The organism is Butyrivibrio sp. VCB2001 (assembly GCF_000423965.1).
GTDB lineage: Bacteria > Bacillota > Clostridia > Lachnospirales > Lachnospiraceae > Butyrivibrio.
The window spans coordinates 57,672-115,342 of sequence record NZ_AUIZ01000008.1 but is presented as its reverse complement, the minus strand read 5'-3'; the positions used below and the strand labels follow the sequence as shown (position 1 = coordinate 115,342).

The 57,671-nt window shown below is 36.9% G+C and carries 49 protein-coding genes (2 of these 49 cut by a window edge); 4 read left to right on the top strand and 45 right to left on the bottom strand.

Annotation, left to right across the window (positions count from 1 at the left end):
• The 7 genes from G589_RS0110120 to G589_RS19545 form a co-directional block, all read right to left on the bottom strand.
• Positions 1 to 911, bottom strand: partial view of an ABC transporter ATP-binding protein gene (locus tag G589_RS0110120; RefSeq protein WP_026522062.1) — the 5' portion only. 814 nt of this gene lie to the left of the window's left edge; the window shows 911 of its 1,725 coding nt (coding positions 1-911); the start codon lies at positions 909 to 911; its stop codon lies off the left edge, out of view.
• Between the two features lies 1 nt (position 912).
• Positions 913 to 2,319, bottom strand: coding sequence for an RsmB/NOP family class I SAM-dependent RNA methyltransferase (locus G589_RS0110115; protein WP_026522061.1), 1,407 nt, complete (start codon positions 2,317 to 2,319; stop codon positions 913 to 915).
• Between the two features lie 66 nt (positions 2,320 to 2,385).
• A complete protein-coding gene (locus G589_RS0110110; RefSeq protein ID WP_026522060.1) occupies positions 2,386 to 2,760 on the bottom strand; it encodes a metal-dependent transcriptional regulator in 375 nt (124 codons plus the stop codon).
• A gap of 130 nt (positions 2,761 to 2,890) precedes the next feature.
• Entirely contained in the window at positions 2,891 to 4,435 is a 1,545-nt protein-coding gene (gene rny, locus G589_RS0110105) for a ribonuclease Y (RefSeq protein ID WP_026522059.1), read from the bottom strand.
• A gap of 144 nt (positions 4,436 to 4,579) precedes the next feature.
• Complete coding sequence (locus tag G589_RS19550) at positions 4,580 to 5,536, bottom strand: glycosyltransferase family 2 protein (protein ID WP_051192307.1); 957 nt, start codon at positions 5,534 to 5,536, stop codon at positions 4,580 to 4,582.
• A 15-nt stretch (positions 5,537 to 5,551) separates the two neighbouring features.
• Positions 5,552 to 6,331, bottom strand: coding sequence for a glycosyltransferase family 32 protein (locus G589_RS0110095; RefSeq protein WP_035775830.1), 780 nt, complete (start codon positions 6,329 to 6,331; stop codon positions 5,552 to 5,554).
• Positions 6,332 to 6,352: 21 nt separating this feature from the next.
• Entirely contained in the window at positions 6,353 to 8,098 is a 1,746-nt protein-coding gene (locus G589_RS19545; RefSeq protein ID WP_051192306.1) for an ABC transporter ATP-binding protein, read from the bottom strand.
• Between the two features lie 60 nt (positions 8,099 to 8,158).
• Here G589_RS19545 and G589_RS0110085 point away from each other — a divergent pair, with 60 nt between their 5' ends.
• Entirely contained in the window at positions 8,159 to 9,103 is a 945-nt protein-coding gene (locus G589_RS0110085) for a glycosyltransferase family 2 protein (protein ID WP_081668997.1), read from the top strand.
• On the opposite strand, the gene G589_RS0110080 is transcribed toward G589_RS0110085, so the two are convergent.
• Both G589_RS0110080 and G589_RS0110075 read right to left on the bottom strand, forming a co-directional pair.
• Positions 9,093 to 10,499 (bottom strand): class I adenylate-forming enzyme family protein, encoded by a 1,407-nt coding sequence (locus G589_RS0110080; RefSeq protein ID WP_026522056.1) that lies wholly within the window; start codon positions 10,497 to 10,499, stop codon positions 9,093 to 9,095. The genes G589_RS0110085 and G589_RS0110080 overlap by 11 nt on opposite strands.
• Before the next feature lie 30 nt (positions 10,500 to 10,529).
• The gene (locus tag G589_RS0110075) at positions 10,530 to 12,149 is read right to left on the bottom strand and encodes a glycosyltransferase family 39 protein (protein ID WP_026522055.1); all 1,620 of its coding nucleotides are present in this window, start codon (positions 12,147 to 12,149) and stop codon (positions 10,530 to 10,532) included.
• Between the two features lie 98 nt (positions 12,150 to 12,247).
• Here G589_RS0110075 and G589_RS0110070 point away from each other — a divergent pair, with 98 nt between their 5' ends.
• Together G589_RS0110070 and G589_RS0110065 are read left to right on the top strand one after the other, a co-directional pair.
• Complete coding sequence (locus G589_RS0110070; RefSeq protein ID WP_026522054.1) at positions 12,248 to 13,762, top strand: hypothetical protein; 1,515 nt, start codon at positions 12,248 to 12,250, stop codon at positions 13,760 to 13,762.
• Positions 13,763 to 13,792: 30 nt separating this feature from the next.
• A complete protein-coding gene (locus G589_RS0110065) occupies positions 13,793 to 14,914 on the top strand; it encodes an acyltransferase family protein (protein WP_026522053.1) in 1,122 nt (373 codons plus the stop codon).
• Here the strand turns inward: G589_RS0110065 and G589_RS0110060 are convergent.
• Genes G589_RS0110060 through G589_RS0109995 form a run of 14 tightly spaced genes read right to left on the bottom strand, consistent with a single transcriptional unit; the run spans position 14,909 to position 28,894 of the window.
• Entirely contained in the window at positions 14,909 to 15,502 is a 594-nt protein-coding gene (locus G589_RS0110060; RefSeq protein ID WP_026522052.1) for an acyltransferase, read from the bottom strand. The genes G589_RS0110065 and G589_RS0110060 overlap by 6 nt on opposite strands.
• Positions 15,503 to 15,513: 11 nt before the next feature.
• Positions 15,514 to 16,482: an NAD-dependent epimerase/dehydratase family protein gene (locus tag G589_RS0110055; RefSeq protein WP_026522051.1), complete on the bottom strand. Its 969-nt coding sequence runs from the start codon at positions 16,480 to 16,482 to the stop codon at positions 15,514 to 15,516.
• A gap of 2 nt (positions 16,483 to 16,484) precedes the next feature.
• On the bottom strand, positions 16,485 to 17,246 hold the full coding sequence (locus G589_RS19540) for a WbqC family protein (RefSeq protein ID WP_035775825.1): 762 nt from the start codon (positions 17,244 to 17,246) through the stop codon (positions 16,485 to 16,487).
• Entirely contained in the window at positions 17,243 to 17,479 is a 237-nt protein-coding gene (locus tag G589_RS0110045; protein WP_026522050.1) for an acyl carrier protein, read from the bottom strand. Before G589_RS0110045 ends, G589_RS19540 begins: the two co-directional genes overlap by 4 nt.
• Positions 17,476 to 18,474, bottom strand: coding sequence for a glycosyltransferase (locus G589_RS21150; protein ID WP_051192305.1), 999 nt, complete (start codon positions 18,472 to 18,474; stop codon positions 17,476 to 17,478). The genes G589_RS0110045 and G589_RS21150 overlap by 4 nt, the downstream gene beginning before the upstream one ends.
• Positions 18,475 to 18,476: 2 nt before the next feature.
• Complete coding sequence (locus G589_RS0110035) at positions 18,477 to 19,586, bottom strand: DegT/DnrJ/EryC1/StrS family aminotransferase (protein ID WP_026522049.1); 1,110 nt, start codon at positions 19,584 to 19,586, stop codon at positions 18,477 to 18,479.
• A 14-nt stretch (positions 19,587 to 19,600) separates the two neighbouring features.
• The gene (locus tag G589_RS19530) at positions 19,601 to 21,367 is read right to left on the bottom strand and encodes an ABC transporter ATP-binding protein (RefSeq protein ID WP_051192304.1); all 1,767 of its coding nucleotides are present in this window, start codon (positions 21,365 to 21,367) and stop codon (positions 19,601 to 19,603) included.
• On the bottom strand, positions 21,354 to 22,262 hold the full coding sequence (locus G589_RS0110025; RefSeq protein WP_035775824.1) for a beta-1,6-N-acetylglucosaminyltransferase: 909 nt from the start codon (positions 22,260 to 22,262) through the stop codon (positions 21,354 to 21,356). The genes G589_RS19530 and G589_RS0110025 overlap by 14 nt, the downstream gene beginning before the upstream one ends.
• Before the next feature lie 13 nt (positions 22,263 to 22,275).
• Positions 22,276 to 23,361, bottom strand: a complete 1,086-nt coding sequence (locus G589_RS0110020) for a glycosyltransferase family 2 protein (protein ID WP_026522047.1) — start codon at positions 23,359 to 23,361, stop codon at positions 22,276 to 22,278.
• A 12-nt stretch (positions 23,362 to 23,373) separates the two neighbouring features.
• Positions 23,374 to 24,426, bottom strand: coding sequence for a glycosyltransferase family 2 protein (locus G589_RS0110015; RefSeq protein ID WP_026522046.1), 1,053 nt, complete (start codon positions 24,424 to 24,426; stop codon positions 23,374 to 23,376).
• 4 nt (positions 24,427 to 24,430) lie between these two features.
• Positions 24,431 to 26,515 (bottom strand): glycosyltransferase, encoded by a 2,085-nt coding sequence (locus G589_RS21145; RefSeq protein WP_051192303.1) that lies wholly within the window; start codon positions 26,513 to 26,515, stop codon positions 24,431 to 24,433.
• 9 nt (positions 26,516 to 26,524) lie between these two features.
• A complete protein-coding gene (locus G589_RS0110005; RefSeq protein WP_026522045.1) occupies positions 26,525 to 27,442 on the bottom strand; it encodes a hypothetical protein in 918 nt (305 codons plus the stop codon).
• A gap of 4 nt (positions 27,443 to 27,446) precedes the next feature.
• On the bottom strand, positions 27,447 to 28,166 hold the full coding sequence (locus tag G589_RS0110000; protein WP_026522044.1) for a CpsD/CapB family tyrosine-protein kinase: 720 nt from the start codon (positions 28,164 to 28,166) through the stop codon (positions 27,447 to 27,449).
• A 17-nt stretch (positions 28,167 to 28,183) separates the two neighbouring features.
• On the bottom strand, positions 28,184 to 28,894 hold the full coding sequence (locus G589_RS0109995) for a Wzz/FepE/Etk N-terminal domain-containing protein (RefSeq protein ID WP_026522043.1): 711 nt from the start codon (positions 28,892 to 28,894) through the stop codon (positions 28,184 to 28,186).
• 212 nt (positions 28,895 to 29,106) lie between these two features.
• On the opposite strand from G589_RS0109995, the gene G589_RS0109990 reads away from it, so the two are divergent.
• Positions 29,107 to 30,474 (top strand): O-antigen ligase family protein, encoded by a 1,368-nt coding sequence (locus G589_RS0109990; protein WP_026522042.1) that lies wholly within the window; start codon positions 29,107 to 29,109, stop codon positions 30,472 to 30,474.
• Positions 30,475 to 30,496: 22 nt separating this feature from the next.
• Here G589_RS0109990 and G589_RS0109985 read toward each other — a convergent pair whose 3' ends face one another.
• The 22 genes from G589_RS0109985 to G589_RS0109880 form a co-directional block, all read right to left on the bottom strand.
• Complete coding sequence (locus G589_RS0109985) at positions 30,497 to 32,038, bottom strand: glucosyltransferase domain-containing protein (RefSeq protein ID WP_196811869.1); 1,542 nt, start codon at positions 32,036 to 32,038, stop codon at positions 30,497 to 30,499.
• A gap of 57 nt (positions 32,039 to 32,095) precedes the next feature.
• Entirely contained in the window at positions 32,096 to 33,109 is a 1,014-nt protein-coding gene (locus G589_RS0109980; RefSeq protein ID WP_026522040.1) for an acyltransferase family protein, read from the bottom strand.
• Between the two features lie 108 nt (positions 33,110 to 33,217).
• A complete protein-coding gene (locus G589_RS0109975; RefSeq protein WP_026522039.1) occupies positions 33,218 to 37,642 on the bottom strand; it encodes a cellulase family glycosylhydrolase in 4,425 nt (1,474 codons plus the stop codon).
• A gap of 104 nt (positions 37,643 to 37,746) precedes the next feature.
• Entirely contained in the window at positions 37,747 to 38,676 is a 930-nt protein-coding gene (locus tag G589_RS0109970; RefSeq protein ID WP_026522038.1) for an acyltransferase family protein, read from the bottom strand.
• A 9-nt stretch (positions 38,677 to 38,685) separates the two neighbouring features.
• Positions 38,686 to 40,416, bottom strand: coding sequence for a glycoside hydrolase family 5 protein (locus G589_RS0109965; protein ID WP_026522037.1), 1,731 nt, complete (start codon positions 40,414 to 40,416; stop codon positions 38,686 to 38,688).
• A gap of 16 nt (positions 40,417 to 40,432) precedes the next feature.
• Positions 40,433 to 41,878: a glycosyltransferase family 39 protein gene (locus tag G589_RS0109960; RefSeq protein ID WP_035775823.1), complete on the bottom strand. Its 1,446-nt coding sequence runs from the start codon at positions 41,876 to 41,878 to the stop codon at positions 40,433 to 40,435.
• Positions 41,879 to 41,898: 20 nt separating this feature from the next.
• Entirely contained in the window at positions 41,899 to 42,465 is a 567-nt protein-coding gene (locus tag G589_RS0109955) for a hypothetical protein (RefSeq protein WP_051192302.1), read from the bottom strand.
• 52 nt (positions 42,466 to 42,517) lie between these two features.
• Positions 42,518 to 43,657 (bottom strand): polysaccharide pyruvyl transferase family protein, encoded by a 1,140-nt coding sequence (locus G589_RS0109950; RefSeq protein ID WP_026522034.1) that lies wholly within the window; start codon positions 43,655 to 43,657, stop codon positions 42,518 to 42,520.
• A 13-nt stretch (positions 43,658 to 43,670) separates the two neighbouring features.
• Complete coding sequence (locus G589_RS0109945) at positions 43,671 to 44,564, bottom strand: beta-1,6-N-acetylglucosaminyltransferase (protein ID WP_035775822.1); 894 nt, start codon at positions 44,562 to 44,564, stop codon at positions 43,671 to 43,673.
• 15 nt (positions 44,565 to 44,579) lie between these two features.
• Complete coding sequence (gene murJ, locus G589_RS0109940; RefSeq protein ID WP_035775821.1) at positions 44,580 to 46,052, bottom strand: murein biosynthesis integral membrane protein MurJ; 1,473 nt, start codon at positions 46,050 to 46,052, stop codon at positions 44,580 to 44,582.
• Positions 46,049 to 47,272 carry an O-antigen ligase family protein gene (locus G589_RS0109935; protein ID WP_026522031.1) on the bottom strand — a complete coding sequence of 408 codons (1,224 nt, stop codon included), beginning with the start codon at positions 47,270 to 47,272 and terminating at the stop codon, positions 46,049 to 46,051. The genes murJ and G589_RS0109935 overlap by 4 nt, the downstream gene beginning before the upstream one ends.
• Positions 47,273 to 47,284: 12 nt before the next feature.
• Positions 47,285 to 48,253: a glycosyltransferase family 2 protein gene (locus tag G589_RS0109930; RefSeq protein ID WP_026522030.1), complete on the bottom strand. Its 969-nt coding sequence runs from the start codon at positions 48,251 to 48,253 to the stop codon at positions 47,285 to 47,287.
• Positions 48,254 to 48,276: 23 nt separating this feature from the next.
• On the bottom strand, positions 48,277 to 49,305 hold the full coding sequence (locus G589_RS19520; protein WP_051192301.1) for a glycosyltransferase: 1,029 nt from the start codon (positions 49,303 to 49,305) through the stop codon (positions 48,277 to 48,279).
• 13 nt (positions 49,306 to 49,318) lie between these two features.
• Positions 49,319 to 50,323 carry a glycosyltransferase family 4 protein gene (locus G589_RS0109920; protein ID WP_155832525.1) on the bottom strand — a complete coding sequence of 335 codons (1,005 nt, stop codon included), beginning with the start codon at positions 50,321 to 50,323 and terminating at the stop codon, positions 49,319 to 49,321.
• A gap of 32 nt (positions 50,324 to 50,355) precedes the next feature.
• Positions 50,356 to 51,777: an alkaline phosphatase family protein gene (locus G589_RS0109915; RefSeq protein ID WP_026522028.1), complete on the bottom strand. Its 1,422-nt coding sequence runs from the start codon at positions 51,775 to 51,777 to the stop codon at positions 50,356 to 50,358.
• A gap of 2 nt (positions 51,778 to 51,779) precedes the next feature.
• A complete protein-coding gene (locus tag G589_RS0109910; RefSeq protein WP_035775820.1) occupies positions 51,780 to 52,454 on the bottom strand; it encodes a hypothetical protein in 675 nt (224 codons plus the stop codon).
• 31 nt (positions 52,455 to 52,485) lie between these two features.
• Positions 52,486 to 53,658, bottom strand: a complete 1,173-nt coding sequence (locus tag G589_RS0109905) for a radical SAM protein (RefSeq protein ID WP_026522026.1) — start codon at positions 53,656 to 53,658, stop codon at positions 52,486 to 52,488.
• Positions 53,651 to 54,694 carry an acyltransferase family protein gene (locus G589_RS21140; protein WP_051192300.1) on the bottom strand — a complete coding sequence of 348 codons (1,044 nt, stop codon included), beginning with the start codon at positions 54,692 to 54,694 and terminating at the stop codon, positions 53,651 to 53,653. The genes G589_RS0109905 and G589_RS21140 overlap by 8 nt, the downstream gene beginning before the upstream one ends.
• 2 nt (positions 54,695 to 54,696) lie before the next feature.
• A complete protein-coding gene (locus G589_RS0109895) occupies positions 54,697 to 55,896 on the bottom strand; it encodes a glycosyltransferase (RefSeq protein ID WP_026522025.1) in 1,200 nt (399 codons plus the stop codon).
• A 1-nt stretch (position 55,897) separates the two neighbouring features.
• Positions 55,898 to 56,482 (bottom strand): VanZ family protein, encoded by a 585-nt coding sequence (locus G589_RS21135; RefSeq protein WP_026522024.1) that lies wholly within the window; start codon positions 56,480 to 56,482, stop codon positions 55,898 to 55,900.
• Positions 56,483 to 57,634: a glycosyltransferase family 4 protein gene (locus G589_RS0109885; protein WP_026522023.1), complete on the bottom strand. Its 1,152-nt coding sequence runs from the start codon at positions 57,632 to 57,634 to the stop codon at positions 56,483 to 56,485.
• A gap of 15 nt (positions 57,635 to 57,649) precedes the next feature.
• Positions 57,650 to 57,671, bottom strand: partial view of a sugar transferase gene (locus tag G589_RS0109880; RefSeq protein WP_026522022.1) — the end only. The gene runs 1,379 nt beyond the window's last position; only the last 22 of its 1,401 coding nucleotides appear in the window; its start codon lies beyond the right edge, outside the window; its stop codon occupies positions 57,650 to 57,652.

Below are 57,671 nucleotides of genomic sequence, written 5' to 3'. Positions count from 1 at the left end.
TTTCCGGATGCTATAGCCTTGGTTACGGTAAGGATCAGGTTTGCGAACTTAATAAGCTCAACAAGGATCTGAGCCATGTAGTTATAAAGAGCGACAACATCACCCTGTGAAAGCTCTCCTCTGTTTACAACAATTCCACCTCTGTAGATAAGAAACGCTACAGCAAGATTAAGGATTGCGTAAGTTACAGGATTCATAAGAGCCGATACACTTCCGACAAAGCTCTGAAGTTTCATCTGAAGGTCGTTGTGCTCGTTAAAATTTTCTTTTTCCTTTTCCTGCAGATTAAAGGCGCGGATCACCCTTACGCCCGTGTGGTTTTCTCTCGTAAGGCAAAGGAGCTTATCAAGCCCTTTTTGTATCAGGCCGTACTTTGGAATGCTCCATCTCACGATGACGCCGACAACGATAAACAGCAGGATTATGGTCACAAGGAAAATCAGTGACTGGCTCGGGCTGATGGTATAGACCATGACAAAGGCGCCAAACACAACAAAAGGCGACCTAAGAAGCAGCCTTATTGTAAGATTGACTCCCTGCTGAACCTGGTTTATATCACTGGTCATCCTGGTGATCATGGCAGATGTGCCAACTTTATCGATATCCGCGTAGGATAATTTCTGGATATTATCAAACAGCGCTCTCTTGACCTTGGCAGCAAATCCCGAAGCAGCTTTTGCAGCAAAAAACTGTGCTGTCACAGCGCAAGCAAAGCCGACAGCACAAAGCAGCAGCAAAATAAGGCACATCCTTATGATGTGTGATTTATCTCCGTTTGCGATGCCGACATCAATCATTGATGCGATGACAAGCGGAACCAGAAGCTCAAAAGAAGCTTCCAGGAGCTTAAAGAGAGGTCCAAGAATTGATTCAAGTCTATAATGTTTTAAGTATTTAAGTAGTTTCTTCATGTCAGTAATTAATTCTGAGTCCTTTTGGATAATGATTTTTCAGCATACCTGATGCAAGCTTGGCCCAGCCTATGCTGTAGCCGTCGGTGGTCACAAGGCACCACCCTTTTACTTTGTCTTTTCCGATAAACGAGCTCTCGGACAGCCTTAGAGTCTGGCCGTTTAGATACTGCTTGATATCAGCAGAATCTGATGGAAGGTCTACAGAAAGCTTTACATTTTCCGGCTTTATTGCAAGAGCCAGCGCATGGGATGGCTCGAAACGGTCTTTTTTCACAGTTCCAAGATGAAGTCCGGGTCTTATGACTTTCAGTCCTTTTATACCGGGCATGTCGTATGGCGCAAGGTAAAGCTGATCTCCGAAAGATATTATAATGCCTTCAGGAAGCTTAAAGTTCTTATCAAAGCATTCTTCTGCAAACGTGTTAAATGCCTTTATCATCTCGTTTTTTGCTTTTATGTTTCGGCCGCCGGGAATATATGAGGCAGTTCCTGATACCATTTCACCGTCTCTTCTAAATACACAGAGAAAATGTCCTTCGCCACGAACTCTGTGAGGCCACAGTCTTACTGAATCAGCGACTTCTGCATTGCAGTCAGGGCCGGCAAACTCAGTTCTGCCATTCTCCATTCCGCCGATAAGTTCAACATGCAATACATGGAAATCAGGGTTTCTCTCCAGAAATGATGAGACGTTCTTCTCGTTCTCTTCAGGTGAAAATGTGCATGTGGAATAGACAAGCCTTCCTCCGGGAACAAGCATTTTAGCAGCATTGTCCAGGATCTCTTTTTGCCTGCTTGCACACATCTCAACATTTTCAGGGCTCCATTCAGAAAAAGCCTCTTCGTTCTTTCTGAACATACCTTCTCCGGAACATGGAGCATCAACAAGGATCTTGTCAAAGTATCCTTCAAAGACCTGAGAAAGATGGCCTGAATCCTCGTTTAGAACAAGAGCGTTTTTTATGCCCATTCTCTCGATGTTAAGAGATAATATCTTAGCTCTGTCTCTGTTTATTTCATTTGTAACCAGAATGCCCTTGGAATCCATTCTGCAAGCTATCTGAGTTGATTTACCTCCTGGAGCTGCGCAGAGGTCCAGGATCTTTTCACCGGGCTTGGGATCAAGGAAATGGACCGGAGACATAGCTGAAGGTTCCTGGATATAGTAAATTCCTGCTTCATGGTATGGGTGCTTGCCTGGGGCTGAATCTGCATCATAATAAAAGCCATTTTCTTCCCAAGGAACAGGCTCTTTGCAGAAGTCCGGTTTCTCTTTTACCTTAAGAGGATTAAGTCTCAAGGCGTGATGTCTTTCCTCATCTTCTTCGAAAGATGAAATGAATTCATCATATTCTTTTTCCGAAAGGAGATTCTTCATCTTCTCCTTGAATAATTCCGGAAGCATATTGTACCTCATTTACTAACTAATAGGACCATAACCTTTAGTTATGATCCTATTAACAAATTCTTATTAAAGTTCTTCTTTGTGTTCTTTTACAAATTTCTTGATGCCTCTGAAAGTCTCAGGACTTATTATATGCTCAATTCTGCAGGCATCTGTCTCAGCGATTTCTTCGTTGACTCCTGCTGTGAGCATCAGGAATTTGGTGAGATTGGTGTGCTTCTCATATACCTTCTTGGCAGTCTTAAGACCTTCTTCGGTAAGCTTAAGCTCACCGTCATCTTCCATGATAACAAGGCCGTTTTCCTTCAATATGCTGACGCCTCTGGATACACTGGGCCTTGAGAAACCAAGCTCATTGGCAACATCAATAGAACGTACAACTCCCTTTTTCTTCTTGAGGAGATATATGGTCTCGATATAGTCTTCACCTGATTCGTGCATAGTTGTCCCCCTTTATTTAATAGCGCACAATCTTTTTAAATATATAATACTATAGATATGAAGAATAAAAAAGAGGTTATCCAAAAAGGATAACCTCTTTTATGCATTTTTCTAAGCATAATGGATATCATTACTTAGCAAAGTCAGTTGCTCTGCTCTCTCTGATGATATTGACCTTGATCTGTCCGGGATATTCCATCTCGTCCTCGATCTTCTTTGCAATCTCACGAGCCATGATAACCATGTCTTCGTCAGTAACCTGCTCAGGAACTACCATTACCCTGACTTCTCGACCAGCCTGAATAGCGAATGAGTGATCAACACCCTTAAAGCTATTTGTAATATCTTCGAGTTCTTTTAATCGTGATGTGTATGTTTCAAGTGTCTCTCTTCTAGCTCCAGGTCTTGCTGATGAAATTGTATCAGCTGCCTGAACAAGAACTGCTATAAGGGACTGTGGCTCTACGTCACCGTGATGAGCCTCTACCGCATTGATAACAACCTGTGATTCCTTATATTTCCTACAGATATCAACACCAAGCTGAATATGTGAGCCTTCAAGCTCATGGTCAACAGCCTTACCGATATCATGAAGGAGTCCGGCTCTCTTCGCTACACGGACATCAAGTCCAAGCTCAGATGCCATAAGTCCACAAAGCTGTGCTACCTCTACTGAATGCTTCAGACAATTCTGTCCATAGCTTGTTCTGAACATCATACGTCCGAGAATCTTGATCACTTCAGGATGAAGTCCGTGAACGCCTGCCTCGATAGCAGCATTTTCACCTTCTTCTTTGATCTTGGCAGCAACTTCTTTCTGTGCCTTCTCGACCATTTCTTCAATCCTTGCAGGATGGATACGTCCATCCACGATCAGCTTCTCAAGAGCGATACGTGCGACTTCTCTGCGGATCGGATCAAATCCGGAAATAACTACAGCCTCCGGTGTGTCATCAATAATAAGATCTACACCGGTCATAGTCTCGAGGGTCCTAATGTTACGTCCTTCTCTACCAATGATACGACCCTTCATCTCATCATTGGGGAGCTGTACTACAGATATGGTAGTCTCGGAAACGTGATCTGCTGCGCAGCGCTGAATAGCACCTACAACAATTTCCTTGGCTCTCTTATCTGCTTCTTCTTTTGCCTCAGCTTCCATGTTCTTGATCATGATAGCTGATTCGTGTTTCACATCATCTTCAACGATTTTTAAAAGATACTCTTTGGCCTGATCGGAGGTTAAGCCAGAGATTTTTTCCAGTTCCTGTAGCCTCTGTTCATTTAACTTAGCAACCTCTTCTGTCTTCTTGTTCAAGTTCTCCTCGCGGGCACTTAAACTCTGCTCTCTTCTCTCGATCGCCTCGGTTCTCTTCTCGACGTTCTCCTCTTTCTGCTGGATACGTCTCTCAGAACGCTGCAATTCATTACGTCTGTCCTTGACTTCCTTCTCAAGATCATTACGTGTCTTAAGGGCTTCTTCTTTTGCCTCAAGGAGCTTCTCACGCTTTGTATCCTCAGCATTCTTCAGGGCTTCATCGATGATTTTTCTTGCCCTCTCCTCAGCGCTACCGATTTTACCATCAGATACCTTCTTATGATGGGCTGATGCTATAACCCAGGTAACCAGAGCAGTGATGACAAGAGTTGCTACTACTGCAATTACAGTGGTCATTACAGGAGCACCTCCTTATTCAATTTTCATTGTACAATATTTTGTATAGCTTGCCATAAATGGGCGCACTAATATACAAGATTACAACAGATTAATTGTACCGATATTAGTGGACAGTGTCAACAGTAATGAGGGGTAAATCTGTCATGGATTATAAATCCGTATGAATATGCTCGGTATAGCAAGAAACAACCTATACTTGAGCCTCTGCTTAGTATCCAGCAAAGCTTTGTACTGTGAGAACAACTCCTCATATTTCGTAAAAGAAGCCTTCCTCATATCATTTACGCCAGTTCTTGAAGCGTCTCCATAGAATCTGGCACATTTATACAGAGCATTTTTCAGAGTTATGTGGGCAAAAGAGCTATCGCCATCCTCTACCGCCTGCGCAATCCTCTCATCTAAAGCATCTACTCCGTCGAGATGGCGTGTTTCAAGCCTTTTTGTTTCAGACGTTATGCCTGAGTCATTGTCTCTGTAGTTGTACAGCTTCTCTTTTACAAAAGATATCTTACTGCACTTCCTGAGGATTGGGCCTATCACAAATTCATCTTCATGAATCCTTCCGACAGGGTACCTGACATCATCGAAAAGAGCCTTTTTATAGAGCTTATTCCATGCCACAACCATCAGGACATATTCACGCATCCTGTTGTCATAGAGCCATATCTTTGCTTCATCAGAAGTCATGCTATCATTGCCCTGATATACAAGGTCAACCTTCGACAGTTTTGGGGCATCAATATCGCAAATAGCCATATCTGCCTGATTCTCTGTAATAGCTGTATAAAGTTTCATTAGATAATCAATACTTATTGTGTCATCTGAATCAATAAAGCAGAACAAATCGCCCTTTGCTTCATCAATCCCCTTGTTTCTGGCTGATGAAAGGCCTCCGTTTTCTTTGTGAAAGACCCTTATTCTGCCATCTTTGTCCTTGTATTCGTCGCAAATCTCTCCACTTTTATCTTTTGATCCATCATCTACAAGCAGAAGTTCAAAAGAACTATAGGTCTGAGCCAGAATCGATTCTATACATTCGACCAGATACTTTTCTACGTTATATACCGGTACAATTACCGATATCAAAGGTGCTCCCATATATTTCCCCTCAGCTTACCTTCCAATCAGGTGTTTAAATGCGTCCTTGGTACTCATAAAAGAACTGAAAGCTTTCTGTCCAAGCTTTTTACCTAGAGCCCTGTTAAGTGCCTGCATGAGTTTCTGATACTGCTTGGCATTCTTGCCATGCCAGCTGGCATCAAAGTGATGAATGCTGTAAGTATTATCTGTTATACGAAGTCGCCCTGTATAATAGTCCAGTGGACAAAGGTAGTCCATAGGGAAAACTTCCAATCCGTCTATTTTCTGCCGTAAGCCGTTTCGGATAAGTCCATGTTCAATCAAAGCCTTGGTAGATAGCCTGGGACTTTCAATGAATACCTCCTCATTTCCGATAAATTCAAAGGGGGTGTCCCCATCATAGCATTTCATCATTTCTCTGATTATAGGTAATCCCGGAACACAGCCAAAACCCTGACCACAGTTAACGCGTTCATCGCTCTCAAAGCCGATATAGCCATCAAGTTTACAAAGAGGTGAAAGGTCTTTTAACACCTCAACGTCAGTGTCCATATATATTCCGCCGTATTCATACAGCACATCAAGTCTGCCATAGTCCGGAACAAAAGCCCACTTCTTCTGAATATAAGCCTTATCCATGTAAGGATGCTTATGAACATCGTAATTTGATTCATTCCACTCTTTTATCTCAAAATCAGGACAAAACTTTCTCCAGCTATCAATGCACTTAATGACAGACTCCGGCTTAGGGTTCCCACCCAGCCAGAAATAATGGATAATCTTTGGAATTTTGTATTCAGTTGATGCCCCCATAATCAAGCCTTTCTGCCTTTATCAAAACTCATCTATAAGTCTTTGTATACTGTCGCTGTTTACTATATCAATCTTCCTGTCTGCTATCTTGTAGACCCTGTCACACATTGTAAGTACTGTCGGCCTGTGTGTTGTGAGGATTATTGTTTTATTTGGATATCTTTTCCTGATATTATCAAGTATCTTTCTCTCGGTAGCTACATCCAAAGCTGAAGTCGCTTCGTCCAGGAGAAGAACCGGCACATTCTTTAAAAGTGCCCTGGCGATGCACAGCCTCTGATTCTGTCCCTCTGATAAGCCGTGTCCTCCCTGGCCAAGTTCATACTCAGGTCCTCCGGGGAGTTTCTGGACAAAATCATAAATATGCGCATCTTTCAGTGCCTGAACAATTTCCTCATCTGTAGCATCTTTGTTAACCATTCTCATGTTTTCGGAAATTGTTCCTGCCATCATGGTATTTCCCTGTGGTACATAAGAAATGATGGACCTTGTCTTTAGTCCAAGATCAATCTCAGTTTTACTGTTTGAAGCATATGTCCTTCCTTTGTATGCAGTTACGATACCAAGGATTATCCTCAGCATTGTAGTCTTACCTTCTCCGGAAGCTCCAACCAGGGCTATCAGTTCTGCTGGTTTTGCTTCAAACGACGCTCCCTCAAATACACTGTAGCCGTTTCTGTATTTGAAATACATATCTTCTACATGGATATCTACACCATCGGAACCGTTTAAAAGAGGCTCTATTTCTACATTATCATCACCATTGGATTCATCTTCTATGTCAAGCAGCATCTTAACCCTTTTTGCCGATGCCATGTAAGCCATAATTGTAGGCAGCAGGTCAAAGAGATCTTCAATAGCTCTTCCCACCTGTAGTGCAAGAAACGCAATTACTGAAAGTGCGCCAAAAGAGATCACTCCTGTGTGAACTCTGTAGAACATCCAGCCTATGAGGATACATGCTCCAATAATACCGGCAAAGTTTGTAGTGGCAAAATAAGAAATAATGTACTTATTGGTTCTTAGGTCAACTTTCTTTCTAACAGTTTCGATGTTAAACATCTTTTCATAGAAATAGTCTCCAAGACTAAAAGCTTTCACCGCCTGAATATTATTGAATGTCTCTACATTATATGAGCCAATCTTGGACTCTATCTCTCGTATCTCAGCCTCAGATCTGTAGATCTTACCCATAAAAATCCTCGAGGCTATAAGCACAACCGGTGCAATTACCAGAGCCAGAAAAATCATCGAATAATCAACATAGATGATATATACGCTGGCAGACAGTATAAGCGTAAGCTCCGCAATCATTGTAGGTACAAGTCCGCTGGTATTGCCTGCTACTGTTTTCACATCAGAGGATAGCCTTGTTATCAGATCTCCGGAATGATACTCTGAAAGTTTCTCCCAGGATGCGTCCATTATCTTTCTGTAAATCTTAAGTTCCAGATCATTGTACATGCCGTTATAATTCCTGCATGCAAATCTGTTACCAATAATAGTGATCACAATATTGATCACATACAAAAGAGCAAAGAATGCCCCGGTGATAATGAGTCCATTTACATTATCACCAAGTGCAAGGTCTACTATATTCCCAACCCTGCTAGTCATATATATCCGATAAACTGACTGAAGAATCAAAAAGACAATATATAGATAAAGACGAACTCTGAATTCCTTAAGAATCGTAAGCGCCCAGCAAAGCGTCTTGAAAACTTCACTGAATACTTTGATTTTCTCCTTCTTATTTTCAAACCCCATTATGCAAAACTTCCTTTACTTTAGATTGATTACATTTTCCCCAATAGTTATAATAGTTTCATGAACACTTCGATCAGCACTATAATTCCATTTTACAATTGTATAAGCACATTGTCCAAAATGCTTGATAGCATTCTGGCAGGTGAGTTGTTGCCATCTGAAATAATACTTGTAGATGACGGATCCACCGATGGTTCTTTTGATCTCGCTAACAGCTATGCTGAACGTAATTCTATTATCAAAGTATATTCCCAGGATCATCAGGGAGCATCCGCTGCAAGAAGCCTTGGTCTTTCATATGCAAAGAGCTACTGGATCAGTTTTCTTGATGCTGATGACTATATTGAACCTGATATGTACTCCAGAATGATTGAAGCAATGGTTAAGGCTGATTCCAATGATACAATTGATGGATGTATCTGTGGTTATTATACACATAAAGAAGGCCTCTCCACACCATATTTCAGAAAAACATCTAGTATTTTGTCGTCAAAAGAGATTCTTTCAGCCATGTTTACTGATGATACTATCAGAGGTTTTCTTGTAACAAGGCTTTTTAGATATAACTTAATAAAAGACCTTTCATTTAATCAGAATATAAAACTAAGTGAAGACCTTTTGTATCAGTCTCAGCTTTTTTCATCCTATAATTTACATTATGTCTATGTCCCTTATCCTCTATACCATTATGTTTTGAACAGCGCATCCGTTACAGGTAATTGCTCATATTTTGATGATGCAACATTTGTCTACAAGCCATCATTCAAATTGATAGAACAATATGCCGATAAAAGCATTGTGCAAAAGAGCTATGATTCAATCCTTGATTACTGTATGTTTAATCTCTTATCTCACTATAAGCGTAGTAGAGACAGGGAACTTCTTGTTCAGATAAAACAACTAAAAGAAGAAATGCGTAAAACAAAAACGCCCCTTTCTCAAAAGAGTAAGAGGCGCATTGCTTATGAGATTATTCCTTCTAGAATTTTGACAGCTATCTTTTAATTTTTCCACTGCCGGTTTTTTCCAAAGGTTCATTTTGTATTGTTTTCTTGTAAATCCTTTTAAAGATAGGCAGCTTTGTATTTAAATCCGCAATATAATCTCCAACTGCATTTTCTTTTCCTTCTTCTGCATAGATTAAAGCGCATATTCTGTCGCTTTCTTCATATACCTTGCATTCAATAATGTCTGGACATTTATACAGATGGTTTTCCAGTTCTTCAGGACTGACATTCTCACCATTTGAAAGGATGATCAGATTCTTCTTTCTGCCAGTTATATACATGTATCCATCTTCATCAATGTATCCCAAGTCTCCGGTATGTAGTAAATCTCCATCAATTACTTTTTTAGTCTCTTCCTCATTCTTGTAGTATCCCAACATAAATCCAGGCCCTGAGAGACAGATCTCTCCATCGACAATTGTAGCCTTTACAGATGGGTTAGGACGTCCTACTGACTCTAAATGTGAAATACAGTCAAATCCACTGGAAATAATCCCGCTATACTCTGTCATCCCATAGAACTGTCCATATGGTATATGATGTTCAAGAAAAATTTTAACTGTATCCAGATCTGCCGCTGCTCCTCCGGTTATAACAAGTTTTACATTTCCAAGTCTGTCCATATGTCCGGATTTAATTGCCTTTTTCCAAAGTTTAAGAGTTGCTGGAATTACAACAGCAACATCAATAGTTTGATGTTCCAGATCAAACAGTACATTTCCGGGATAAATACTCAAATAAACTGTACACCCTTTTCTCATCTGAAGCAGCCATTCACTGATACCACCGATGTGATAATAAGGCAGGTTAGCAAAAGCCCTTAATCCCAGGTAGTTATCAACAGGAAAGGCATTGTCATATACTTCTCTGGTTTCTCCGAACAGATTTCCTGCGGAAAGCATCACGCCTTTTTGTATCCCTGTTGTTCCGGATGTATAAACGATTGCAACAAGATTGTCCCATTCGTCATCACTGAAATCTTTAAGATTCGCTAATGTACCGTCATCTTTAACGAGTTCTGTTATTCCTACAGTTCTTTTTCCAAGAATGTCAATATTCTGAATAAGATCTTCATCCACGACAATAGCCTCCATGTCGGAATTATCAATCTCATATCTAATGACATCAGGGCTTTCATGATTATTTAACGGTACAGCAACAGCTCTTTCAAATAATAGCGCTGCCAGTACCAGCACAAACTCGTACCCCGAATTAGCGTAGATACCAATATGTTTTCCCTTTAGGTCACCAAAGGCACATTCCAGGTTATAAGCACATCTGCATATTGCCTCATAAAACTGTTCATATGAAACAGTTTTCGACTCTTCTCCATCCATCACAATAAATGCAGGAACTTCCTTGTAATCTTTGATAATCTTCAGTAAATCAACCATACTCTCTCCTCTTCAAGCAAAACATCATTGTTAATCACTCAACAGGTAAATCTTATAAAACTCCGATTCATATTCTATTTTTCTCAGATCATATCCCATCTCTTCCAACTGAATAATCAGGTCATCAGTATTCTCAGTATTTCTGATATAAGCCACATACTTATTATCTTTTGAGAGAACTTCCCTCAATTGAGAAGCATTGTCATAATCAGTTTCATATATATTAGGATGACTAAAATTCAATTCAATCTCAGAATTAAGAATTTCATCAGGCTTATCTATTATAACGGCATCTAGTTCAGTGTAGTTTTCAACATAACTCTTTCTGTCAGAGTCATTAAACAAATAATGCGGAACAAGTCTTGCATGCCAGAATATGCATATGATCATGGCAAATAATATCAGAAAGCATCCACAAATTGTCTTATTCTTAATTATCAACAATAAAGTTTGATAGATAACATAGACTATAATGATACTGAATAATGGCATTACAGGCATAATATACCTATCAACAAACCACGGAACAGAATTTGAAGCTATTACAAAATAAGCAAATGCAGTAATAAAAACATAAAGCATACTGCGAACCATATCTGATTGAACTGAATCTGCAATATTACGATTGATTATCGCCTTTACTATTTTAATAAGTACTGTTGCACATAGAAGGATAAAAAAGCATTTTATATATAGATTAATATTGGCAAATAAGTCTTGTGATACTGTGTCCTTATATTCCATTATATTTTGAATTATTCTGAATTCCCGCAGATTTCCGGTAACATCATCGCCTCTGTCGGTAAATAATAAATGTCGTATTGCAAAGGGCCAGGTAAAGAGATACATAACCACGGTAACAATGTTAAATATCAGATATGACTTAATGCTCTTTTTGTCAATTACCATAAAGATAATGTTCATAACAAATAGCGGAACACATATGAAGAACGCAAAATACTGTGTCATCATAGCTGCGTACTCAACTAAACAGAGGCAAATAAGACTCTTTTTGTCACTATCATATCCATTTTTCATCCATCTAATGCATAAAAATAGTAAAAGTATTGTCAAGAATGTTAGTAATGCATACATTCTGAAAAATGTAGCATTATTAATAAAACTAAAGCTCAGACCATAATATAACATGGCTGCAATAGCACATATTTGATTATCAAATACATAAATGCCTATCCTGTATACTATGTAACATACGAGCAACAGGCATATAATATTTATTAAAAAGCCTATACTTATAAGATCAACATTCTGAAAGATAGAGCACAGAGTTTTTAACACAAAATAGTATAAGGGCGGATGATTGTCCATGGCTTGTAGAAAATATACATTGATATAGTTGAATTCCTCGCCATGTATAGTAGTATACTTAGCCAAAATCTCATCTTGATTCTGCCATTTATATATTTCTAATGTTCTATCCAGCAATTCATCAAGTAACTGTTCAATTGACTCATTTGAAACGAAATATGCCACATCATCAATAGTAACAACATTACTATTCGCTAATCTAAACGATAATGCCTCATCTAAAAAGAATCCTTTTTTCTGTTGATAGAAATACAAAGAATGCATTAAAATAATTGCAAAACTAATATAAAGAATGAGATTCTTTTTCAAACAATTACTCATTTTCGTTTTTCCTTTCGTGTGTTTCTCTTAACGAGTCAAAAACTGAATTATATTATACAGCTGTTTATCTGCTGTTTCTAGAAAGGTTAATTACTATAATGATTTTAAAAAGAAGCAATTCTAATATCACTTTTATTATATATGCATTCCTGTTGTTCGTAGGACTGTTTATTTTCCTTACATCAATCAACCCATTAGTCGTATATGACGCTGATGACTGGCTTTACATCGCTCAGTTTAGGCTTCCCATTCCCATGATTGGATATTGGAATCCAATAAAAGTTTTTCCTGAAACATTTATGCCCGCAGTATCATGCTTTGGCGCTCTTGTTATCAATCCTATAACACATAACTATTGCTTTTCATTAACACTAGCTCATGGACTTTTTTGCAGTTTTCTTTTAACTCTCTATTTTACAGAGTTTTCCCTCATGTTCTATAGAAAGAAAATAGCCTCACAATTTGGTAGTATTGGTTATGGATTATTATTCATACTTTTACATTTTATTACATATGTTCATTCCGGAAGCAATAATATTTATTCAATATGGGCTCCTAATCTTACCAGTTTTTATAACTATACCTTATCAGCAATTATAAACGCCACTTTAGTAATACATTGTATTTCATATGGCAGTATTCAGACTCTCTTTGACAAAAGTTCCCTCTTTAAAAAAATTGTTCTTTTGATATGGATATATTTCGCCATCTTTTCCAATCTTTTTTCATCAGTGATACTTGCTGCCTATATCGGAGCAGAACTGCTCTATCAGCTCATTTCAGATATTAGAGCCAAGAAATTCGATATTAAGAATTATTGCAAAAGAAATATCCTTAATCTGCTCATAATTATCTTTTGGTTCTTTTCTAATTATTTGGAGACCACTGGTGGGAATGCAGCTATGGTAGGTATTGGATCATTAACCGGTAATATCTCTCAGTCACTTGTTTACGGATTAGGTAATCTAATAATTATAAACGTATTCATTACAATTTTCGGCCTTATCGTGGGGATAGTATGGATAAAGAAATGCGGACGCAAATCACGTTCGTTAATTCTATTTGTACTATATCAGTTTCTTGCAATAACATATATGATCATGCTAAGCGCTGCAACAAGACCCTATTACATTGTCAGGGCCGAAATAACTATAGGCATTTTCTTTTATTTCTTTATTGGACTTATTTATTGCCTTAGTGATTTAGTAGCAAGAAACTCGAAAAATCTTCGACTGCTTTTTATTCTTTCCGGTACATTGATTCTCCTGTTTATAAACCCCGGTAAAGTTTTTTTTGCATATAATAACTCTAACATCTCATATTCTCAGTGCGAAGCTCTGATGAACGATATAATAGACCAAGTCCGGAGCGCCGAAAAAAATGGATCAGGCGAAGTGGTTCTCTATGTTCCTGCTTATGATACAGTACAAAATTGGCCAATTGCTGATTTCATGGGAGACTACATTTCAATAGCTTTATGTAGACATCACATCACTGATAAATATATCTTTGTAAAAGAATTAGTACCTACCACAGACAAAAACGTTCAATTTGGTATCAGTGACCACGATCTGGAAAAGAACCTGTATAAACCTTATCTGATACTGGATTAATAAAACAAACTAGACTCAAGGAAGAAGACCATGAAGAAAAATAATAACTTTATACTTAAAAACTCATTGGGCATGTTCGACCTGATAAAAGGCGTCATGATAATTATAGTTATAATAACTCATACCTATGGCCTTTTTGAATTTGATGTTGAGACCGAGTATTTAAGTGAACTTATTTCTCAGATAAACATATTTGTATTAGCCTTACTATTTATCTTTAAACTTATGGCCGAGGCTACAATGCCCGCGTTTTTCCTCATCAGTGGATACGGTTTCAGGAAGACCACCATGAAGAAATGTCTGAAAAAGCAGTTCAAGCTTCTGCTGCTTCCATATATCATTACAATGATCATTGCAACAATTCTCCACTTTTTCAGCTATTGGTTCCTATACAAAAGTATTGCCGGGTCTAAAGAACAAACAATTAAAGTATTACGCGGCGGTGTCTTAGGTATTCCACAGGACCACGACTTCCATGGATACTACTTTATCAACTGTGGCCCCATATGGTTTTTGCTGGGCCTTGCCATAGCATTCTTAGTTTTCAATTTCCTGATAAACCATTTTCAAGGCAAGATGCTTGCTGTTTCTGTACTTATCGTCTCATTCATAGGATGGGCTCTTTGTCTTTTAGGCCCATTGCCCTACAGCCTATCACAGGGACTGATATCTGTTTTCTACATATGGCTAGGATACTATGCTAAAAAACATAAGCTTTTCATTTCGCCAATAAAAAAGGGCCTCGGAACAATTATTGTATCCTTAGCCACTTTAGTATATATAGTTCTGGTCAGCACACAGTCTTTCTTTGATATGGCCAACGACAGCTATGCTTTGGGGCCAATATCCATAATCATACATGGGTTCATAGGTGTAGCCATGATAAAAATCTTCCTCTCTCTTAACAGGCTAAATGGTTTTATTTCCACATGCTTCAGAAGAATAGGAAGATTTACCCTAGAGATATTATGCATTCACTCCATTGAAGTAATTGCGCTTGGAGGATACGTCCAGTATTTATTCTACGAAAGCTGGACCGGATCTCCTGCCCTTAGAAGTGCCATCATCATCTTCACAAGAATAATTGTAGAAATTTCTATTGCTTACATATTTGTAAAGATTAAAAAAGCCATATTAAATAAAAAATCATAATTCGTGACGGCTCCAGTCCATGCCATCAACAATCTGTTTTCTCTCTTCTGTAGGTTTGACTCTCTGCCTTATTTCCTTGCAGGGAGTTCCTACATATACAGTCCAGGGCTTGAGTTCACCTTTTACAAGAGAATTTGCACCAACAAAAGCTCCTTCTCTTATTATTGTACCTGGAAGTATCGTGCAGTTTGCACCGATATATGCATCGTCCTCTATGATAACATCACCAAAGCTTATCTTACCAGCATCTCCAGGCAGATGCTCTATCGAATAATATCCATCAAACTCATAAGTGGATGTAAGAACTTTGGTTCCGGGTCCCAGGAAAACTCTGTGTCCAATATCGGTCTTGGCACCACCTTCAATAAGCACATTCCAGGTCAAAGTTGAGTATTTCCCCAATCTAAGCCCCTGTCCGGCATCAACAAAAACAAAATCAAACAGCTGACAGTGATCTTCCAACACAGCCTTATCCGGATGAATCATCTTACATAAAGGGTATAATCTTGTGTTAGGTCCACAGAAAGCCACTTTATTTCTAAGGTTTTCACCCATTATTTCTGTTCCGTCAATTCTAAATTCTTCCATGTCTTTTCCTCTCAGAACCTTCCAAGATCCCTTTCTTTCTTCATATCTTCCAGCATTTCTATATAGGAATACTCTGGCTTATATCCAAGATCCCTGACAGTCTCTTTAATGTCCATAATGTACTGTGGTGCATTGGGCTTGTCCGGACAGAATACAAGTTCAGACTTCTTCTCCCCGCCGAAAACATCTCTCATTCCTTCTATCTGCTCAAGAAGTGTTGTCCCAATTCCGGTTCCAACATTGTAAAAACCTGTTTCTCTGTCAACAAAGGTTGCCTTATAGAATATCTGGCACAGATCCTTGACATAGACCATATCCTTTTGCCTTGTAGGATCTCCCCAAACTTCTATAGTCTCCCCTGCTGTAGCCTTATCTATAAGGATCCTGTGCATCATCTTCTGTGGAACACCTTTAACACTATATGTTCCGTCACCATTCCACAAATAGATGTGTGGAAGCCTGAAGGTGAATGTCTTAATTCCGTAAAACTCATGAATACATCTAAGCAGGTCTTTAGCGGTATTCTGCGTAACAGCATACACCGAATGATAGTTGTCATAGTCAAACAAAGGCTCATCATCTACATGGAGATACAGCTGCTGTTCACCTCTTTTAACAATATCAATAAAGCTCTTTGCATAAAGAATTCTGTCAGCACCAACTCTGACTGCATATTCAAATATCTTGAATGAGCCCAGTACATTTGTGTTCACGTAAACTATAGGCTTATATCCTATCATCCTTGCCGGCATGGGGCCGATCATATCAATAACAGCATAGACATCCTCTGTGGGAAGCTTGGAGTAATCTTCATCATTGTTTATATCCATAGTGATGATGTTAACCATCTTTTTAACAGTAGGATGCTCAGTTATATCGACACCTATGATCTCATAATCATTTCCGCAATGCTGCAGAAAGTACTCAACAAGATAACCGCCCATGTTGCCTGAAGCACCAAAGATAAGAATTTTCTTCACGTTTATTTTGCCTCCTGCATAAGTTTTTCCTGCATATCCTCATAACCGTCGATAAGGGTAAACTGAGACAATAACTCTTTTATCTGATCCTCATCACAATACATCATTACATCTATGATTGAGAGATTTGGTATGAACTCATGATTTCCTCGAGCATAACTAAGTTCAGGATTGCTCTTAACAAATTTAAGGCCTAAGCCATTTTCTCTGAAGAAGCTCTGGAAATAAAGGCCTGTACCACCTATGGCATTGTAATATACGTCTGCGCCACGTTTCTTGCACAACGCCACTACATAATACTCTCTCTTATATTCACCATCCAAGGGTACATCAACAGAATTCCTGTATATCGGCGTAGCAATACCAAGTTTGACAGCTGTAGTGCGAATGGCATTTTCCAGAAAAGTTGCCAGATTTCTGCCTTCATCAGTAAGGCCAAACTCCAAAACAGACTTAACATGTTCGAAAGTATTCTCAAAATACGGAGCATTTGCATATGCTGACCTAAGAGTCTTAAGCAGATTATCTACACTATCCCTGTCAAGATTATGCTCATGATCACATATAAATCTATTCTGCGATGCCTTACGTACAGATACTCCAAAGTTAAAAGGCTCGCCGTTTAACTCAATCTTATTTCTGTTTATATATCCATTCTTAATATAGTTAACGTTATCTGCAATAAGATACTCGTCAACTGCATTCATAAGCTGCCAGTATCCAATATATGGAAAGAAATATGGCTGCATTATCCCGATTTTCATGATTTTTTTGACTCCACAAGCTTGACAATATCATCTACTGTAGCGATTGAAAGAAGTTCCTGCTCTGATAATTTTATTGAAAACTTTTTCTCAATCCTTGACACGATAGCTAGTATCTCCAGAGAATTAAGATTCAAAGTATCAATAAGTGAACTTTCTGTCTCTATCTCCTCTTTTGAAATATCAGCAATATCAATTATTATTTCAACAATCTCGTTATAAGTCTCGTTCATGGCTTATCTCCATTCCATCTAAGTATTCTTTTAGCAGTTCTTTTAATATTCTTTTTTAGGAAAACCTTCGTCAGGTAAAATCCCACGTCAAATCTGTTATTGCTGTCCTTTACCATAGCCCGTTTCAATTTGGTTTCTTCACTCTTGCTGAATTTTGAGAGACTTGATGCCAGCTTTCTGATCTCATACTTTCTTCGCTCATCAAAGTCCACTTTCATCTTAAGGTCTTTTCCCATAAGTTCCAGTTCCTTAAGACCCTCAAGATAATTCATGGTGTTCTGATAACTATAGTAATCATTCTTTGATGACCATGAGCCGGATTTCTTTTTAAGGACATATCTGTAAGCTGCTATCTCTTCCCCAGAATTATAGAGTTTTCCTTCTGACATCATCATGAGCACCAAATGCCTGTCTATGAAGCGGTTCATATCAAACTTTGAGTCTATAACATTTCGCAGTAGTCTTACAAAGGTTTCCTGTCTGTACATAGAGGTGGCTGTCTGTCCCGGAAGCATATATTCTTCGAAGTCCTGCATTGTGTAATCGCCGCTTCTTTTTATGAAGCCGCTATCCTGTTCCCTCTTAGGAAGACGATTGTCTTTTTCATCAACTATTATAGATTTGCCAAAACAGGCCACATATTCCCTGTGTGTATCAAGAAAATCAACCTGCTTCTGAAGCTTATTCTCATCTATCCAATAATCATCCCCTTCAATAAGGGCTACATATTCGCCTTGAGTCCTAAGAATCAAATCAAGAGAATTTCCGGACATTCCCATGTTCTTCTCTCGAATATACGGGATGATGACACCCGGATTCTTATCGGCAAACTCTTTTACTATCCTTGCAGTTTCATCACCGGAGCAGTCCTCCCCAACTAAAACCTCATAGTCAAAATCAACTTTTTGAGACAGGATGCTTTCGAGTGTATGGGCAATATAATCTTCATGTCTATAGGTTGCCACAACAACGCTTACTTTTAGATTCTTTTCCATATTTAACCAGCATTTTCCAGCAGATCACAGATAAGGTCTACTTTTTCAATTGGCAGATCAGCATAAATCGGCAATGTAAGAACCTGCTCTGCAATGCGATGTGCTACGGATGTATCTCCTTTAAAATCTGAATTCTCGTAACATCCAAATTCAGGAACAATTGGATAAAAATACTTTCTTGTATAAATGTGGTTCTTGGCAAGGTAATCGTAAAGTTTATTCCTGCTCATACCATATTTATCTTCTTCAACAAAAATTGGCATATAGCTGTAATTGTATGTCACGTGTTCCGTATCATACGCAAGTATCCGGATTCCCTTTATTTCTTTTATTCGCTGTATGTATCTGTTAAAGAGCACTTCACGTTTGTTTCTCTCTTCTTCATAATGACCAAGATTACATAGTCCCATTGCTGCCTGCAGCTCATTCATCTTGGCATTGGCCCCCACATACTCCACATTTTCTTTACCCAGAATACCAAAGTTATGAAGTTGATATACTCTGTACATTATCTCTTTCTGATTAGTGGCTATGCATCCGCCCTCGATACTGTTGAAACATTTAGTTGCGTGAAAACTAAACATGGATGCATCTCCAAACTCAGCAATGCTCTTCCCGTCTATCTTTTCTCCGAAAGCATGAGCTGAATCGTAGATAACTTTCAGGTTATTCTTCCTGGCAATCTCTTCTATTCGAGCCATATCACAAGGCATACCATATACATGTACAGGCAATATTGCCGTTGTCTTATCAGTGATCAACTCCTCTATCTTGTCAGGATCAATAGTGCAATCACACTCTCTGATGTCACAAAACACAGGTGTAAGGTTGTTTCTTACGATTGCATGAGTTGTAGATGCAAAGGTAAATGGCGTCGTTATTACTTCTCCTGAAAGCTCGAAAGCTTGTAGCGTAAGCTCCAATGCCATGTGCCCGTTACATAAGGGCATACAGTATTCAACGTCAAGAAATTCTGACAGTTTTCTGTTGAACTCCTGCCAGAATTTGCCCATATTTGTAAGGTTTTTGCTCTCCCATATCTCTTTTAAATATTCAACATATTCGTCAAGAGGCGGCAGACTTGGTTTTGTTACATATATATTATCATTCATAACGACACTTCCTGTTAAAACTCATTGATCAGCTTTTGGATGTCATCATTACCGATAACACTAACATTACCGTTACTGATCCTGTATACTCGATCACAGGTAGTAAGTACACTTGGACGATGTGTAGTCAAAATGCAGGTTCTATTAATGTCTTTCTTCATGATATTCTTGAGAACCTGTCTCTCAGTAGCAACATCAAGCGCAGATGTTGCCTCATCCATAAGAAGGATTGGCGTATGTCTCAGGATTGCTCTTGCAATGGCAAGTCTTTGATTTTGTCCCTCAGAAAATCCTGTTCCGCCTTCACCTATATTGTGATAGATTCCATCAGGAAGTTTCTTGACAAAGTCATATGCGCAGGCCTGTTTAAGAGCATCTATTATCTCTTCTTCAGTAGCCTCAGGAGCTATAAGCCTCATATTTTCTTCAATTGTTCCTGACAGCATGGTATTGCCCTGTGGAACATAAGCAATAAGAGGTCTTGTCTCTGTGGAGAGCCTTAAGTTCTTTTTATTATTCTCTCCTGCAAATGCATAGACATCACCTTTCTGCACATTCAGGATGCCCAAAAGGATTCTCAGCATTGTGGTTTTTCCTTCTCCGGAAGGTCCTACCAAAGCAATAATTTCACCGGGATGTGCTTCAAGAGAAACATTGTTGAAAATTGTCTTGCTGGTCTTGTAGGCAAAAGACATGTCGTTGATCTTTATTGAAACGCCATTCTTCCTTGCTTCCTTGTCAAAGCTCTCAAACTCTGGTGATATAACAAATTCTTCATCAGGGATTGAGAGGATCTCCCTGATTCGTTCAGCTGATACCGTAAGCTCAAGTGATGTTGGAATGAGACCAAGGATAATCTTTCCGGATGTAGCAATCCTGTAAGCCATCATAATGACTACAGTAAGAGCCCCCAGTGTCATAGCCCCTGAATCAACACGATAAAAAGCCCAGGATACGCAGGCAATGCCGGAAAGAATACCACCAAGATATGTAACTCCCCAGGACATCAGTGAGAAGAAATTAGATTTCATATCAGCCTTATAGCGCTGCTGCTCCAGGTCTTTGATTCTCTCGTAGAACTCCCTTGCCAGTCCAAAAGCTTTTACAGCCTGAATATTATGAAAAGATTCCTTGTGATATGCACTCTCTTTACTCTCAATTGTCCTAATTGCAGACTGACACTCATAAACCTTACTCATAAATATCCTGGATGAAAGCATTATTATGGGTGCAACTACAATTACAACAAGGATCATGCTGGCATCATTTAGTATGATAACTGTCAGTGATGCGATTATAACAAGTGTGTTAACTATAATCTTTGTGAGGATCAAATTTGCATTCTGAGCAATAACTCTTGCATCATTTGTTATTCTCTGTATAAGATCTCCGGTATGAAAACTAGTCAGTTCTTCCCAATCAGCCTTTACTATCTTATTGTATAGGGCCTTTACCATATCCATTCGCATGGAATTATAATTCCATGCTTCAAAACGATTTGCCACTATGCTCATAAGTGCATTAAGAATAATAAGGCCAACGTACAGGACTCCCATCATAAGGAGTTTTTCGGTATTCTTTTCTACAGCATAATCCACAACAGAACCAATACGATATGAAATATAGAACTCAACAGCCATCTGTATGAGTTCTACTACTACACAACCTACTATCCTGCCTATGAAATTCCTATAAAAACTGTATATCCACAAAAGATTGTGATACAGCCTTCCTATTATGCCGCCCTTGAAGGAAGCAACTTTATTCTTAATCCTGCCCAAAACCGGCTCCTTTTATATGTTTAATTAGCGTTTCCACAAGGAGTGGTTGCCTCTCATAGGAAATCTTTCTTGCAAAAAACGCATCTGATTCTAACAGTTCGCTAAGGTCTTCATAAGTAAATTCATAAGGTGTGCCTCTATTCCAGTCAATTTTACGGAGACAATTATTCTCAACCCTGTCTGAGAACTTCGATCTCATAGCCATGGTCTGCATGAAGATTTCATCAGAACCGTCTGTCAATCCAAACAGTTTCATGATCTCTTTTTCAAGAGAAAGAATGTATATAGCAAAGTCATGAGGAATACTAAACCAATTATCACCCTTATAGTAATCAATATCAGGATGCTTTTTTGTTCTGTCAATATTCTTCTTTTCCTGTATCTCAGTCAGCCTTAACTGCCAATAGCCAAGCTTTCTGCCCATCTTATCCCTTAGACTTGTACCCTTGAATACTCCCTTGCCAACAAATCTCAAAAGCGGATAATAATATTTTAATTTAAACATAAATTCATATCCGGGTTCTCCATCCCTATGACACGTCAGATATAAAGAATCTTTATCTTCAAGAAAATCATGGATATAATCCTGGGATTTTAAAGGAAAATCTGTTCCGGAAATCATGTGATAATAATGATAATTGCCCTTGGATGCTGCTCGAAGAAGCTTTAATTCACATTTTACCAGACTTATGTGTCCCCAATAGACATTCATCCTTGGCATCATGTACAACTTAGACTGTACAATTGAATTTCTGATTGCCTCCTCATCAAACTCCCCGGCTTTTTTATCTATATGCAGGTAAACATCATTTCTGGGATCATCAAGTTCTTTTAGAAGCTTGACCAATAAATCAAATTCATTATGAGCCATAATGAGATAAGCATGCTTTTTCATGTGTAAGCTCCAATTAATATGGCATAATCCAGGATTCTAGTTTCTCCTGCCCCCTAATACTTCGGTAGAGATCATATAAGGATAACGTGATTCTCTCACCTATAGTAAAGCTATTTAAAACTGACCTGATATACATGTGATAGCGATATCTTATCCTTGCAATCTCACAGTTATCCAACATAAAGTATTCTTCTCTTAACTTCGGGAGTTTCTCATACATTGCCTTAACAAATGTTATGTTATCCAGTGTTTTTAGTTGCTCTGAAACTTCATCAGCATTATGTCCAATGTAATTATTATTTATTATCATAACAAATATGACAGGAAATACATGTCTATAGATCTCGTTATCCATCTCGTTTACATGTTTCCATACATCCTCAAGCATAACAACCCGCTCTGTCAGCTCTACTCCAAATTCTCTGGGCGTATTCATGACGGAATTGCTCCTGTTGTTATAGCGATATAGCTTATCAGAAATGCTGACCAATTTATTAGAATGCAAAATGTATTTGAGAGTAAAGGCGAAATCCTCTCCTATTCGACAGTTCTCAGGAAAAGACAAATTATTCTCTTTTATTATTGCACTTTTAAAGAACTTTATACAAGCTTCGACACCAACCCTGTATTGAACAAGCTCTTTTGCAATAAATTCTACTCTATTCTGATTTGAAGAAAAGTCAAAATCGTCATTTACAAAATCAACATCTTCTAATCTGTTACCTTCTTTATCCCATCTAGAATACTGAAAGGACACAACATCAGCGTTAGTTTTTTCTATTCTTTCAACAAGTATATGAATTGCATTGTTTTCGAGTTCATCGTCTGCATCCAGAAATGTGACGTAATCACCTTCAACTTTCGATAGACCAAAGTTTCTTGCCGATGAAACGCCGCCATTTTCTTTATGAATAGCAAGAATTCTGTCATCTCTTTCGGAAAAAAGCTTTATCTTATCGAAGGTGCTGTCGGTAGAGCCATCATCAACGACAATAATCTGGAGGTTGTCGTATGATTGTGCACATGCAGATTCAAGGCAGTTCTCTATATATTCTTCCACATTATATGATGGAATTATTACGGAAACTTTTTTGCACATCAATAAGCACCCTTATCCCTTTGCATACTGATAAATCTTCCTAAAGAAACAGAAAACGCTAAAATTTCCGGTCCTTAATGAAACATATCTGATCCAACTGATTTTGGATGCTTTAAATACTTCTTTTAATAAAGTTTGGAACTCTCGACTTCCTACCTCAGAATTCATAACACTTCTAAATTCACGGTATTCTTTGGTATTCTCGTATTTATCATGCATAGAGGATAGCCTGCTGATCCAATCCGTAAGGAATATGGATTTAATAACCAGCAGATTATCATCAGATACATCTTCCTGCTTTTCTTCCCAGTCAAGAAAACTTCTGTATATTTCCTTGGTATCTTCTATATCGCCTTCATGGTAAGTGATTGACAGACTATCACCGCTTCTTCTTACATAGTGATACAACGGTCTGTTGACCATGCCAATGTATCCGGGAATTGCATTTAGATAATCAAGATTAAACTTAAGGTCTTCGCCTATGCTAACATCCTGATCAAATCTAATATTATTTGCACGAATCAGTATTGCATTATAGAGTTTATTTGTAACAAAGTTGAAAATTTTCAGCCATGCAAGAGTAGCTGCATAGTTTCGATTTAAAATGTAATTTTCTCCTTCAATAAACCCTCGATATGATTCCAAAAGATACGCCTTATCAACAACATTCTTATTGACTCTGTTGTCATAAAAAATGCCACAGGCAATAAAAGAAATATCCCTGTCATACCATTCTCCCGCAGCGATCAAATAACTCTCAATAATATCTTTCTCCGGAATATCATCAGCGTCAAAAAAAACAATAAGTTCTCCTTTAGAATTATCTATGCCACAATTTCTGGCAGATGATACACCTCTTTTATCAGCATGAAACAGATTTATACGCTTATCACGCTCAGCATATTCTTTACATATTTCTACTGTTTTATCCTCAGAACCATTATCTACAATAATTATCTCAATATTGGAATATGTTTGATTTATTGTAGCTTCAAGGCATTCTCTGATAAACTTTTCTGCATTTAGAGTCGGTATAACAACCGATACGAGTATATTACTGTCCATCAAATTAGTATCTTATGTACTTCCATGTTAGTAGCGCTAATTTCTTCTTAATACCCATAACGCCCGGTGCAGTCGAAATACATAAGCCCCCTCTGTATTTTTCTAGTAATTCCTTTTTTATCAGCTTATCATCAATATTTCTGTAGGAGTACTTAATCCACTCTAATAGTGAAATCCTACTATGTTCTTCAAGGTCTATCTCACCTTTTTCTCTAAAGAACTCGATTCTATCTGACAAAGCTTCGATAAGATAACAGTATCTTTTATCAAGGTCATTATGTATTATGCTGTCTTCTCTCTGATAATACATATATAGGCAATCCGGCATGTAAGAGACTATTCCGGATTTGTATAAAGGCTTGTATATTGTGGCCTCATCTTCATTTTGAATGCCCACTGGAAAACAGATTCCATCAAATAAAGATCTTTTGTATAGCTTATTCCATGCGACGCTGCAAATATTATTGTTTCGCATCATCTGTACTACACTCTCATGGCCGCTCCATCTTCCGCATTCTGCATTGGTCATAGTTTCTTCAGTTCCATTGCGAACCTTTTTGATTCCACAGCATACTATATCTGCATGATCAATCTTTAACCTGTCGATCATCTTCTCTAAGGTATCTTGCTGAAGATAATCATCACTGTCACAGAAAAAGATATATCGTCCGATTGCATTATCTATTCCTGTATTTCTGGCTCCTGAGAGTCCCATATTACTCTGATGAATGACTCTTATTCTCTTATCAGAAGCTGCATATTCATCACATATACGCCCTGAATTATCAGTTGATCCGTCGTCCACTAATATTATCTCTGTATTAGAATATGTCTGTTCTGTTATTGATTTTATGCATCTGATAAGATAATCTTCAACATTATAGACCGGGACAATAACTGAGATTTTATCTTCTGTAGTAATCTCCTGTGCTTTTATTATCTGGATAAAATTGTTGTAGTAATTCCTGATGTCAAATTCCTTTATACTATGTGCTCTATTATATCCCCTTTCAGATAACGAACGTCTAAGATTAATATCCGATGCAACGTTTATGATTGCACCTGATAAAATATTAACAAACTCGTTTACAAAATCAACCACAAATGCACCATCGCCTACCACTTCAGGTAGTGCACCGGAATTTGTAGTAATTAGCGGAATTCCCTTCGCCATAGTTTCAAGAGCTACTAAACCAAAAGGTTCTTCATCAATTGTAGGCATAACAACAATATCTACTTCGTCATATTTAGAAGACATTTCTTCTGCCGGCAGCTGGTTGATACAGGTTATATTGTCATATATGGATGCCATATTGCGGATTTCTCTTTCATAGTCCCTATCAAAACCAGAGAATCCAACAATATCAAGTTTAAGTTTATCTCTTAGTTCTTTATCAAGTTCTCCATATGCCAGAACCAGCTCTTTTACTCCCTTACCCGGAATAATCCTTCCTACATAGAGTAGTTTTACTGTATCATTATCCTGAATTTCTTTTCTGGTATATTGATCAAGGTCTACTCCGTTGTAAAGGAGCGAAACTATCGCATTTTTATCATATTTATGTATCTGATGCTCTATATATCTGCTGACAGCAATAAACTGTACTCCACTGCGTACCAGTTGTCTTATCTGTTCAGGACTTCGATAGATGTCCACATCGTTGTGCATGTGAAAAAATATCGGAAAATCATAATGCCCATTACAGAGTTCAATAATCCTGCATGCTGTAGACATCATGTTCTCTATAATTACAGCATCATATTCAACAGATTTAATTCTTTCAGTAAACGCATTTGCAATCACGTCGTCCAAAGTTCTGAACGATGCAGTCTTTGATACTGTCCTGTAATACTTATCCAGTACTTTATCTGCCAATCTATCACAGTTACCTGTTCTTATGGGGATAATCTTCGTGTGTAAATAAGCACAATCAGACCCACTATCACAGAAAAGAGTGTATAAATCTATTTCATATCTGTGGTAGCACTCATTATCTTCAATTATCCTGGTTATAAGGCCTTCCACTGCGCCAGCTTTAGTGGCAGGCACCGGAAGCAGACAAGGTGTAATGATTGCAATCCGTTCCATATCAGGTCATCATCTCTTTTTAATATATAAGAATGCTACAATCGCAGCCACAACAGCTGCCAAAAGCGCAATACCCTTTCCTATTGTATTGAGCATTTCATTATTTGTATTGCTGACTAATCCTGACTCGTTTTCTTCGCCAACATTAACGCTATATGTTCCTAGATTCGATTCAACAACTTCACCGTTTAAATCTGTATAGGTAAGTACAATTGAAATATTCTGCTTACCGGATTCAGTGAATATTACATTACAGTCTTTGGTATAAGACTTTCCTGCAGCAATTGCTCCAAGCTCAATATTCTTAGTTGATTCGCTTACATTTCCATTAACAGTTAATACAGCGTCATTAATATTTCCAAGACTGTTATTAACATACCCGATACTTAAAAGAGATTTACCATTAATTGTCGCATGTGCACTTACATCGACACTGCTGACAAAGATACTGGATATGTTCTGAGTAGGAAGTATCATTGTAGCTACATTGGTAATCTTCTTATCATAACTCTCGTACACTATAGTACAAGTCAGATCAATATAGTCTCCTGACAAAACAGAATTGGCAATCATCGGTACTGTTATCTCAGAAGATTTCCCAGCAGATAACTTGCCAATGTAGTACTGATTATCATTACCATAAGTCGGATAGATCATTTCTGAATTGCTGGTAAGTGTGATAATCACACTATTCGCATCCGTGTAGGTATTTGCATTATGAAGCTTTATGTTAATGTCATTGACTTTGCCAGCCTCAATATGCCCATTTTCAATTGAGTAGCTCTCAACTTCCACAACTGAGTTGAAATTTATAGCGCTTTCCTTATCTTCTGTGGCATAAGATACCAATCCGAAATTAGACAGAGCCAATAGCAATGCCATTGTGCAACCAAAACATATTTTAATAAAGCGGTTCAATGTTCTCATATTCTCACTTCCTCTTAGCCTTCTTGCTTTTTTTGATCTTCTTGGCATAACGTTCATTCTGGAAATAATCATAATCCTCATGACAGGCTACATACTGATCCATATCCGTCTTGTTTATGATAGTGCCTATCAGATTCGCATTGACCTCTGTAAGAGTATTAGCTGCTTCTATGAGTCCTTTCTTGGTAGTCTTACCAATTGATGAAACCAGGATGGTAGCATCAACGTTTACAGCAATCACCTTGGCATCAAGCGCAGCATTGATTGCCGGCATATCATAAATAATAAAATCAAATGACTTGGCAAGCTCATCCCTTGCTTCATCCATTTTAGCAGAACATAAGAATCTTACAGGATTATCAATCAGCTCACCACAGGGAATATAGGAAAGATTCTCCGTTGTTGTGTCATATATTACGCTTCCAAGAGCTGATCTGCCCATCAGGTAATCAGAGAGCCCCTCCTTGGCATTTTCATTTAATCTTTTATAATCATTTTTCTTTCTCATATCACCATCTATGAGAACTGTTTTCCATCCCGAATCTGCCAAAGCAGCTGCCAGACTGATTGCAATGGTTGTATTACCATCTCCTGCTTCACATCCACAGATGACAAAACTCTTGTAACCATGCTGTTTTTTGAGAATATGAAGGTTCATAACAGCCTGATCAAAGGCGTCTTTTAGAATAAAACTGTCATTTTTATATATATCTAACGTATTCAATGTTATACCTCCCCGGGTCAATCTTTATAATCAGGAATTATTCCAATAATCGGAATCTGATTTCTGATTGTTGCCTCTCTGATCGTTCTGATCCTCTTGTCCAGAATCTCACATGCAATTACAAACAGACAGGAAAGAACAAATCCCGCAATCATAATTATCAAGCTCTTTTTAATTGCATTATTGCGAGCGTTAAAGGATAAATTTCCCTTCTCAGCACTGTCCAGATTCTTAACCGCATCGGTCTTAAGAATATTTGCCATCTCAATCACATAGGATTCAGCAGCTGCGTCAGCTATCTGTCTTGAAAGCTCAGGATCTGTTGTTGTAACTCTGAAAGAAATGATTGTTGCTGAACTGTTCAGGAAATTTGTAGTAGCAGAACCGCTTGCCTTTGATGATGATCCTACCGACAACGCACTCTGAATATCAGCTGCGTCTATATCACTTCTACCAAGAATAAGTGCAGCTCTCTGGCTTACTTTATAAGATGTTGCAACATCAAGATATGCATTCATAGCAGTAACCGCAGCAGCAGCATCGTTGTAGGAAGTATCTGCAGCAGCATATACTGTAGCAACTGATGTATATCTATCCTCTCCAATATCAAGTGATAATCCTATTCCAACAATCAAAAACAAAACTGTCATGATTGCTATAAATACTTTCCTTCTAATCAGGATTTCCACGCATCTGGATACGTCCAATTCCATCTCGTTTTTATACATTTCTTCTACCTCTCAAAAATTTGCTATATATATAAATCACTTTATATCTATTTAATCAAATCCAATTGATTATAACATTTGCAAAGCCTCGTGTATATTGATAATTGTTTTAAAAATAAACACTATTTATCTTTAATTTAGTAAAAATTGCATATTATAGCAAGCACTCTTTAATTATGCTAATATTTAATTAAAAACTAAGGGGGCTTTCAATGATAGTACTATTATTCACAATAATACTATTATTTCTAAACATATATCTGTTTATCAAAAAGAAATACTTGTATCTTTTCGTGACTTGTATTCTATTCCTTCCGGAATATTACGGAATCGAATTTTCCTACTCACTTCCCATTTTAACAGTTTCACGAATGATGTATATCATTTTTTTCTTTTATGTGTACAAGAATCATAGAAGAAATATCACCTTAAAAGAAATATCGTTTTCAAACATTCCAAAAGAGTACTTTTTCCTGTTGGGATACTTCATACTGAGAATCATCTCAAATCTTTTTTATGTAACAGCCTATGCACAGCCCGTAAAAACGATTCTTGAACTAATCGTAGAACAGTTTTGTTTTCTTGTTTGTATCTATTTGTTGGCTCCAACTAAAAAGGAACTCAACTCACTAATTAAAGTCATCACATATACAGCAGCTGTTTTTTACCTGATTGGAATACTTGAAAGCATCACTTTTCTCAGGCCATTTGACCTGCTATATACAGTATCAAGATATATGCTGAATGATCATTACATCAGACTTGGCTTTCTTCGTTCCACAACGACCTTTGGCCTTGCAAACCTTTATGGAAATATGTGCATTCTTACACTTCCGCTTGTACTTTATATGTACCACAAGACCAGGAGTTTTCGATATACAGTATTTGCAGCCCTGAATTTTATGGCTATTATTCATTCCGGCTGCAGATCAGATATGTTCTTTTTCTTTGTTTTAATTATTGGATATTTAGTTGTTTTCTGCATAGACAAACAGCGTAAAAAAGCTTTCCTTAAAAATATCAGTCTTGCACTGAGTATTGCTTTACTATTTATTATTCTCTCATCGCTTTTTAGTGTTCACTTTAAATACTATTATTCAGGCACAGCCAAATCTCTTTTAAATGAAGTTGGATTTGACTTCGATCTGAATGAAGGAAAACCTGCAGATGTAGAGGGATATGGTTCAAATGCATCAGGTGGTGCTCACTCTCGATTTGTTCAATTCACCGGCGTATATCATGCATTAAAAACAAACCCTTTGTTTGGTCAGGGAGCAGGTGCTGCTGCACGAAAAGAAATCACTGTATTATTTAAAGGAAAATGGGAGCAGATTTCTTCTATCGATGTTGGATATGCTGAAATATTAATCTATGAAGGAATAATTGGTTTATGTGGCTTCATTTCATTATTTGTTTACTTAGTTTTACTTGCTCGCAAAAAAGACCTTTCCGCCATGAGCAGGAGGTTTTCTTTTGCTTTAATTGCAACCTACCTGTTATGCATGTTAAGTTCAGTAAATATGTATCCTTATTTACTTCTGTATGTTGTCATCATATCTAATCAAAAGGAGATCAGCTAACTATTAGCTAATCTCCTCTTTTTTACTGTTCTACTTTATAATCGTCTGACACCTTTACTATTACAACTCCATCTTCCAAAATAATGGAGCCTTCAGCAGGGTAAGCCGGCATATCTTCCAATACTCCGCTGTAGTATATCTTAAGGTATGGATCGTTTTCTACAACATCTAAATTAACTCCAATGTCATCAACCAGTCCTATATATGATTTATGAACTATATCCGGCTTTTTAAGCATTGTTCCAAACTGGGCGTACGTAGATGCCATATCATACAGTTCATTCTTCCTGAACATTACATTCTCAGAAATATTACCAAAGAAAGCGTATTGATAATCACTTGAAATAAGTCCTTTTTCATTCAATGACACCACAATATTATTCATGATGGTGTTTGAAGAATTGCTTCCCTGAGCCATTGCATCGATATCTGTTCCAACAGCATAAACATTGCCGTATAAGAGAAGAATTGCAAATAAGCTAAGTAGCCACTCTCTCTTTATATTTGCTTCTGATAAGAAACAAAGTATAAGTGGAATTACCATCATCATAGGAAAAGTCATCTGAGCCAGAACTCCCACAGAATCCGGTGCCATAACGATGAATATATCAGCTCCAATAGGTAACAGTACAATAAGCAGCAGGTAAAGTATAAGATTCTTTGGAGATTTACGTAGTTTCATGATCCCCACGAGAATCAAAAGGCCAAATACAAGCAATACTACAAATATTCTTATTGGAGAAAAAACATAATTGCCATCGCGAAATTTAAAGTAGGATATCCAATAGCCATATATACGTATCACTGATTTGGGAAGTGATAATATCATCTTAAGGATTGACAGTGAATTAGCCCCGTTATAGTCAGCTGCGCCTACTCCTCTGGCACGAAGGCATAGTTCCCAGGCAATCTTATAAAGGATACATCCCACTGTTCCGCATAATAAAGCCTTTAAAAAGACACTTAACGCTTTCTTGTTATCATCATGATATATATGGTTAATCATCCCCAAAATAATAACAACGCAAAAACATCCTATATTGGCCTGATATAACCCAAGCGCTACTATCAAACAAGCAGTTGCAATTGCAAGATTGAGATATGATTTCTTTTTAGTATCCTCTTCTGCTGTTATAAACCATGCTGCGACAACAGATAACAGAACTGACATTCCAAATGTCGGAGACATATATCTGTATGACAGATAACAGCATACTGTAGTGCTGCACATAACAAGCATGGCAAAAATATAAAACCTGTATCGAGGTTTTTCTCCATGTTTCATTAACATGTTTGTTGCAATATAAACGGCAATTGCAATAAGAAGTAATGTCAACAGCGAATTATAGGGCTCAGCGCCATATCCGTCTCTTGCCTTATCAAGAAACAACCATGCCCAGCGGCCAATAGACAGTTCCCAGTTTCCTGCCTGGTAATATGTTGATGCCCAAAGTCCGTCAATGGAATTAGTCAGTCCTCTGGCAATCAGCGGCAAATAGCATAATGACGATATGATCCATAGGACCAGTATTGGTTTTACTGATTTTTCTATCGTGTTTTCCATGTGCATTATCCCAAACTCCTCAAAATCTATTATGATAGTTTAAAAACATATTAATTATTAACACGCTTTCTTAGAAAATCTAATATATTTCATAGGGTAAACTACGAAATCAAGCGGTTTTAGCTTTTCCATAACAATCATAGCTACTATTGGTCCGGCAAAGCTTATAACTATGCCAGCAACTATATGAACCGCCAGGTTCGTGATCCCTGCTTTTATCAAGACACTTCTTAATGGTGCAGCAAAAATCGTATGCATCAGGAATACCGGCATAGTATATCGTGCAGCAAATCCAAATATTCGATTCTGTTTTCCATCTTTGTACAAATTAAATATAATGCAGAGAATGGAATAACATACGATAAGTCCAAGAACAAATTCCTCCCCCGCAAAGCATATATTCTTTGCAAACAGCAATACACTTCCTAAAATAAATATAATAAGCAGAATTATTCCTACGATGCTGTTCGCCAATTTTATCATTCCATATGCACAAGCCATTCCAAGAATAAACCAGATCCAATTGCTCATTGTATTATCAATGCAGTATATACCGGTTTGAAAGCCTGCTATCACTGCCAATTTACAAAATGCGCTTACAATAATAAAAATTATCATTGTTTTATGGTTTCTTGCAGTAATAGTAATGAGGAATATAAAAAACAAGATGTACAAATACCAGTACGGTGCTGTTGGCTGAACGAACAATGTACCAGGCAAGCTTCCAAGTTCTGTATTAACGGAAGATGAGAATACTTTTTTCAGAAGCCATGTAGCTGTAGAGAAGACAAAATATGGAACTCCCAATGCTATGAATTTTTTTAAGACATTATTGCCCCAGGCCTTGCCTGAATCAATTTGGGAATATTTTTGAAACAGATAACCACTACAAATAAAAAAGAGCGGTACATGAAATGTGTAAATAGTCGAATTAAACCAATTATACAAGCAGCTATTCTGCATCAATCCAGCTTTTACCATTGATTGAAAAAAATGCCCCAGCACCACTAATATACATGCTATTACCTTGACATTATCTACCCATATTTCTCGCTTCCCCAATGTGGACATGATGTTTCTCCCTTTGACTATTTTCACAAAATATAAAGACTTTATGATTATAATACAACATATTTACATGTTAAAGGGGATTAGCTTTAAAAGCTAATCCCCTCTAAATTATCTCCTATTTCGAATTGAACTAATAAGCTTTTTCAGATATTCAGGCTTATTTGCAAGTACCAGCGCTGCTATGAACAGCATTACAACAGCAATCGGTATTGCAGGATTCTCTTCATAAGGTTTCTCACTAAGAGGCGTATCATCTTCTTCGATATCAACAATATCCTCTTCACTCTCAGTCTCTTCGATAATTACTTCTGATTCAGTCTCTTCCTCTTCTTCAGTAATCTCAGATTCAACCTCTACCTCAGTCTCATTCTCTTCTTCAATAATCTCTTCTTCAGGAATCTCTTCCTCAAAACCGAGAATCTCATAGGAAGGATTAGGTGAAGTAGAATTATCTATCAGCGTTTTCACAAACTCGCAATTATCAGGACTTGGTTCAATCTCCCACGAACCTACATTTATAGCGCATTTGTAGAACACATCTGTCGAACTATTTATCGAATCCTCATCAAGGTAAGGCAACTTTAGATTCTCTAAATGATCGCACCAGCTGAACATCAGGTTGATATTACGTGTATTACTCATATCAATGCCTGATAGATCAAGATCTGTCAGACTCTTACATACCGCAAAGGCCTGTGACCAGTTCATTGAATTATCAAAGCTGTTTGATCCAAAATCAATCTCTTCTAATCTTTGGCAATTACTAAATATTTTAGATAGATTAGTTGTATCTGATGCAACAAGTCCCGAGAAATCAACAAATCGCAAAGCTTTAAATCCTTCAAAGAATCCGGCAAGTGATTCCGGAGCAATAATTTCTTCATCCTCTGAAGTAATATATAAAGTCATATCGCCATCTTCGTCGCACAAGAATGCCATTACTCTTTCTGAATCAACTTCTGCGGATACATCCCATTCCTCAACCGAATCATCCGGGAAAAATCCATCATTGCAGAAAACAGCTTTCGTGATAACATTTCTAAACTCATCCTGCCAGAATGCATTTCCATTTGATGCTTCAGTAATCATTGGAAGGCCCTCTGATTCGCTAAGTGGTTTATATCTCCCCTTATTATTTACAGAATAGTTAGAATTCGGATCTGTTGAATGCTCTATCAGCTCTTTTACAAATTTACGATTTTCCTTATATACGTCCAAATCTAATGAATTTGCATTTTTACCAGCTTTATAGAACACATCAGCTACGCTGCTCAATTCCTTTTGTTCTAAATACGGAAGATTTAGGTTCTCCAAATGATTACACCAGCAGAACATAAGATTAATGTTGTTGGCATTTTTCATATCAAGCTCAGACATGTCAAGTTCTGTTAAGCCTGTACAGCCTGAGAATAATTGAGACCAGTTTTTTACATTTTCAAATTTGTTCTTTCCAAAATCGACAGCCTCCAATGAGCTACACCCATTGAACAACTTGCTAATATTAGTGGTTTCAGATGCATCCAGACCTGCAAAATCAACATAATTAAGCTTTTTGAAACCATCGAAGAATCCTGACATTGAGTCAGGTGCAATTATTTCTCCGCCCTCAGAAGAGATGTACAGAGTCTTGTCAGAGCCTTCATTGCACAAATATGCCATTACACCGCCTGCATCTTCTTCAGCAGAAATATCCCACTCCAAGTCTGCCTCATTAGGAACAAAACCATTGTCAGAGAATACAACCTGAGTAATAGTACTCTTAACAGCGTTATCCCAGAAAGCATATCCATTAGATACTTTCATCATATCGGTCGAAACCTTAATAGGCTCAGCTACTTCCTCAGAAGTAGTTTCAACATCAGCAGAAGTTGTTGCCTCCTCTTCCAGTTCCTTAAGATCATCTACAGTAACATTAGCATCAACAACTGCCACGGAAGTATCCTTATCAACTGCCAATGTTTCTAGTGATACATCTTCAAGAGGCACAAGCATAGAGTTATCAACTACTGTATCATCAGTCTTGACAGCATTTTTAAGCGAAATTGACTGATTGACACCGGTTGAATTGTTCAGTAGCGCATAAATGAATTCGTTATTATGCTCAAGTCCCTGAATCATAAGCTCATCCACATTTATACCGCATTTATAAAAAACATCTGTGATAGCCCTTAAGTTTTCAGGCGTAAGGTGTGGCAAACCCAAATATTCCATATTTGCACACCAGGAGAACATAAGATTAATATTAGTTGTATTACCCATGTCGAAACTTGTAAGATCCAGCTCAGATAGATTCTTACATACTCCAAATGCCTGAGACCAGTTTTTTACATTTTCAAACTGATTATCACCCCAATCTACATATTCCAGTGAATTACAACCATAGAACAGCTTTGAGGCATCCACTGTCTCTGCTGTATCTAGACCAGACATGTCGACTGTTCTAAGTTGCTTAAAACCATCAAAATAGCTTGATAAAGATTCCGGCGCAATAACTCCATCAGTAGATGTTATATAAACAGTTTTATCCGGACCTTCATCACACAGATATGCCATTACATCCTTTGAATCAGAGTCTGAAGAACAATCCCATATCTTTTTATAACTATCAGGTGCTTCTCCGGAGTCTTCAAAAACCACACGTGTAACTGTGTCTTTGCATTCGTCAGTCCAAAATGCATATCCGGAAGACGCTTCCATTATTTCACCGGTACCATCACCGGTTGATTGGGTATCACTGATCAAAGCCTGCTTTTCTTCAGGCAGGTCAGATACCTTATATGCATTTTGCAGAGCATAGTCATCATTAACAGCCGTGGAATTCTCTAACAGATCGCTGACATACATTCCATTATCGTCATAAACCTTTACAAGCAGCGAATCACTATTGATACTGCATTTATAAAAAACATCTACATCCTCATTGATGTTATCTTCATATAAATATGGCAGGCTAAGTGTTTCAAGATGATCACACCAACTGAACATCAGATTTATATTGCTGGCGTTTTCAAGATCAAGTTCTGTGAGATCCAAATCGGTAAAACCTTGACAACACGCAAATGATTGTGACCAGTTAGCCACATTGTTAAATGGATCTTCTCCCCATTCGATATCTTCAAGCTTTTTACAATTAAAAAACATGCGTGAAACATTTGTTGTATTGGAAGTATCTATTCCAGAGAAATCAACTTCTTTTAACGAAGAAAATCCTTCAAAGAAACCTTTCATTGAAAGAGGCGCAGTTAACTCGCCATCATTATTAGCGGTTATATATACCACTACGTCGCTGCCTTCTTCACATAGATAAGCCATTACATCCTTGGTTCCGGTCACAACTGAACAGTCCCATTCGTTTTTTACATTTTGGGGTCTAAAACCGCTTTCAGCAAAAACAATTTTGGTTACTCTTGATTTTATGCTGTCGTCCCAAAACGCATAGCCTCTGCTGGCGCCCATTACTTCAGCAACTCCACCTGACCCAGCCTGAAGGCCCTCAAGGAAGTAATGTTTCATAAAATATCCGCTCTCGGATAGAATTTCATCATTCAGCGCAGGATTCCACTGTCCCATTTTTACTACACTACTGTTATAGTTAATATTATTCCAGTAAACATCTGACAAATTGAAGTTTACCCAGCTAATACCATGAGAATCCAGGAATGTCAGCCAGGACTTTGACCTTTCTTCATCAAAACCATCCTGACCGTTTGATTCAGTAGTTCCCCACTCCGATATAAAAACAGGTAACCCATTATTTAAAAATTCCTCTATCTCTCTTAACGCTGTACTGCTAAAGCTGGAAGCAACATACATATGGTGCGTGTATACAACGTTATCATATGGTAATGGTTTTGATATGACTGCCGTCATATTATCATCACCTGAAGTAATCTGGTAAGGAGCAGGTATTCCAATTATCGCGTCTGGACTATTTGCTTTTATTACCGGAATGACCTTCTCTCCATATGCATACAGGGTGTCCCAACTATTATGAAACGGCTCATTTGCTATTTCATACAAAACATTATTACATCCACTGTATCTTTTGCTTAAAGCATCAAAAAAATCTACAGCTGAATCTTCATAATTTGTGAAATCTTCATTTCCCATCCACGTAAACAGTACGTACATACCATTAGCTATAGCCATATCGGCATAGTTTGAAATCGTATTTACGTACTCATTGCGCCATTCATATTGTTCAGGCTTAAGTGTTATTCTGAACAGATTAGCGCCCCACGATGTAACAGTTTTAAAAGTCTGATCTGTATACCATGTAGGCCAATATCTATCAATTCTGGTGGAAGAACCACAACAGAATCCACGAAGCTGCACAGGATTACCGGATCCATCCACAATACTGCTTCCTTCAACATGTAATTTTGAAACTGTTGAAGCAGGTCCTCGTGAACTATTATTTCCTGATGCAGCCTGAACTTGCATAAAAGGGAATAAGCCTAGAGAAAATACAACTGAAATAAGAATAATTGATGGAATAACAACATTTTTAACGATACTTTTGAATTTTAACATACGTACCCTCCTTGGTATAAAATTTCAAGCGGCTACATTTCAAAAGTATCATAATTTCGATGTATGATGTTGTTAAATAATAATAATATTACTGTAAATTCATTCTAAATAAATCGTTTAAATATCTTATTGCTTATCATGTTCACAACAAATCCCAGTATGAAAATCGCACATACACACAATAAGCAATTAACGACAACATTTATGTCTATATTAAGTATTCGATAATATAAAAGGAATACAATTCCCTGGCATATATAACACTCATATGTGATACTACTTATTTTCGATAATGCATTATTGGCACCAACCGAAATATAGCTTAATGCATATGTAGTAAATAATGCAAAAGCCAGGCAGGCAAATATGCCAATGGGATACTTTATGTAATAGTTTTCAAGGCTAATATAAGGCACCATCAAGGCTATAAATCCTACTAATGACAACATAGTCTTTAAAATATTAACCTTCAAATGCTCCTTATTAGCCAAATATATTCCCAAATTGAAACAAAATGTCGACAGGTAATAGCATGCACTAAATTTTAGTAAAAACATCACTAAAACAACTGCAATATTAAAAATAAGCATTCTTAATTGATTATTTTTCTTTTTAACCTCAAAAAAGAATAGAATATACAAATATATCTGAATGTAAACATACCAACTATAGTTGATAATAAATCTGCTACCACGAATATCCTTTAAATAGTTTTTAAGGCCAAAACCAGATAAGTCTCCTAAGCCATACTTTATCAGAAGAAATACAGGAAATACTAATATCAACGGTATAATAAGTCTTAAAACTCTTTTTTTGAAATATCCCTGCAGGTATTCTGATCCTTTTTTATTGTAAGACAACATAAGTCCATATCCGGACAATAAAAAGAAAATTCCACAAGCAAGAAATCCCTGTTTTAAAAAGAATGGAATTGAACTCTCATAATCTCCCAAATGTCTAATACATATGTATACCATAAGAAAGATTCTTAAATATGAGCATTTGTTTTTTTCAAAAATATCAATAGTTTTCATAAGAGTCCTTTAATAACTTACTAATTTATATTTACTATTAGGTTCTGTTGAATTCTTTATCAGTGAATCAACAAACCCCTTATTTTTCGACGCAACACTAATTGTAAGGGATGCAGAATCAATGCCACATTTATAAAACACATCCACTCTTTCATTAAGTTTGCACTCCTCTAAATATGGCAACGTCAATTTCTCAAGACTGCTACACCAGGAAAACATCAGGTTAATATTAGTCGTATTACGCATGTTTATCCTTGTCAGATCTATCTGTTTAAGCGATCTACACATTTCAAATGCTTCTGACCAGTTAACCACATTCGCAAACATATTCTGCCCCCATTTAATGGTTTCCAACGATAGACAATTATAAAACATTTTTTTTGCGCTAACCGTACAGGATGTATCTAAACCAGTAAAATCTATAGTTTTGACATTTTCAAATCCCTCAAAAAAGCTTTCCATGGAAGTAGGGGCAATAAGTGTTCCGGAAGAAGGGATAATGTATAATGTGTTCCCATTCGCACCAGAACATATATAAGCGGTAACCATACCTGTTCCGCTAACCAGTGAACAGTCCCAGCTCTTTATAACTTTGGAAGAAGCAAAGCCATTCTTGTTAAAAACGACACTCGTTACGCTCTTCTTAATATCATCATTCCAAAAGGCATATCCACTCTTTACCTCCATCAATTCATGCGAGCCTGAACTGTTCTTGTAATCCCCCAACAAATAATGCTTAACTAAATAACCGCTCTCGGACAAAATCGAATCGTTCAAATCAGAATTCCACTGTCCCATCTTGGCAACACTGCTATTATAGGGCGTATTATTCCAATATACGTCTGAAAGATTAAAGTTAATCCATCCAATATTCCTTGAATCCAGGAAGCGTAGCCATGTAATTGACTTATCTTTAAAGAAGCCATCCTGGCCATTCGATAAAGTAGCTCCCCACTCAGTAATCAAAACAGGATAGTTATTATTAAGCAGAGTATCTATCGAGTCCAGTGTAGAACTATGTAAGCTGCTACCCACGTACATATGATACGAATAAACAATATTCTTATAATTTAGTGGATTATTTAATACCGATATCATAGAATCATCAGATTGAAGAATATGATAAGCCGTAGGAACAGCAATAACAGCATCAGGGCTATTTGCTCTGATCACTTTTATTATCGAATCTGCATAACTACGGATAGCCGTCCAGGGTGAATGAAACGGCTCATTACATACTTCATAGATAACATTATTACACCCTTTATATCTCTTACTCATGCTATCAAAAAAGGATTTGGCTTGTTCTGAGTAGTTCTGATAATCCTCATTTCCCATCCAGGTGATCAGCACATATAGATCGTTTGCTATACACATATCTATGTATCCGTACAGCAACTGAGCACACTTAGGATCTTCAACATACTGTTCAGGTTTTAATGTAACTCTGAATACATTTGCTCCCCAGGATTTTATAGTCTTAAAAGTTTTATCAGTATACCAATTAGGCCAATCTGATGATATTCGTGTAGATGTAGCACAACTAAAGCCTTTAAGAATGACTTGTTTATTGCTTTCATCAACTAATTTACTGCCACTGACTTTAAGTTTGGGCAAAGAAGACTGTTTACTCTGAGTAGTTGCAGCTTGCACACTAAATGAAGGCATTATTATCTGTAATAATAATGTCAGCGCCCAAAAACAGCCAATTAACGTATGTCTTAACCCTTTTCTGTCCATAGCACCTCTTTAAATCTTACTTCGCACGTACAGAATACATATCAAAGCTGTACCAGCTCACCTTACCTTCACCTACTTTTTCCAACTCAAACCCTTCCTGTTCAAAGGAAGCTTTTGTCTCTTCTTTATAATTTAATAATACTATATTCTTTGCACCATCAGTAATCTCATGAATGTCATCAGTTCTTCCAAGATTACAATCACTATATACCAATTGTGTTATTTCTGAAAGTGATTCACCATATACGATGCTGTAATTTTGTGGATAGAAATACGATACAATTCTCTGAACATGCATATTGTCACTGGCAATTACAGTTTCATCGTTAATTATATCGCCTACATCTGCAATGCTCTTCTCAAATACGTATTTGCTGTTCATCTCATCTTTTACATAATTGGCTGTGACAAGAAAACAGCTTACTAATACCAGTAAAACCATACCATTTTTCTTTAGTTTGTCTGTATTTATCAGAGAGAGTCCAAGCGATACACCAAGCCACATACATGCAGCTGATCCCATTACATATCTTGATACAAATATTGGTCGAAGTATTACTGAAAGAGCAACTCCAAATATTATCGTACCTATCCATACCACAATACCGCAAATGGCAACTTTCCTTATTTTCTCTTTGCTAAATGCAATGCCAACAAGGCTGATTGCAAATATCAAAAGGGTCAATACATCAATGACCTTATTTGCTGAAAACAGGAACATAAAGTTCTTGATAACACTGATAATTGTAGGAGGATCTATCCAATAGTCATCCACTACTACCGCTGTCTGCTGTAAGAAAATAAACAGCCAGGGGATATACATTACAAAACTGCCAATCCCGGATAGAATCAGATTGAGTATTTCTTTATACTTCTTTGATATAAGAAAAATGCAGAAAATTTCAATATATATGACTATAGCGGATGCACAGGCAAAATAATGAGTATATGCTGCCATAGTCGAAAAGATGGTCAACAACACATAATTTGTTTTTGATTTTTGGTCACTTATGATGCCTGGTAGTTGTAAAAATGCACATGTTACAAACAGCATTCCCCATGAGTACATTCGAATCTCAGTGGAATAAATAAGCATTTTGGGCATTCCGACAACGAAAAGATTGAAAAAGAAAGCAACACTTTCACCATAATGCTTGTTAATATATGTGTATCCTATTACAAGAAGGATAATATATGGAACGATTGAAACAAGCTTTCCGACATATATTAAATCCATGAAATTACCTAGCAATACAATCCCTAATCTAAGAGCTATGTAATAAAGCGGTGGATGAACATCAAGTGAAGCTATTGAAAGCATCTCAAAAAATGGATGTTTGCATAGCTCTATACTATATACTTCATCCCCCCATACATCATTACTAAAAGCTGAAAATATTGACGCTAAAACTAGTATTGGCGGAATTATATAGTATATCACTTTCCTTAATTTCTTTTCCATGACTATTTTCTCTTTATCTATCATTGTTTGAGTTCTGATGCCGGAGTTCCAAGCAAAACCAGATTATCGCCACTAAAACTTTTTGTTACCAATGAATTTGCTCCCACAATTACTCCGTTTCCTAAATTCACTCTGCCAATTACTGAAGCTCCAAACCCTAAGTCAAAATCATCACCTATAATTGGAAATTCGTCTACTCTTCCTGCACCTTTATTACCAATACAATTATTACCGTGCAATCTGCAATTCTTTCCTATTTTACAACAACCATTAATGGTGATGCTGCCATAATGATCTATAAGCAATCCTCTATCAAAAACGTATTCAGGAATATATATACCTAATCTTGCCCCTCTTACATTTTTAATTCTACCTACGACACAATACAACAAGAGGAACACTGGATTCTTTCTTTTACTATAAACATATTCTGTTATTCTTAACATTTTTTGATATCGCCAAATCTGTTGATATGACTCAGCAACTAAATGATCGATTAAAAACAAACCATTATATGGCTTAGATGGATAGTATCTCTTTTTTTCATATTTCAACCAATCAATTAGTTCTGATATACTACTTATCATTCTATTTATTGTTCCTTCCTACTTCGTATCATATCTCTCGTGCTCTTAAGATTTATGCCCTCTCACCTAAAACTTTATCAAGATAAGCAAAGGCATTTTCTTTCAATTCACTGATTGCTTTTCTGCTAACACCATTTTCATAATCTATTTTCTTAAGATAATCCATGTTAGGAAGTTCATCGATTACCTGGTATCTTTCAGACAGTCCTAATTGTTTAAGGATGGCTACTGCCCTGTCATCTTTATCTTCGTTTTCTACAGGTCGCTTGTATGACCAGAACTGTTTCTCAAACAATACAGAAAAAATAGTTCCATGGAAAGACTGCGTAAGAACAAGATCTGCATTTTTCATCAACGCTAAAAATGCTAGCGGTCCTGTCATAGGGAACTTCTTTATTCCATATTTGTCAAGCTTATAGTACGCCCAAGATTTTCCATCCAAAACATAGACAGGCATATTCATCTGTTCAGAAATCTTTTGGATTGCCAGATTAGTTTCTTCCCTGTTATGAAAGAATGCATAATTAAATATATAGTGTTCTTCTGTTTGGGGTAAATCAAAACCTGATACCCATTCTTCCTTTGTTAGCAGTAATGTTGGATCTGCTACTATTTCAACCTCACGTCCTGTGAGCTTTTCCAGCCATTTTTTACCATTTGGCTCTCTCACGGAGAGATAATCAAAATCTAATAAATAACGTTTATATTCTTCCGGATCTTTAGCGCTTTCAGAAATATCATTAGCGCCTAAGCTGGGAGAATATGCCACCTTTTTAATATCTTTAGCAAAGCCTAAAAAATAGGCTTTATCTGCATCAGGGCAGCGGACATTCCAGATCTGGTCTCCGCCGGCAATCAATAAATCATACTTTTTCTCAATTCCCTCTAACTGTTTTGCAGTTCTATAGTCCCCGGCAGATAAATGCAAATATTGTTTTTTGAATGTAAGATAATCTCTTCTATATGGAATTATCGTACCTAGATTTGTAACAGATTTAATATTGTTTCTTATAGCGCTCTTTTTGGGTCTCAAATCTATGACGTTGTACATATTACGAGAACCACTGTTGGCAAAATTGATGATTTCTACATCAGCTCCGTATTTCTTTTCCAGTACAGTCTGAAGTGCATATGCCTGAAGCATAGATCCACAGTTAAGTGACGCATGAAATGTTATTATTCCGATTTTCATAGTATATCCTTTCTTAATACTCGGTAGTATGCGATGTTTTACATAAAAACTCTTTGACCTCATCACAAATTATCCGTTCATCAAATTTCCTGGCAAACATATACTGACTTTTGGTCAATTCAAAGAAATCATCTTTATCAAAAACATATGGATTTCCTCTTTCCCAGTCAGTGTATCGCATATTCTGATACTTAATGTCTTTATCATAAAAGCCATACCAATTATCTTTAAATGGAGACTTTTTTAGCAATGTATGCAGAAAGACTTCATCGGCACAAATTGTGTTTTTAAAGTGTTTCTTTACAAAATCCAGATTATCTATAACATACTGCGCAAAACCTTCGGTTATGCTAAACCAGTTAGCTCCCTTGCCAAGATAATCATAAAATCCCGCAGATCTGTTTATTCCGATTCTCTTTTCTAGTCCAACGATTTTTTCACGAAATTTTCTTGTTCTGCAATCTCTGCTTTTTCCAACTTTATTCTGTAAAAAATAATGATATCTGGTCCTTCGGGATGCTTCTGATTTATCATCAAAATCCACATACTCAAGGAATTCATAACTTTCTTCGTCAAAAAATGCATGTATATCATCCTGGCTCTTTACCGGCATATCAATACCGGAAAGAAGGTGATAATATTTATATGGTCCATTCTTTGTCGCTGCCTCAAGCAGAACCAGCTCTGACCTTATTTGCGAATAATCTCCCCAAATAACATTAGTCCGCTCTACAAAGTACAATTTAGACAGTTTCGCAATCTTTTCAAATGCATTTCTGTCAAAATCTGTGGCCTTGATATCTATATGTAAATAAATATCATTGCGGACATCGTCTAAGACTGATATCAAAAACTTTAATTGTTCCCAGCTATTATGGGCAATGATCAAATATGCATGTCTATTCATAAAATACACCTGACATTATCGTTTAATAACACTCTTAATCACTACACTCTTTGTAACCAGTAAAACCAAAAGGAACACAATTACCGATATTGCTCCATATAGGAACAGTCCAATAATATATGAGTCAATACCAGTAGCTTTCTTAATTGCAAAGACAGCTATTGCTCCTAATATCAAAGCAACTTCATTCTTAAGCAATTCAGTGCATACAAACTTTTTGTTAAACTTAAACTCAAAGCTCTTTCTATACCTTAACAAAATACTGATAAGTGAAAATAATCCTGCTATCACAGTACCAAGAACAATTCCATATACTCCCATAGGGATAACCAATATGATACTTACTACAATGTTTACAACACTGGCCATAAAACTGTTCTTGAAGGTATTCTTTGTATCGCCATGTCCATAGAAGAATCTATAGATCAGATCACGTATGATGTTATTCTGCTGTCCAAAGATATATATGCACATACAGATAAATACAGCATCAGCTGCCTGCGGTGTAAATTTGCCATGCTCATACAAGAGGCCAATAAACTCTCTTCCTGCGGCAAAAAAGCCGACGATAAGAAGGCAGATTACCCCATGAAAATACACAATGTATTTCCATAGAATGTCCTGTTCCTCATTCTCAGGAGCTTTTACTATCTTGGGATAAGCATATACACATAGATTATTTATCAGCATATTATTTACCATCCCTACAATGGTATTCGAATATGTAAGGATAGTAAGCTGCCCAACGCCGATATTTGATGTCAGCAGTGAATCAATAAGAGATTGAACTTTGTATAGACCACTACTGAATACAGTAGGAATAAAAACTTTGAATAATTTCTGAAACTCCTGATTCTTTATTCCTAACTGAAGCCTAAATCTGAACCCACACTTAACAGCAATCAGAATATCAAATACAAACTGAATGACTGCTCCCAAAAGAAGTATCCATATATATGTTTTGAGGGTAAATGATTTAAGTGCAACGAGAATCGCTACAACAACTATATTAGAAATCAAAAGAATTATCTTAGGTACATTATACTTATTCTCGCACTGAAAATATGCGGTAGTTACTCCTAAAAATGCCGGTAGCATCTGTATAAATATCGTCAGTAAAAAGAACTCATTTACAAAGCCGTAAAACTGTTCTTCTCTGTGAGTCAGCAGATGTACCAGAGGCATTCTGAATATATACATTATCGTCATCAGCAGCATAACTGTCGAGAATATCGATGTTATAAATGTATCAACTGCTTTACTGTCGGTTTTTTTGATGTATGCGGGAATTACTACTGTGGTTATCCCCGTGGCAACAAACGTCAACAGAAAAGTTGCAAGATTATTAGAGAAATTGTACGCGTCAAGCTCAGTTCCTGCTCCAAAATTGGCAGCTGTTATCGTAGATTTATAAATAGCCAAGAACTGAGTGATGAATGTAATGATCATCATCAGACTTAGCTGTCTTTTTCCATTTAACTTTTTCATATATCCGATGTCCTAAACTTCTTTAAAGCATAGCTTAATCCTATAAAGGTTACAATATAGTATCCTTCAAAGGATGTCGTGAATAATACATTTTCAGTCAAACTGTATAATAAGAATAAGCCTTGCGAAAACATTAGTATCTTAACAAGTTCATCATGTGTCTTAATGTATAAATAAATCAGTGTTATAAGACCGGAGGCGTACGTAAGCATCCACAAACATCCACCGACAATCCCATTTTCAGCGAAATTTTGAAGGTAAACGTTGTGACCTTCCATATTATTTGGAGAATCAAGATGAAATGTTCCTCTTCCCCAACCGAATACAGGTCTTGCATGGAACATTTCTTTTGCATAATCCCATAACATGGTTCTGCTGTTCATCGTAGATAAGTCTTCAGTGGAACTACTAAATCTATCTATCATAAGCTGAACTGCAGGTACATATTGGTACACAAAGTAAGCCCCTGCCATGGCAACAATAATAAGCACAAAAACAGTTATTGTTTTCTTTGAATAATTAACAAGAAGAAACTGTGATGCGATCAATATTATTGCAAAGACTATTATTGTTCTCTTCGCAGTCAGTGCAATGCAAAGCATAAACAAAGCTGTGCCAATTATTGTCTTGATGCTAATGCTTTCACCTTTTTTTACATGTTTGACCAAAAACATTGAAAGGCCTATTATAAGCCAGAATGCAGCAGCAGCCTTCTCTCCAACCACCCCAACATAATAACCTCTCGATGCAATAATCACTATAGATGCATAGATATTATTTGAATATAATGGCTTAAGCACCAACAAGCTTAAATGTTTTGTTGCAAGTTCTAACAGCACTGTAACCATTTCAAAAATAGTAAAGTAATATACTCCATTTATCAGCAATCTGAAAAAACTTTCTCCCATATCCAGTAATAAAACCAGGACAAAAAGCCAGATTATCAGATAATAAACATATATTAGTGTCGACTCATAGTTAATAACAAAATAATCAAAAATCAGGTATGCTGAGAGTAAAATCACAAATGGATTCTTGTAACCAAAGTTAATAACTTTTTCTTCTTTACACAAGAATAGACCAATTGCTGCCAGAAATCCCAATATGAATAAGTATTTATTGGAATTCTGAATAATTGTAAAACCCTCACACATTAATATAAGCATTATTACCAGCAAGGATGTCCTAAGTATTTTCTCAATCTTGAATACACCGTTCATAATCGCTTCTCTCTATTTAAGTATCCCTTTTATCCCTTTCTTAGCTGAAAGATACAGGAATAAAGCATTTATACAATGATGAACCAAACAAAAACGAATAAACTTATTTTTTGCTCGATCAGGAGCCCAGTTCAATAATCTGACAAATTTCTCTTCTCCATATAGAAATCTCAAAGCCTCCTTATAATCATTTCTATTAAGTGGCTTAAGAATTCCCTCTATCCTGTCATAGAACTTGTTCTTAACAATATTCTGAGAAAGCCCTACATTATCAGTTAATTCCATCATTACTAACATATCTGCAGAAATTGCTCTCAGTTTCAAGTCCAGATGTGACGTCAACGAAGACTCCATATTTGTGTCGTAATAGTAAAGCGATTCCTGAACAGAAGTCACTTTACCAATATCGGCAATATATTTGCAGACAAATTCAAGGTCTTCTCCCATCTGCGTTTGAGTATTGAACAGATATTGAATTTTGTCTCTTCTATATAGTTTATTCCATGGGATATTTAACCCTGATGCTCCGGCTATTTTTTTTAAAAGGTGATTGCAGTAGTCTTTTTTTGATCCGCATGCCTCAGGAATATACATAACGTGCTCTTCTGTGCCTTTCATCTCTGAAAAGCCACAAAGCACAAGATCTGCATCTTCAGCCTCAGCAGCACCTACCATCTTTTCCAAAAATGTCTCTTTATACTCGTCATCTGAATCGATAAATGCAATATATTTACCAGTAGCATTTTGGATTCCATTATTTCTGGCAGCAGAAACGCCCTGGTTATTCTGCGTTATAACTCTGGCGTTTTCATGTCCGGTAATAAGATTTTTACACTTTTCTTCTGTATTATCAGAAGAACCATCATTTATGATGATCAGTTCAAAATCCTTATAGGTCTGGTTAAGGACACTCTTTATTGACTTTTCACATGTGACCTGGGCATTGTATGCCGGCATGATCACTGAAACCATGTGCTCCATATCTGTAATTTCTTTCTAAAAGCTTAAAGCTTATTCCTGATAACCCACAAAACATCTATCCACTTATATTTCATTGCCCAAAAGACGAGTCTGTACTTCATTGGCAATTTATTACCATCATAAGTTTTAAAGATTTTTTCCAGTTCCTGTGTGCCAAGAATTTTCTTAACATTCTCTTTAGCTTTTGCTTTATCGGTATTACCAATAAGTTCTCTTTTTATGCTGTTTCTGGCGCGAGTCATGAGAAATCTCTTCATTCTTTCTTCACAGGGCTCATATACGCCATATTCAGTGAGCCTTTTTTCAAGTCCTCTGTACAGATCCAGTTCTTTATTGAATCGATCCGCTTTATAAGACTGGGTTAAAGAACTGTCATTAACAATATAATGATAGAACTTCCTATTGATTACATATGCCCGGTCAGCTCTCATCATAAAATCAAGGTTGAACGGGATATCCTCAGATATCATCTCTCGTTCGGATACAAATCGGATATTTTCGGCATCAATAATATCTTTTCTATAAAGATTTCTCCAAACACTGCAGGAAACATATTTATCTGCCGTATCAGTGGGTGCCATTCCAAATTGAGGGAACAATAAATCCTGTCTTAATTCTTCCTTGTCATATACCCCCTCTCTCATTGGAGGCACATAGGATTCATTTAATATCCTGCCATCAAGAGATTCTCTGTAATTATCAACCCTTACAAAATCTGCATCATTAGAAATAGCTGCATTGTACATACACTCTATTGTATCCAGATCGATATAATCATCTGAATCCAAAAAGAAAACGTAGTCTCCGGTGGCTACATCCAGTCCTGAATTACGGGCAAGTCCAAGACCTCCGTTTTTCTTGTGTATAACTTTAATCCTGCTATCTGCCTCTTTAAAGCTCTCACACATATCAGGACAATTATCCGGAGACTCGTCGTCAACTAGTATGATCTCTAAATCCTTAAAAGACTGGTTTATTACAGAATTAACACTTCTTTCAAGGTATTTTTCTACGTTGTATATAGGGATGATAATACTAACTTTTGGCTTCATTTTTCTCTCTTTATCAGTCCAACTCTTCAAGTCTCTTGACCGCATTCGACCAGTCATATTCAAGAACAATATCTCGATTGTTATTGTCTAAATGATACATCTTATCAAGTGCTTTGTTTAAAGAATCGCTTCCTAAATCCTTAAGGAAACAGAATCCGTCAGCATTGCGGAATTCTTTTAATTCTCCATATTCAGTGCACACAACAGGTACATTGCATGCTGCTGCTTCTAGCACTGACAGAGGAACATCTATGCAATTCCTTGCTTCTTCAACAGGGAACAGATATACATCAGCCATCTTGTAAATTTCTTCGACATTCGGGATGTAAGTATCTATAACTTTGATATTCTCAGATTTTTTTAATTGTGCTTCCAGGTCAGGATCTTTTTGGGTAACTGAGCTGACCAGAACAAGCACCTTGTAATCACTGGAAATATTCAGCAGTTTATCGACATTTCTTCCCCTTTTTAAGTGTCCTACATGAAGAACTATTCTATCACTTTCTGCATATCCATATTTGATTCTTATAGCATTCTTTTCTTCCAGAGAACAGGGTGTAAACTTTGTTGTATCAATTCCTGTTTTCAGATATATGACACGATCATTAAAAAGGTCATTATAATAGTCATAAGATTCTCTGGATAATGCGATAATCTTAGCACCTGACAAAGACAAAATTGCCTTCTTAACAAAATCCATTGGGTGACGCAATACAAACAAGCTATATACCTTTTTCTTACTCTTCTTTGATAGGAAGAAAGTTCTGAGAACTCCTCCCATACTGTTTGAAGAAAAAGGTATATAGATTATTGGCCCACTCTTATCAGAAATAGACCTGTACAATTCCTTATTGGTAAAAGATCTGTTGACATTAACCCTCTCATCTGCAAAATCATCTTCTGAATAAGATATTAAATATGCAGAATTTCTGTCCTTCAATCTCTTAGCCAGACTACTAGCTACTTTAATTCCACCCTCATCTTTTTTGTTAATCAAACAATCAGATATTATAACCACTTTATTTTCTCTCTTTACTCTTTCCCCAGTTATTACTTAGATTCACCCAAATCAAACAACCCCATTATATAATTATGCATATTAAGAACAGATTTTACTTCGCAGACATCTGTTCGCGTTCCCCAAATGATTCCTTCAAATTTATGTCCACCAGAAATGATCTCGTGCATAGCATTGATTCCAAAGAGCTTGTGGCCAAACAAGCCTCTGTCAACGCCATAGTCAGGATCCATTCTGTAAACAATCTCCGGGAAATTATTAACCTTTGCGCCGGAATAGATATCCTCTCTTCTCTTTACCCACATCATGATCTGCTTATCATGATCTTTAACCTTCATCAGATCATCAATGATCTTTTGACGCATTGCTTCGTACTCTTCAACAGAAGAAAACTTGTCTTTGTTTACGCAAATACCACCAAATGGATTGCAACCGTCAAATTTTGGAGCATATACCTTGCTATCATTAGATTTGAATACATAATCTGCATTCTTAACCTTATGAGCAAACTTAAATTTCTTAAAGAATCTTGTTCCAGGCTCAACGATTTTGTGTCTAGCCAGGAATCTTAATGTCATATTCTTGGAATACTCAATGGCACGCTTCTTAAGTTTTTTATCCTTTATGATGCCTTCGTTAATCAACCACTGATTAACATAGAATGTCTTCTGTACGCGTCTGCCATGTCCATGGTCACTAATGACAACAATATTGTATTCATCCTGATACTTATCAAAGATTTCCTTAACTCTTCTCTCCATCAACTGATACATTTTCAGGATAGAACCTTCCATTCTATTTCCTTTTTTATACCAGTTATCTGTAGGATCGTTATACTTCCATAAGAAATGCTGCATTCTGTCTGAAGTCAAGATGCCAAGGAAAGCAAAATCATAATTGCCTTTTGAGAAGTAATCCATAAAGGAATCAAACTGTTTTTCTGTCAGTTTCATATTGTTTTCAAAAAAGGCCGGCATTGTTTTATCGTTAGGATTGTCTACAAGTCCTCCTAAAGGTGGAAGCTTGGAAATATCGACTTCCTCAGGCTTGTTAGTGCTTATCTCGCCTCCTTCAAAAACCGGTCCCGAAATCATAAGACCATTCACATCCCAGGCAGGATATGCGATAAACGGATTAAATACTAATACTTTCTTTCCTTTCTCGCTAAGCTTATCCCAGAAAGCTTTACCCTTTATTACAGAATAATCACCCTTGATCTTTTTCTTGAAACTCAGGTAGTCGATTGACTCAATTACACCATGCTCTGCAGGATTTAAGCCTGTGTAAATTGTAGTCCAGGAAGGGATTGAATCAGCCGGAACAACTGACTCCAACGCTGCTAGTTTTTTCTGATCATTGAGCTGGCTAAGAAAAGGCAGTGAAGCGAGATTCTTCATAACAAAAGAATAATCATAGCCATCCAAAATAATCATAATAGTTTTCTGTTTACTCATTGTTAGTCACCTATTATCCTTTGCTTGATTTTTTTGTTAACCTCTGCCAAAGGTTCATTCCCGTCGATGATATCCCAATTGTCTGCCTTTGAAATATATTCATATATTTCATACCTCTTCTCAAGGTATTCCATATTGGGAATATCATCCTTTCTCTCATAACATGTACGAGGATTAACGCGAATGTAAACAATTTTGTTCATTTTAGGAAATAGCCATTCTTTTCTTTTAATCTCCCTATGTATTCTATTCGGACTATATCCGAAATTGATACCCTGATCCACAAATAAATCCAGATAATATCTGTCAAAAATGATATTTCTCTTCTTGAGCAGCATCTTCAGTGTTTTTGCATAGAATTGAAAAAAGTAATCAAGAGTTGCCAGACCAAGCCACATTTTTCTGACAAATGGGCTTTTGAATATTCTTTTCTTTATTCCTGCCTTTGCTTCATACTCCTGCTTAATAGCAACTCTTTCAGTTTTTTCAGCGGTTTTATTGCCACCGTTTGATGATTTCTTATTAACAATTTTATAAAGAGGCTTTAGAAGAGTCGGCTTCCACCTAACCCACATAAAGTCATAATCCTTATAATCACTATCTTTCTTCATCAAAGAAATATTAGCAGATTTTCCTGAACCATCTAAACCGATTAAAGCAACTCTATTACTACTCAATTACTATTCACCATCCAATCTATTAACGGTATTACTTATTCATCTGTGCAGCGATATCTGCATCAACGATTTCTTCACCGGTCTTATCCTTGAGCTGCTCCATAGATGCAGCTGAAAGGCCATTATTTACAGTAGCACACATATCGCAGGTACTGCACTTATCAAGCTCTTCCTTCGTAACCTTGCCATCGCGAAGGTCGCGAACAATCTTGTTCTCATACATGCTGTATTTCTTCTTGGTCCAGAACTTAGCCTTGTGACGGATTACCCACCAAAGTGGAACCCAGATGTACTTATGCATAGCAGGAGAAACTGAACCTATCATCCAACAGTCTCTATCGCAGCAACGTACCTTTTTACGTACTGCTTCAGCTTCCGGTGAATTCCACAGTTCATCCCAGCTCTGTTCATTGAGGTTACCCATAACCTCCTTATCCTTGGTTCCGTTACATGGCATTACATCGCCGTAAGGATCGATAAAGAATGTGTCAAAAGACATATCACATGGAAGAAGTCTCTTCTGACCATAAATGTAATTGATAAGGCCATGGTTGAAATAAGCTCTGAACCACTTTTTAGGGCTCTTGCTGGCAAGAAGTTCATTGACAAGGTTCTCAAAGTTCTTGGCGACCATAGGACGATCTTTAATAATGTTCTTAGCCTCAACAAAATAGAAACTGTTATGAAGAGAGGCTGTAGCAAACTCCATTCCCATCTCATCTGAGAGTTTGTAAAGTGGAACCAGGTCAGGTGCATTCTTATCCTGAACTGTCATGCCAAATCCAACGTCCTTCATTCCCATCTCACGAAGAGTTTTAAGGGTTTGGTAACCTCTCTGATAACCATTTTCAAGTCCTCTGATCTCATTATTGGTATTCTCAAGACCTTCGATTGAAATACGAATACCAATCTGTGGAAACTCCTTACAAAGGTCAACGATTCGATCTGTAAAGAATCCATTTGTTGATATTACAATTCTGTCTGATTTTTTATAAAGCTCTCTTACGATGTCCTTGATATCAGTTCTAATGAAAGGCTCACCACCTGTAATGTTTGTAAAATACATCTGAGGAAGCTTTTTGATTGTTTCAATTGAAATCTCCTCCTCGGGTTTACTTGGTGCTTTGTATCTGTTGCACATAGAGCATCGTGCATTACATCTGTATGTTACTATTACGGTTCCATTTAGCTTTTTCTCAGCCATTTTTTATCTCCTTTAAAAACATAATATTTATCCATTTATTTGCAATAGCCCTGACAACTGTTGCAATGATAACAGAAACAATTAGGGCCATTGCAATAAACAAGCCAGACTCAATATGTGAGAAACACATCTCAACTATTTTTATCGCAATACCATGACACAAGAATATTTCGTAAGATATTTTTCCAATAAAATTTATTGTCCTGTTTCCTATGATAATTCTCGATGTTAGCACTAAAATAAAGACAAGTATCGCAAGCCCCAAGAGAATCTTTAATATATAATTCCCTATAAAATATATGGTTTTATACCTAAGGTACAAAACTCCCAATAAAGCAGCTAGCATGCAGAAAACGACAACTTTTGCATGCCATTTTCTTATAGCAAATTCTTTAAATCTTTCATTGTTGTTTGCTAACCATATTCCCCAAATAAAACCATAAATCTCAGTTACCCATGTTGTAAAACTGATAATATTTCCACATAAAAACATCACGATGCTGACTAATATGATTACTGCTGAAATGACTATATCTTTATAACGTTCTGACAGCTTTATAGTGTTTACTGCCCAAAATGTAAAGTAACAAAAGATCAGCCATAAAACCCAACCACCTACCGAATAAAATAAATACGGTTCTATAGATTCTTTATTCAATAAAAATAAAAACAAATAGATTAATATGGCTATAAAATACGGAATAACCAGCTTAGGTATTCTCCTTTTCCAAAAGCTGCCAATTGATTCCGGGTGTCTCATCAGTCCTAGCTTTAATCCATAACCCGATGTCATAAAAAAAAATGTAACACCTATATAAGCAAAACTGCCTATCATATCCTGTATTTGATTCTGATATGCTATAGGTATATGCACCAGTACGATGATCAAGCACCAAAGGCCTCTCATTGCAGTAGTGTCTGCAACTCCGAAAAAATCGTCATTAGATTTTTCCAATTTTACTTTATTTAAAACCAAAAAAAGCAAAAACAACACAATAGCAGCCATACAAATAAATGAAATCATCTTAAATTCCATAATCACTTATATATAACAAGTAATTTTTCCAAATACTGATCTATAGTATCAAAAGACAATTCTTTACATGCTTCATGCATTTCTTTTGCCAGATTATCATCTTGCCAGAGTTTATGTATCGATTCGCACAATGCATCTACATCTCCGGCTTTGAATAAAAGGCCAGTTTCTCCGGCTTTTATAAGTTCAGGTATACCACCGATATCTGCTCCGATAACAGGTGTTCCATAGAGCTGTGATTCCATGACAGAGAATGGACAGTTCTCATACCACTCAGAAGGATATACAGATGCTCTTGCCTTTCTGATAAGATCAGATAGCTCACCGCCACTCTTAAAGCCGACATTTTTAATATTGTCTATTCCTTCAAGCAGATTCTCCAAAGGACCTTTCCCGGCAAAAATAAAGTTAACTTCAGGAAGCCTCTTTGCAGCTTCGATTAAAGTTCTGACTCCTTTTTCTTCTGAGAATCTTCCAAAGTAAAGCACGTAATCCTCTTTGTTGACCTCCATCCAGTCTATAGCATCAAGGAAGTTGTGAATAGCTACAGTCTTCTTTGCAAATAACGGGTTTGTATCCAGTTTAGTTTTCATGAAGTTACTGCAGCAAATGAAGGTATCAATATACTTATATGTTCCCTTCATCTTCCAGAATGAAGCCTCGAGAGTTCCAATAAAACTCTTCGCTGTACTGCCATGGATGCATTTGCCTTTGGTGCAGTTCATAAAGCTGCCTGTCAGGCACTTCTCACAATTCTCATGAGTATTGGGATTATTACACATGTGATTTGGGCAAACAAGCTGATAATCATGAGCCGTGAAGACAATCTTGCATTTATGGCCTGTCTTCTTTCTCCAATCAACTATTTCAAGGATTATTGATGGAGTAAGCTGATAATTAAAATTATTGAGATGAACTACATCAGGTGCAAAATCATCAAGAACAAGTCTTATCTTCTGGCGCGCTTCCTTGGAATAAATAGTCTTAAGAGGATATGTCATCTTCTTAAGCTTAGAAGCGTCATGAAAATCCATATCAGATGTATATGCGTTCATATTGTTGCCAACACATCTACCCTCATGTTCCATTCCGAAGTATTGCACTTCATGTCCATTAGCCATAAGAGCTTCGCCAAGTTTAAATATGTACGTCTCTGATCCACCATTGGGATACAAGAACTTGTTCACCATTAATACTTTCATCTTATTTCTGCTCCGTATCTATTTTATTGCCAGATAATTTTATAAATAAGGCACATAAAACTGCCCCAATAAAGCTCCCTGTCGTATTAGTCAAGATATCAGTTAATTCAAACATTCCTGTGCCTGTTATAAGTTGCGTAGTTTCAATCAACAAACTGTAGCATACCCCAATAAGTGTTGTTATGGCAATACTTTTAAAGCACATCTTGTTTCTAAATGCAAGATATGCCAATATACCTATTGGTATAAATAAAATAATATTATAAATACTGTAGGCACTTACTCGAAAAGAAGGATTACCTGTTCTAAGACCAAAGCCAAGATTGATAAACAGATGAACAATACTCTCTCTGGATCCAATGGGTCTCCTGAGTATTGTTATATTAAGAACAAACCAAGAATATACCAAAAATAGATAGAATTGAAGAAGCTTTACTGTACTGATTTTTTTCCTTCTATTTATAAAAAACGCAGGTATAAATAAAAGAATAGCTATCAAAATTGATACGTTTATAAAAAACCCTAAATTTAATCCCTGCGTTTCAGCTTGAAATACATCTATCAGAATCTGAAAATTATTGCGCATTTAAACCTTATCTATCCTCTCTACATTGATGATGGCATCAATATAGAGTATAACACTGGCACTGGTTACTTCATTCCAGTTAAATCTGTTGTAACAATAGTTCATGATCTCATAATCAGTATAAAAAAGCTCAGGATCACTTATGGCTGCTCTAAGCTTTTTCTCAAGATCATCAACGTTGGATTTTTCGAAATACATAGCATATTCTTTACATGCTTCCTTGTTTTCAGGAATATCACTCACAAGACATCTTCGGCCAAAACTCATAGCCTCCAATAGACTTATTGGCATTCCCTCAATATCACTGGGGAGCACATAAAGATAAGTGTTGCTATATAATTCTGAGAACAGATGCCCCTGGACAAATCCTGTAAGGACAATTCTCTTATCCTTTTTAGCAAGTCTTTTTACTTCATTCTCATAATCTCCGGTATGGCTTCTTCCTCCGGCAATTACGAGCTTCATATCTGTATCAATCCTTGAAAAAGCTTCCATCAAGTATGTTATACCCTTTTCCGGAACTATTCTTCCAAGATAAAGAATATACTTATCTTTTTCAAGACCAAACTTATTGGCTATTATATCAGGATCACGGAATTCTGTTCTTGTGACACCATTAGGAATATATATGGTTTCTCTGTTATAGGTGTCTTTAAAATACTGCTGAACATTTCTCGATAGAACAATTACTTCATCCGCATATTTGGCCGCGATTTTCTCACCGAGCTTTAATATCTTTGTTGCAAAACCGCCCCACTTAGCACGTTGCCAATCAAGGCCATGTATTGTAGCTATGGTTCTAATGCCAAGTATATGTGGAATAATAAGCATCAGGCATGGGCCTTCAGCATGGTAATGAATTACATCGTAATTTCCAAAAACAGCCATGATAGTAGCTATAAATGAATAGACAATGGCATTAAGAGCTTTATTGTCAGGTGTGGGCACATGAACAATTCTTATTCCCTTATACTTTTTAAGTTTATGGGCTTCAAGATCAGCATTCTTGTCAGCAACATTACGTCCTTTTCTATTGTAAACAGTAACAGAATGCCCCATTTGAACCAGGCGGCTGGCTAGTTCTTCGACAACTATTTCTACACCGCCTTCTCTTGAAGGTATTCTCTTATGCCCTATCATAGCAATTTTCATATTTGACTTCCTATCTTAATATGAATTCTTCCTGGTC

What these genes read in the sequence shown, in the direction of transcription:
- G589_RS0110115 (WP_026522061.1), bottom strand. Translation starts at nt 2,319, where the DNA reads ATGCTTCCGGAATTATTCAAGGAGAAGATGAAGAATCTCCTTTCGGAA.
- G589_RS0110110 (WP_026522060.1), bottom strand. Translation starts at nt 2,760, where the DNA reads ATGCACGAATCAGGTGAAGACTATATCGAGACCATATATCTCCTCAAG.
- rny (WP_026522059.1), bottom strand. Translation starts at nt 4,435, where the DNA reads ATGACCACTGTAATTGCAGTAGTAGCAACTCTTGTCATCACTGCTCTG.
- G589_RS19550 (WP_051192307.1), bottom strand. Translation starts at nt 5,536, where the DNA reads ATGGGAGCACCTTTGATATCGGTAATTGTACCGGTATATAACGTAGAA.
- G589_RS0110095 (WP_035775830.1), bottom strand. Translation starts at nt 6,331, where the DNA reads ATGGGGGCATCAACTGAATACAAAATTCCAAAGATTATCCATTATTTC.
- G589_RS19545 (WP_051192306.1), bottom strand. Translation starts at nt 8,098, where the DNA reads ATGGGGTTTGAAAATAAGAAGGAGAAAATCAAAGTATTCAGTGAAGTT.
- G589_RS0110085 (WP_081668997.1), top strand. Translation starts at nt 8,159, where the DNA reads ATGAACACTTCGATCAGCACTATAATTCCATTTTACAATTGTATAAGC.
- G589_RS0110080 (WP_026522056.1), bottom strand. Translation starts at nt 10,499, where the DNA reads ATGGTTGATTTACTGAAGATTATCAAAGATTACAAGGAAGTTCCTGCA.
- G589_RS0110075 (WP_026522055.1), bottom strand. Translation starts at nt 12,149, where the DNA reads ATGAGTAATTGTTTGAAAAAGAATCTCATTCTTTATATTAGTTTTGCA.
- G589_RS0110070 (WP_026522054.1), top strand. Translation starts at nt 12,248, where the DNA reads ATGATTTTAAAAAGAAGCAATTCTAATATCACTTTTATTATATATGCA.
- G589_RS0110065 (WP_026522053.1), top strand. Translation starts at nt 13,793, where the DNA reads ATGAAGAAAAATAATAACTTTATACTTAAAAACTCATTGGGCATGTTC.
- G589_RS0110060 (WP_026522052.1), bottom strand. Translation starts at nt 15,502, where the DNA reads ATGGAAGAATTTAGAATTGACGGAACAGAAATAATGGGTGAAAACCTT.
- G589_RS19540 (WP_035775825.1), bottom strand. Translation starts at nt 17,246, where the DNA reads ATGAAAATCGGGATAATGCAGCCATATTTCTTTCCATATATTGGATAC.
- G589_RS0110045 (WP_026522050.1), bottom strand. Translation starts at nt 17,479, where the DNA reads ATGAACGAGACTTATAACGAGATTGTTGAAATAATAATTGATATTGCT.
- G589_RS21150 (WP_051192305.1), bottom strand. Translation starts at nt 18,474, where the DNA reads ATGGAAAAGAATCTAAAAGTAAGCGTTGTTGTGGCAACCTATAGACAT.
- G589_RS0110035 (WP_026522049.1), bottom strand. Translation starts at nt 19,586, where the DNA reads ATGAATGATAATATATATGTAACAAAACCAAGTCTGCCGCCTCTTGAC.
- G589_RS0110025 (WP_035775824.1), bottom strand. Translation starts at nt 22,262, where the DNA reads ATGAAAAAGCATGCTTATCTCATTATGGCTCATAATGAATTTGATTTA.
- G589_RS0110020 (WP_026522047.1), bottom strand. Translation starts at nt 23,361, where the DNA reads ATGTGCAAAAAAGTTTCCGTAATAATTCCATCATATAATGTGGAAGAA.
- G589_RS0110015 (WP_026522046.1), bottom strand. Translation starts at nt 24,426, where the DNA reads ATGGACAGTAATATACTCGTATCGGTTGTTATACCGACTCTAAATGCA.
- G589_RS21145 (WP_051192303.1), bottom strand. Translation starts at nt 26,515, where the DNA reads ATGGAACGGATTGCAATCATTACACCTTGTCTGCTTCCGGTGCCTGCC.
- G589_RS0110005 (WP_026522045.1), bottom strand. Translation starts at nt 27,442, where the DNA reads ATGAGAACATTGAACCGCTTTATTAAAATATGTTTTGGTTGCACAATG.
- G589_RS0109995 (WP_026522043.1), bottom strand. Translation starts at nt 28,894, where the DNA reads ATGTATAAAAACGAGATGGAATTGGACGTATCCAGATGCGTGGAAATC.
- G589_RS0109990 (WP_026522042.1), top strand. Translation starts at nt 29,107, where the DNA reads ATGATAGTACTATTATTCACAATAATACTATTATTTCTAAACATATAT.
- G589_RS0109985 (WP_196811869.1), bottom strand. Translation starts at nt 32,038, where the DNA reads ATGGAAAACACGATAGAAAAATCAGTAAAACCAATACTGGTCCTATGG.
- G589_RS0109980 (WP_026522040.1), bottom strand. Translation starts at nt 33,109, where the DNA reads ATGTCCACATTGGGGAAGCGAGAAATATGGGTAGATAATGTCAAGGTA.
- G589_RS0109975 (WP_026522039.1), bottom strand. Translation starts at nt 37,642, where the DNA reads ATGTTAAAATTCAAAAGTATCGTTAAAAATGTTGTTATTCCATCAATT.
- G589_RS0109970 (WP_026522038.1), bottom strand. Translation starts at nt 38,676, where the DNA reads ATGAAAACTATTGATATTTTTGAAAAAAACAAATGCTCATATTTAAGA.
- G589_RS0109965 (WP_026522037.1), bottom strand. Translation starts at nt 40,416, where the DNA reads ATGGACAGAAAAGGGTTAAGACATACGTTAATTGGCTGTTTTTGGGCG.
- G589_RS0109960 (WP_035775823.1), bottom strand. Translation starts at nt 41,878, where the DNA reads ATGGAAAAGAAATTAAGGAAAGTGATATACTATATAATTCCGCCAATA.
- G589_RS0109955 (WP_051192302.1), bottom strand. Translation starts at nt 42,465, where the DNA reads ATGATAAGTAGTATATCAGAACTAATTGATTGGTTGAAATATGAAAAA.
- G589_RS0109950 (WP_026522034.1), bottom strand. Translation starts at nt 43,657, where the DNA reads ATGAAAATCGGAATAATAACATTTCATGCGTCACTTAACTGTGGATCT.
- G589_RS0109945 (WP_035775822.1), bottom strand. Translation starts at nt 44,564, where the DNA reads ATGAATAGACATGCATATTTGATCATTGCCCATAATAGCTGGGAACAA.
- murJ (WP_035775821.1), bottom strand. Translation starts at nt 46,052, where the DNA reads ATGAAAAAGTTAAATGGAAAAAGACAGCTAAGTCTGATGATGATCATT.
- G589_RS0109935 (WP_026522031.1), bottom strand. Translation starts at nt 47,272, where the DNA reads ATGAACGGTGTATTCAAGATTGAGAAAATACTTAGGACATCCTTGCTG.
- G589_RS0109930 (WP_026522030.1), bottom strand. Translation starts at nt 48,253, where the DNA reads ATGGAGCACATGGTTTCAGTGATCATGCCGGCATACAATGCCCAGGTC.
- G589_RS19520 (WP_051192301.1), bottom strand. Translation starts at nt 49,305, where the DNA reads ATGAAGCCAAAAGTTAGTATTATCATCCCTATATACAACGTAGAAAAA.
- G589_RS0109915 (WP_026522028.1), bottom strand. Translation starts at nt 51,777, where the DNA reads ATGAGTAAACAGAAAACTATTATGATTATTTTGGATGGCTATGATTAT.
- G589_RS0109905 (WP_026522026.1), bottom strand. Translation starts at nt 53,658, where the DNA reads ATGGCTGAGAAAAAGCTAAATGGAACCGTAATAGTAACATACAGATGT.
- G589_RS21140 (WP_051192300.1), bottom strand. Translation starts at nt 54,694, where the DNA reads ATGGAATTTAAGATGATTTCATTTATTTGTATGGCTGCTATTGTGTTG.
- G589_RS0109895 (WP_026522025.1), bottom strand. Translation starts at nt 55,896, where the DNA reads ATGAAAGTATTAATGGTGAACAAGTTCTTGTATCCCAATGGTGGATCA.
- G589_RS21135 (WP_026522024.1), bottom strand. Translation starts at nt 56,482, where the DNA reads ATGCGCAATAATTTTCAGATTCTGATAGATGTATTTCAAGCTGAAACG.
- G589_RS0109885 (WP_026522023.1), bottom strand. Translation starts at nt 57,634, where the DNA reads ATGAAAATTGCTATGATAGGGCATAAGAGAATACCTTCAAGAGAAGGC.